The sequence below is a fragment of the Lacihabitans soyangensis genome (assembly GCF_024343775.1).
Lineage (GTDB): Bacteria > Bacteroidota > Bacteroidia > Cytophagales > Spirosomataceae > Leadbetterella > Leadbetterella soyangensis.
Genome location: NZ_RJUF01000029.1, coordinates 1 through 44,409, shown reverse-complemented (window position 1 = coordinate 44,409; position 44,409 = coordinate 1). Strand labels below are relative to the sequence as shown.

General features: G+C 36.6%; 53 protein-coding genes and 1 riboswitch. Of the genes, 28 read left to right on the top strand and 25 right to left on the bottom strand.

The window, feature by feature from the left end; genetic code table 11:
* The first annotated feature begins 105 nt into the window (after positions 1–105).
* The 3 genes from EGI31_RS10945 to EGI31_RS10935 are packed head-to-tail and all read left to right on the top strand — an operon-like array spanning position 106 to position 1,014.
* Positions 106–411: a transposase gene (locus EGI31_RS10945; RefSeq protein ID WP_255037272.1), complete on the top strand. Its 306-nt coding sequence runs from the start codon at positions 106–108 to the stop codon at positions 409–411.
* A complete protein-coding gene (locus tag EGI31_RS10940) occupies positions 404–709 on the top strand; it encodes a transposase (RefSeq protein ID WP_255037272.1) in 306 nt (101 codons plus the stop codon). Before EGI31_RS10945 ends, EGI31_RS10940 begins: the two co-directional genes overlap by 8 nt.
* A gap of 20 nt (positions 710–729) precedes the next feature.
* On the top strand, positions 730–1,014 hold the full coding sequence (locus EGI31_RS10935) for a transposase (RefSeq protein WP_255037271.1): 285 nt from the start codon (positions 730–732) through the stop codon (positions 1,012–1,014).
* A 284-nt stretch (positions 1,015–1,298) separates the two neighbouring features.
* Here EGI31_RS10935 and EGI31_RS10930 read toward each other — a convergent pair whose 3' ends face one another.
* The 6 genes from EGI31_RS10930 to EGI31_RS10905 all read right to left on the bottom strand — a co-directional run bounded on the left by EGI31_RS10930 (position 1,299) and on the right by EGI31_RS10905 (position 6,314).
* Entirely contained in the window at positions 1,299–1,508 is a 210-nt protein-coding gene (locus EGI31_RS10930) for a hypothetical protein (RefSeq protein WP_255037270.1), read from the bottom strand.
* A gap of 5 nt (positions 1,509–1,513) precedes the next feature.
* Complete coding sequence (locus EGI31_RS10925; RefSeq protein ID WP_255037269.1) at positions 1,514–2,344, bottom strand: energy transducer TonB; 831 nt, start codon at positions 2,342–2,344, stop codon at positions 1,514–1,516.
* 26 nt (positions 2,345–2,370) lie between these two features.
* A complete protein-coding gene (locus EGI31_RS10920) occupies positions 2,371–2,925 on the bottom strand; it encodes an ExbD/TolR family protein (protein WP_255037268.1) in 555 nt (184 codons plus the stop codon).
* 22 nt (positions 2,926–2,947) lie between these two features.
* The gene (locus tag EGI31_RS10915) at positions 2,948–3,535 is read right to left on the bottom strand and encodes an ExbD/TolR family protein (RefSeq protein ID WP_255037267.1); all 588 of its coding nucleotides are present in this window, start codon (positions 3,533–3,535) and stop codon (positions 2,948–2,950) included.
* A gap of 43 nt (positions 3,536–3,578) precedes the next feature.
* Positions 3,579–4,397, bottom strand: a complete 819-nt coding sequence (locus tag EGI31_RS10910) for a MotA/TolQ/ExbB proton channel family protein (RefSeq protein WP_255037266.1) — start codon at positions 4,395–4,397, stop codon at positions 3,579–3,581.
* Between the two features lie 324 nt (positions 4,398–4,721).
* Positions 4,722–6,314: a M28 family peptidase gene (locus tag EGI31_RS10905; RefSeq protein ID WP_255037265.1), complete on the bottom strand. Its 1,593-nt coding sequence runs from the start codon at positions 6,312–6,314 to the stop codon at positions 4,722–4,724.
* 101 nt (positions 6,315–6,415) lie between these two features.
* On the opposite strand from EGI31_RS10905, the gene gcvP reads away from it, so the two are divergent.
* Genes gcvP through EGI31_RS10885 form a run of 4 tightly spaced genes read left to right on the top strand, consistent with a single transcriptional unit; the run spans position 6,416 to position 11,354 of the window.
* Positions 6,416–9,286, top strand: coding sequence for an aminomethyl-transferring glycine dehydrogenase (gene gcvP / locus EGI31_RS10900; protein WP_255037264.1), 2,871 nt, complete (start codon positions 6,416–6,418; stop codon positions 9,284–9,286).
* The gene (locus tag EGI31_RS10895) at positions 9,234–10,289 is read left to right on the top strand and encodes an aminodeoxychorismate synthase component I (RefSeq protein WP_255037263.1); all 1,056 of its coding nucleotides are present in this window, start codon (positions 9,234–9,236) and stop codon (positions 10,287–10,289) included. Before gcvP ends, EGI31_RS10895 begins: the two co-directional genes overlap by 53 nt.
* Positions 10,273–10,890, top strand: a complete 618-nt coding sequence (locus tag EGI31_RS10890; protein WP_255037262.1) for an aminotransferase class IV — start codon at positions 10,273–10,275, stop codon at positions 10,888–10,890. The genes EGI31_RS10895 and EGI31_RS10890 overlap by 17 nt, the downstream gene beginning before the upstream one ends.
* Complete coding sequence (locus EGI31_RS10885; RefSeq protein WP_255037261.1) at positions 10,887–11,354, top strand: hypothetical protein; 468 nt, start codon at positions 10,887–10,889, stop codon at positions 11,352–11,354. The genes EGI31_RS10890 and EGI31_RS10885 overlap by 4 nt, the downstream gene beginning before the upstream one ends.
* A gap of 5 nt (positions 11,355–11,359) precedes the next feature.
* Here EGI31_RS10885 and EGI31_RS10880 read toward each other — a convergent pair whose 3' ends face one another.
* A complete protein-coding gene (locus EGI31_RS10880) occupies positions 11,360–11,845 on the bottom strand; it encodes a nuclear transport factor 2 family protein (RefSeq protein ID WP_255037260.1) in 486 nt (161 codons plus the stop codon).
* Between the two features lie 107 nt (positions 11,846–11,952).
* Here EGI31_RS10880 and EGI31_RS10875 point away from each other — a divergent pair, with 107 nt between their 5' ends.
* Positions 11,953–13,188 carry a hypothetical protein gene (locus EGI31_RS10875; protein ID WP_255037259.1) on the top strand — a complete coding sequence of 412 codons (1,236 nt, stop codon included), beginning with the start codon at positions 11,953–11,955 and terminating at the stop codon, positions 13,186–13,188.
* Between the two features lie 5 nt (positions 13,189–13,193).
* Positions 13,194–14,396: a hypothetical protein gene (locus tag EGI31_RS10870; protein WP_255037258.1), complete on the top strand. Its 1,203-nt coding sequence runs from the start codon at positions 13,194–13,196 to the stop codon at positions 14,394–14,396.
* Between the two features lie 3 nt (positions 14,397–14,399).
* Here EGI31_RS10870 and EGI31_RS10865 read toward each other — a convergent pair whose 3' ends face one another.
* Positions 14,400–15,566, bottom strand: coding sequence for a hypothetical protein (locus EGI31_RS10865; protein WP_255037257.1), 1,167 nt, complete (start codon positions 15,564–15,566; stop codon positions 14,400–14,402).
* A gap of 159 nt (positions 15,567–15,725) precedes the next feature.
* A riboswitch (SAM riboswitch) is annotated at positions 15,726–15,846 on the top strand.
* Positions 15,847–15,954: 108 nt separating this feature from the next.
* On the opposite strand from EGI31_RS10865, the gene EGI31_RS10860 reads away from it, so the two are divergent.
* Positions 15,955–17,247, top strand: coding sequence for an O-acetylhomoserine aminocarboxypropyltransferase/cysteine synthase family protein (locus tag EGI31_RS10860; protein ID WP_255037256.1), 1,293 nt, complete (start codon positions 15,955–15,957; stop codon positions 17,245–17,247).
* Positions 17,248–17,313: 66 nt separating this feature from the next.
* Positions 17,314–18,333 carry a homoserine O-acetyltransferase family protein gene (locus tag EGI31_RS10855; RefSeq protein WP_255037255.1) on the top strand — a complete coding sequence of 340 codons (1,020 nt, stop codon included), beginning with the start codon at positions 17,314–17,316 and terminating at the stop codon, positions 18,331–18,333.
* Positions 18,334–18,647: 314 nt separating this feature from the next.
* Here the strand turns inward: EGI31_RS10855 and EGI31_RS10850 are convergent, their stop codons facing one another.
* The 10 genes from EGI31_RS10850 to EGI31_RS10805 all read right to left on the bottom strand — a co-directional run bounded on the left by EGI31_RS10850 (position 18,648) and on the right by EGI31_RS10805 (position 25,849).
* Entirely contained in the window at positions 18,648–19,529 is an 882-nt protein-coding gene (locus EGI31_RS10850) for a cupin-like domain-containing protein (protein WP_255037254.1), read from the bottom strand.
* Between the two features lie 71 nt (positions 19,530–19,600).
* The gene (locus tag EGI31_RS10845) at positions 19,601–19,840 is read right to left on the bottom strand and encodes a hypothetical protein (RefSeq protein WP_255037253.1); all 240 of its coding nucleotides are present in this window, start codon (positions 19,838–19,840) and stop codon (positions 19,601–19,603) included.
* A gap of 72 nt (positions 19,841–19,912) precedes the next feature.
* Positions 19,913–20,047 carry a hypothetical protein gene (locus EGI31_RS10840; protein ID WP_255037252.1) on the bottom strand — a complete coding sequence of 45 codons (135 nt, stop codon included), beginning with the start codon at positions 20,045–20,047 and terminating at the stop codon, positions 19,913–19,915.
* Positions 20,048–20,270: 223 nt separating this feature from the next.
* A complete protein-coding gene (locus EGI31_RS10835; protein ID WP_255037251.1) occupies positions 20,271–20,558 on the bottom strand; it encodes a rhodanese-like domain-containing protein in 288 nt (95 codons plus the stop codon).
* Positions 20,559–20,636: 78 nt separating this feature from the next.
* Entirely contained in the window at positions 20,637–22,274 is a 1,638-nt protein-coding gene (locus EGI31_RS10830) for an ABC-F family ATP-binding cassette domain-containing protein (RefSeq protein ID WP_255037250.1), read from the bottom strand.
* A gap of 263 nt (positions 22,275–22,537) precedes the next feature.
* Complete coding sequence (locus tag EGI31_RS10825) at positions 22,538–22,804, bottom strand: TIGR03643 family protein (RefSeq protein ID WP_262925373.1); 267 nt, start codon at positions 22,802–22,804, stop codon at positions 22,538–22,540.
* Positions 22,805–22,992: 188 nt separating this feature from the next.
* Positions 22,993–23,346, bottom strand: a complete 354-nt coding sequence (locus EGI31_RS10820) for a hypothetical protein (RefSeq protein ID WP_255037249.1) — start codon at positions 23,344–23,346, stop codon at positions 22,993–22,995.
* Positions 23,336–23,842, bottom strand: a complete 507-nt coding sequence (locus EGI31_RS10815) for an MOSC domain-containing protein (RefSeq protein WP_255037248.1) — start codon at positions 23,840–23,842, stop codon at positions 23,336–23,338. The genes EGI31_RS10820 and EGI31_RS10815 overlap by 11 nt, the downstream gene beginning before the upstream one ends.
* Positions 23,843–23,973: 131 nt before the next feature.
* Positions 23,974–25,485 (bottom strand): hypothetical protein, encoded by a 1,512-nt coding sequence (locus EGI31_RS10810; protein ID WP_255037247.1) that lies wholly within the window; start codon positions 25,483–25,485, stop codon positions 23,974–23,976.
* On the bottom strand, positions 25,478–25,849 hold the full coding sequence (locus EGI31_RS10805) for a group III truncated hemoglobin (protein WP_255037246.1): 372 nt from the start codon (positions 25,847–25,849) through the stop codon (positions 25,478–25,480). Before EGI31_RS10805 ends, EGI31_RS10810 begins: the two co-directional genes overlap by 8 nt.
* Before the next feature lie 70 nt (positions 25,850–25,919).
* Here EGI31_RS10805 and EGI31_RS10800 point away from each other — a divergent pair, with 70 nt between their 5' ends.
* Complete coding sequence (locus EGI31_RS10800) at positions 25,920–27,197, top strand: GWxTD domain-containing protein (RefSeq protein ID WP_255037245.1); 1,278 nt, start codon at positions 25,920–25,922, stop codon at positions 27,195–27,197.
* Positions 27,170–27,979, top strand: coding sequence for a 23S rRNA (guanosine(2251)-2'-O)-methyltransferase RlmB (gene rlmB, locus EGI31_RS10795; protein ID WP_255037244.1), 810 nt, complete (start codon positions 27,170–27,172; stop codon positions 27,977–27,979). The genes EGI31_RS10800 and rlmB overlap by 28 nt, the downstream gene beginning before the upstream one ends.
* Here the strand turns inward: rlmB and EGI31_RS10790 are convergent.
* Together EGI31_RS10790 and rfbC are read right to left on the bottom strand one after the other, a co-directional pair.
* Positions 27,976–28,728 carry a tyrosine-protein phosphatase gene (locus EGI31_RS10790; protein WP_255037243.1) on the bottom strand — a complete coding sequence of 251 codons (753 nt, stop codon included), beginning with the start codon at positions 28,726–28,728 and terminating at the stop codon, positions 27,976–27,978. The genes rlmB and EGI31_RS10790 overlap by 4 nt on opposite strands.
* A gap of 196 nt (positions 28,729–28,924) precedes the next feature.
* Positions 28,925–29,455, bottom strand: a complete 531-nt coding sequence (rfbC, locus tag EGI31_RS10785; protein WP_255037242.1) for a dTDP-4-dehydrorhamnose 3,5-epimerase — start codon at positions 29,453–29,455, stop codon at positions 28,925–28,927.
* A gap of 242 nt (positions 29,456–29,697) precedes the next feature.
* Between rfbC and pyrF the strand changes: the two genes are divergently transcribed.
* Both pyrF and EGI31_RS10775 read left to right on the top strand, forming a co-directional pair.
* Entirely contained in the window at positions 29,698–30,522 is an 825-nt protein-coding gene (gene pyrF, locus EGI31_RS10780) for an orotidine-5'-phosphate decarboxylase (RefSeq protein WP_255037241.1), read from the top strand.
* 85 nt (positions 30,523–30,607) lie between these two features.
* Positions 30,608–31,888, top strand: coding sequence for a DUF2851 family protein (locus tag EGI31_RS10775; protein WP_255037240.1), 1,281 nt, complete (start codon positions 30,608–30,610; stop codon positions 31,886–31,888).
* Here EGI31_RS10775 and EGI31_RS10770 read toward each other — a convergent pair.
* Positions 31,885–33,324, bottom strand: a complete 1,440-nt coding sequence (locus tag EGI31_RS10770; RefSeq protein ID WP_255037239.1) for a CCA tRNA nucleotidyltransferase — start codon at positions 33,322–33,324, stop codon at positions 31,885–31,887. The genes EGI31_RS10775 and EGI31_RS10770 overlap by 4 nt on opposite strands.
* Before the next feature lie 245 nt (positions 33,325–33,569).
* Here EGI31_RS10770 and EGI31_RS10765 point away from each other — a divergent pair, with 245 nt between their 5' ends.
* The 13 genes from EGI31_RS10765 to EGI31_RS10705 all read left to right on the top strand — a co-directional run bounded on the left by EGI31_RS10765 (position 33,570) and on the right by EGI31_RS10705 (position 41,542).
* A complete protein-coding gene (locus EGI31_RS10765) occupies positions 33,570–33,803 on the top strand; it encodes a hypothetical protein (RefSeq protein WP_255037238.1) in 234 nt (77 codons plus the stop codon).
* 77 nt (positions 33,804–33,880) lie between these two features.
* Positions 33,881–34,117, top strand: a complete 237-nt coding sequence (locus tag EGI31_RS10760) for a hypothetical protein (protein WP_255037237.1) — start codon at positions 33,881–33,883, stop codon at positions 34,115–34,117.
* A 100-nt stretch (positions 34,118–34,217) separates the two neighbouring features.
* The gene (locus tag EGI31_RS10755) at positions 34,218–34,400 is read left to right on the top strand and encodes a hypothetical protein (RefSeq protein ID WP_255037236.1); all 183 of its coding nucleotides are present in this window, start codon (positions 34,218–34,220) and stop codon (positions 34,398–34,400) included.
* A gap of 98 nt (positions 34,401–34,498) precedes the next feature.
* A complete protein-coding gene (locus EGI31_RS10750; protein WP_255037235.1) occupies positions 34,499–35,320 on the top strand; it encodes a hypothetical protein in 822 nt (273 codons plus the stop codon).
* 220 nt (positions 35,321–35,540) lie between these two features.
* The gene (locus tag EGI31_RS10745) at positions 35,541–36,137 is read left to right on the top strand and encodes a DUF975 family protein (protein ID WP_255037234.1); all 597 of its coding nucleotides are present in this window, start codon (positions 35,541–35,543) and stop codon (positions 36,135–36,137) included.
* Between the two features lie 57 nt (positions 36,138–36,194).
* Complete coding sequence (locus tag EGI31_RS10740; protein ID WP_255037233.1) at positions 36,195–37,013, top strand: hypothetical protein; 819 nt, start codon at positions 36,195–36,197, stop codon at positions 37,011–37,013.
* 876 nt (positions 37,014–37,889) lie between these two features.
* The gene (locus EGI31_RS10735; protein ID WP_255037232.1) at positions 37,890–38,126 is read left to right on the top strand and encodes a hypothetical protein; all 237 of its coding nucleotides are present in this window, start codon (positions 37,890–37,892) and stop codon (positions 38,124–38,126) included.
* A 113-nt stretch (positions 38,127–38,239) separates the two neighbouring features.
* Positions 38,240–38,476: a hypothetical protein gene (locus tag EGI31_RS10730; protein ID WP_255037231.1), complete on the top strand. Its 237-nt coding sequence runs from the start codon at positions 38,240–38,242 to the stop codon at positions 38,474–38,476.
* Positions 38,477–38,593: 117 nt separating this feature from the next.
* Positions 38,594–39,046, top strand: a complete 453-nt coding sequence (locus EGI31_RS10725; protein WP_255037230.1) for a hypothetical protein — start codon at positions 38,594–38,596, stop codon at positions 39,044–39,046.
* Positions 39,047–39,048: 2 nt separating this feature from the next.
* Positions 39,049–39,270, top strand: a complete 222-nt coding sequence (locus EGI31_RS10720; protein ID WP_255037229.1) for a hypothetical protein — start codon at positions 39,049–39,051, stop codon at positions 39,268–39,270.
* Positions 39,257–39,613, top strand: a complete 357-nt coding sequence (locus tag EGI31_RS10715; RefSeq protein WP_255037228.1) for a hypothetical protein — start codon at positions 39,257–39,259, stop codon at positions 39,611–39,613. The genes EGI31_RS10720 and EGI31_RS10715 overlap by 14 nt, the downstream gene beginning before the upstream one ends.
* A 13-nt stretch (positions 39,614–39,626) precedes the next feature.
* Entirely contained in the window at positions 39,627–40,835 is a 1,209-nt protein-coding gene (locus EGI31_RS10710; RefSeq protein ID WP_255037227.1) for a sensor histidine kinase, read from the top strand.
* A gap of 11 nt (positions 40,836–40,846) precedes the next feature.
* Positions 40,847–41,542: a LytR/AlgR family response regulator transcription factor gene (locus tag EGI31_RS10705; protein ID WP_255037226.1), complete on the top strand. Its 696-nt coding sequence runs from the start codon at positions 40,847–40,849 to the stop codon at positions 41,540–41,542.
* Positions 41,543–41,795: 253 nt separating this feature from the next.
* Here EGI31_RS10705 and EGI31_RS10700 read toward each other — a convergent pair whose 3' ends face one another.
* The 4 genes from EGI31_RS10700 to EGI31_RS10685 all read right to left on the bottom strand — a co-directional run bounded on the left by EGI31_RS10700 (position 41,796) and on the right by EGI31_RS10685 (position 44,346).
* A complete protein-coding gene (locus EGI31_RS10700) occupies positions 41,796–42,326 on the bottom strand; it encodes a VanZ family protein (RefSeq protein WP_255037225.1) in 531 nt (176 codons plus the stop codon).
* Positions 42,327–42,591: 265 nt separating this feature from the next.
* Positions 42,592–42,972, bottom strand: coding sequence for a hypothetical protein (locus tag EGI31_RS10695; protein WP_255037224.1), 381 nt, complete (start codon positions 42,970–42,972; stop codon positions 42,592–42,594).
* A gap of 109 nt (positions 42,973–43,081) precedes the next feature.
* Positions 43,082–44,035: a DDE-type integrase/transposase/recombinase gene (locus EGI31_RS10690; RefSeq protein ID WP_255036611.1), complete on the bottom strand. Its 954-nt coding sequence runs from the start codon at positions 44,033–44,035 to the stop codon at positions 43,082–43,084.
* A gap of 2 nt (positions 44,036–44,037) precedes the next feature.
* A complete protein-coding gene (locus tag EGI31_RS10685) occupies positions 44,038–44,346 on the bottom strand; it encodes a helix-turn-helix domain-containing protein (RefSeq protein WP_255035463.1) in 309 nt (102 codons plus the stop codon).
* Positions 44,347–44,409 lie beyond the last annotated feature (63 nt).

The following is a 44,409-nucleotide window of genomic DNA, read 5'->3' as shown; positions in this document are numbered from 1 at the left end:
CAAATGCCTCAGCAGAGTCTTTTAACGCAAAAGTAAAAGCATTAAGGAGCCAATTCAGAGGAGTAAGAGACATAAGCTTTTTCCTATTTAGATTACAGAAAATATATGCTTAATCTCCCCCCAACTTTTTGGATTGATCCTATTTTCCATCAATCAAATAATAGATTAGTTGCGTTTAAAAAGTTAGCCCTATGGTATAATTCAGTAGAAAAGTTTGAGGTGAAAACCTTCAATACCATCGCTAGGACTATTCAGAACAATTATGAATATATCCTAAATTATTTCGACAATAGAAGTACAAATGCCTCAGCAGAGTCTTTTAACGCAAAAGTAAAAGCATTAAGGAGCCAATTCAGAGGAGTAAGAGACATAAGCTTTTTCCTATTTAGATTACAGAAAATATATGCTTAATCTCCCCCCAACTTTTTGGATTGATCCTATTTTCCATCAATCAAATAATAGATTAGTTGCGTTTAAAAAGTTAGCCCTATGGTATAATTCAGTAGAAAAGTTTGAGGTGAAAACCTTCAATACCATCGCTAGGACTATTCAGAACAATTATGAATATATCCTAAATTATTTCGACAATAGAAGTACAAATGCCTCAGCAGAGTCTTTTAACGCAAAAGTAAAAGCATTAAGGAGCCAATTCAGAGGAGTAAGAGACATAAGCTTTTTCCTATTTAGATTACAGAAAATATATGCTTAAAGCAAGCATATAACCTTAGCATGGAACTTTCTAATATTTTCCATCAATCAAATAATAGATTAGTTGCGTTTAAAAAGTTAGCCCTATGGTATAATTCAGTAGAAAAGTTTGAGGTGAAAACCTTCAATACCATCGCTAGGACTATTCAGAACAATTATGAATATATCCTAAATTATTTCGACAATAGAAGTACAAATGCCTCAGCAGAGTCTTTTAACGCAAAAGTAAAAGCATTAAGGAGCCAATTCAGAGGAGTAAGAGACATAAGCTTTTTCCTATTTAGATTACAGAAAATATATGCTTAATCTCCCCCCAACTTTTTGGATTGATCCGTTATTTTCTTGATTTAGAAAAACCAATGGTGTATCTAAGTTGCTGCAAAAGAGGTATTTAGTGTATTCTGGGTATGACTGGCAGAAAGTAAAGAAAATTGTAGATTTTGGACAAGAGCAATGCCTTTGTCAAAATAGTATTGCTGGATTAAAGTATTAGTGCTTATGATTTCATAATCATGATTTTTAACTTAGATTATTTTAAGTGTTTAGATTGGGTGTGAATTAGAAATGTTAAACAAAAAAAAAGAGCCGTTTTACAACGACTCTTCTTTTGATATTTGAAACGCACGGTAGATTCTGTAAATTCCGTAAAGAATTAATACAACACCTAATATCCAAGCTATTTTTTCATCTAACGAAGTCAAAAACCATTTTTCTTTGATTACATAGCCACCCAATAATGAATATCCGATACCTATTATAACTTGAAGCCAGATTTTTGCTTTTCCGAATAAATCCTCCATTCGTATTAGTCTAGTTTGTATACCACTGGCATGTTGTAGAATACCCTAACGTTTTTACCGTTTTGGCGACCAGGATTCCATTTTGGCATAGACTTGATAACCCTGATAGCTTCTTCGTCACAACCAAAACCAATACCTTTCATTACTTCAACATTACCAATAGAACCATCTTTCTCAACAACGAACTTCACGAAAACTCTACCTGAAACGTTGGCTCTTTGAGCTGCAGCTGGGTATTTTATATTTTCGCCAAGGTATTTATACATGGCACTTTGTCCACCTGGGAATTCTGGATTTTGCTCAACCGCAGTAAAGATTTCCTCTTCCTTAGGTTTCTCAATCGCAACAATTTTGACTTCTTCAGGAGGAGGTGGTGGAATGAATGCATCTACTGCCTCAACACCTTCAACTGTTTTGTTCGAGATTACTGCTTTTTCCACTTCCTCTGCTGGTGGTGGTGGTTCTTCAACCAAAACCTCTTCATCTTTCTTAGGCTCTGGAGGTAAGAACTTAATTTGAGCCACCTCTGGTGGTGGTTCCACTGGTGGTGGCGGTGGTGGAGGTGGAATGTCAATCTTCTCCTCCGGTAACTCCTCTTTCAATTTGGATAAGTCTATTTCTACTTCTCTATCCTTTGCTTCTTGAAGCTTAGGAAGTATGTAGTTGTTGTAGGTATAAGCACCTCCAAACAACAGTACAAATATACTGGTTCCGTATATCAAAGCACGAGTCAAATAGCTTTTATAATTCTTCCTTAGATAGTAAGCTCCGTACTCTTTGTTACGGTTTTCGAATACTATATCATCTAAGGTTACATTTTCTGCTTTACTGCTCATATTTTTTTGAGATTAAAACCTTAGTGTTAATTACCTCCTTTCGGAGTTTTCATTTTCTCATTGTAAGCATCCTCTTCTTGTTTTTGAAGATCCACGATTGCGTACAATTTATTGCCTGTAATTTCCATCTCATCCAAAATGTCCACCGTGTTTTTGAAGGTAGCCTCTTTGGTTGGTTTAAGAATTACAGTAAATTTAGAACTGTCAAGAGCAGCCAACTTCTTTTTCATGATTTCTGCTCTAATTCCGTTCTCAGAATAGTCAGTTTCAATCAAATCAGCCGCTGTAACATCTGAGACCGCTTGTTGGTAGTAAAATATTCTGTCGTCTTTTCCCATAACTATTGATATGGTGTTAGACAATTTTATTTCACTGGTCTCTTGATCTTCAGGTTCCTCGTCGTTCTTTTCTGGCATGTTTAGCTTCATCATGTTTGGTTTGCTAAACGTGGTGGTAAACATAAAGAAGGTTATTAGAAGGAAGCCCAAGTCCACCATTGGTGTCATATCTGGCTTTCCAGAGTTCTTTTTCGACCTTACCTTACCACCCTTACCGGAGTCTTTTTCTTGTATTTCAGCCATTTCTTAAATTAAGGTTATGGTATTATTCTCCTTTGGTTACTAATCTAAACTTGTAAATTTTCGCTTTGCCCAACTCGTCAAATAGTACTTTAACTGCTGGATATTGCGTTTTCACGTCCCCTCTAATAGCAAGGTTGCCTGCTGGATTAGATTCTGCATAGGCTTTCACCCAATCAACGAGTTCAGTATTTACAGAGTCACAGGCAATACCTGGAACCTTAACTTTTTCTCTATCTGAGTTACTTAGATTAAGATAAGACTTCAAACCCTCTTTACCCACGCCAACTTCGGCTATTTTCGTAAAAGTGTTTTGTTCGTCTGCTGTAAGTCCTAGGTTCATTTTTGTATTTAATACATTAATGAATGCCCTTCTTTCAACTGGCTCGGTGATACCGAAGAAATATTTGCCTTCGTTTGTAACTGATATTGTTCCAATGTTTTTCTCCTCTACTATCAAATCAGACACAGAAGAAGGGGTTACAACTTTCACTGTTTCCTGACTTTTAAAAGTCGTGGTCATGATAAAGAAAGTCAACAATAAGAATGCTACGTCACACATTGCGGTCATGTCCATAGCCGGTCCGTGTCTTTTTGGTTTTACTTGTGCCATCTATTAAATGTTTTTAAGTTTTTAACAATAGGTTTCGATAAAATTAGTTATGAGACGAGAAGTTTTGTTGAAGGCTCATACCTATTTCGTCAATTTTATATGTCAAAGTATCAATAGAAGACGTGAAGTAGTTGTAAACCATGATAGCGATAGCTGAAGTACCGATACCAAGACCTGTATTGATAAGTGCTTCCGCGATACCTTTTGCAAGGGCAGCTGCATCTGGAGAGCCACCACCTGAACCAAGGGCGAAGAATGACTTAATCATACCAATTACCGTTCCTAACAGGGCTACCAAAGTTGATACAGAAGCCAAAGTAGAAAGGATAGTAAGGTTTTTCTCTAGCATAGGAAGTTCTAAAGAAGTAGCTTCTTCGATTTCTTTTTGAAGAGCTGCTAGTTTTTGCTCTTTGTTAAGGGCTGAATCAGATTGCAATTGAGCATATTTCTCAAGAGCAGTTTTGGTAACATTACCAACAGTTCCTTTTTGTTTTTCGCACTCTTTCATTGCATCAGCAATGTTGTTTTGATCTAATAAAGTTCTTACTTTTTTAACAAAAGCGTCTAAGTCTCCTGAACCGCCAGCTTTGCCCAAAGTGATGAATCTTTCGATTGAGAAAACCAACACTGTAAGCATGAATGTGATAAGGAAAGGTACGATAATACCACCAGAATAAATAATACCCAATGCGTTTTTCGGGTTGTGCATTGTCTCAGGATCCTCAAAGTTAGATGGTGAACCCAAAATTACATAGTAGATAGCAAAAGCTATCGCCATGAGTATTGGGATAACAATGATAGGATTAATACCTGAAGATTTTTTGGCTGGCTTTGCAGCTGGAGCTTTAGTCTTTTTTTCCATTTGATTAGAAAATTTTTAGGGTTTTTAAAAAATGATTAAACTTTTGTTTGTTAATCTTTAGTAATAAATTAAAGATTCAGAACACTTTTCCGCCTTGGAATTATAATTCTTTGGCAATTCTAATTAAAAACTCTTAAACATAAAATTTTTTTTTGGATTAATTTTCTAAAAACTATAAAATTAGTTATTCTAGATTTTTATTATTTTTATCAATTTGGCCTTTCTGATTGCATTGTTTGCTTATAATTAAATACTTATCAACATTAAATGTTTCGATATTAAATTTTCGCTTTTCGAATTTCTAAAGTCTCACTTTGATACAATTCAAGGTTTGTTGCTATCGACTTTTATCCGGTCGTTTCTGTTGGCCAATTCCCATGAGGTTGCAAATACCAACTGGGTTATTTTTGAATATTTGGTGAAAAGGATTTTTTCCACATCGTCCCCTGGTTTGTGGTAATCCTCATGGTCACCAGTAAAATAGAATATTACAGGTATTTGGTTTTTGGCGAAATTGTAATGGTCAGATCTATAATAGAACCTATTGGGGTCTTTTGGATCATTGAATTCATAGTCCAGTTCGAAATTGATGGTTTCTTTATTGGTGTTTTCCGAAATCGTATGCAATTCTGAGGATAGTTTATCGCTGCCAATGAGATAAACATAGTTTTGGTTGTTTTCGTGTTTTTTGTCAATTCTTCCAATCATGTCTATGTTAAGGTCGCATACGGTTTTGTCTAACGGAATTATTGGATTTATGTCGGTATAATATTTGGAGCCTAGTAAGCCTTTTTCTTCACCAGTTACCCAAAGGAATAAAATACTCCTTCGAGGGCCATTTCCTGCGGCTTTGGCCTTTGAGTAAGCTTCGGCAAGCTCTAATAGGGCACAAGTTCCGGAGCCATCGTCGTCTGCACCGTTGTAGATTCTCCCTTTATCATCTGTGCCAACGTGGTCATAATGTGCCGATATAATTAACACCTCATCTTTTTTGTCTGTTCCTTCCAAGTAACCCATAATATTGGCAGTTTCGATGGTATCTTCCCCTCTCTCTGATTTTATTTTTATAGTACTTTTTTTTGCCTTTAGTTTGCTTTCTGGATTAGCGATATGTGATTCTAACTTTTTCTGACTAATGCCAAGCATTTCTGAAGCCATGTTTTTGGAAATTATAAAAGTCGGAATGGCTGAGGTTACAGAAGGATTCTCAGGTTTAGATTTTTCGATGGCCAGTCTATTAAATCTTGATAACACAGCTTTTCTTTCGGCATTCAGAGTTTTAAATTGATCAGAATCAGCCAGTGAAATGACGAAAATATAGTCGGCCCCTAGGTCAGCAGCAATTTTTTGTTTTTTCTTCAAACCAGTGCTGCCCAGCCATTCAGAATTATCCGTGTTGCTGGAAATATATTTTCCGGCTTTGTTTTTTGATTCGTTTTCGATAAAAACGACGGCTTTGCCTTTCACTGTTTTGTTGGCATAATCATTTAGGGTCTCATTTTGAATTCCATAACCCACAAAAACCGTTTCGATTTCTTTTTCTACAGGAATGTTGATCATCCCGACCGGGAAATAATCGTTGAAGAACACTCTCTTTTTGCCATTGATGACCACGTAGGATTCTTTCCAGCCGTTTTTATATAGTTCAATCTTTTGCTGAAAACTAATGTTTCCATTTTTTTCTTTGACTATTGGCTCTATTCCCAAGGATTTTAAGTGGCTTACAATATATTCCGCAGCTTTTTTCTGACCTTCTGAACCCGTATCTCTACCTCCTAGTTCGTCTGAGGCTATATAAGTAAGGTGTTTTTTGAGGTCATTTTCATTAATTGTTTCTTGAAAAGTTTGTCGAGGTGATTGAGCCAAACACAGGGTGTTGGTCAAAAGAGCTAAATAAAATAGGGTGATTTTGTTCATTGATAAATTTGTTTCTAAAGGCAAAGAAACCAAAACATTTTGTTTTCTCAAGTAGTTTATTTTCTTAAATTTGCATTTTAATTTTCTCCCAAAAAAACTTCATGAAAGTCTCTCTTACTACTTCAGAAAAATTCGAAAAAAGACATCAAGGCAAAACATCAACAGAGTTAAAGTCCATGTGCAACGAAATAGGCGTTGAAAACCTAGAGCAATTGATTGATGAGACCGTGCCTGCTAACATCAGATTGCAAAAGGCTTTGGATTTGCCAGCGGCACTTTCTGAGACGCAATTGTTAGAAAAATTGAAGTTTTATGGATCAAAAAATAAAGTTTACAAGTCATTTATAGGTGGTGGATATTACGATACCGCGGTACCGAAGGTCATTTTAAGAAATATTTTAGAAAACCCGTCTTGGTACACCGCCTACACGCCATATCAGGCTGAAATAGCCCAGGGTAGATTAGAGATGCTTTTGAATTTCCAGACGATTGTGACGGATTTGACAGGGATGGAGATTTCTAACGCATCGCTTTTGGATGAAGCAACAGCGGCGGCTGAGGCGATGTCTATGTTTTTCAATATTAAGAAGGGTGCCAAGAGGAATTCAAACGACTTCTTTATATCTGACAGTTGTCATCCACAAGTTATTGATGTAATAACTGGTAGAGCCATTCCGATTGGAGTAAATATAATAGTTGGGAATCTCGAAACATTTGATTTTGAAAATTCAAACGTTTTTGGTGCTATTTTCCAGAACCCAAATACATTTGGTGAAATCACTGATTACACAGAAATTATTTCTCGTTTGCATGCTGTTGATATTAAAGTATGCGTTGGTGTTGATTTACTTTCTTTGACTTTGTTCAAAAATCCCGGCCAAATGGGTGCTGATGTGGTGATAGGAACTTCTCAGCGTTTAGGTGTTCCGATGGGTTATGGTGGTCCTCATGCTGCTTTTTTTGCTACAAAAGACGAATATAAGAGACAGATTCCAGGTAGAATCATTGGTAAATCGATAGATGCTGAAGGCAATTCGGCTTTGAGAATGGCTCTTCAAACTCGTGAGCAACATATCAGAAGAGAAAAAGCAACCTCTAATATTTGTACGGCACAGGTATTGCTTTCTGTAATGTCTGCGGCTTATTGTATTTATCACGGGCCAGATGGTTTGAAGGAAATAGCTCTTAAAATACATGGTTTGACAAAGTCTTTTGCCAATGCTGTTCAGGGATTGGATTACAGAGTATTGAATCAAAACTATTTCGATACCATTACTTTGGATGTTTTGGATAACAGCAAAATCCGTCAAATAGCTGAGTCAAGAGGCGTGAATTTTAGGTATCATGGTACAGAAGATATCAGTATTTCTTTTGACGAAACCAAAACTTTGGAAGATTTGGGTTTGTTACTCGAGATTTTTGCGGAAGCAAGAGGGGAAAGTTTGGTAATGAACTTGAAGCATGATGTGGAAATAGCTATTCCGGCAAATCTGGGGAGGGAAGATGATTACATGAAGCATCCTGTGTTTAACTCATATCATACCGAACACGAGATGTTGCGTTACTTGAAATCTTTAGAAAGCAAAGACCTTTCGTTGGTACATTCTATGATTTCTTTGGGAAGTTGTACCATGAAACTAAACGCTACTTCTGAAATGATAGCCGTCACTTGGCCGGAGTTCGGCAATATTCACCCATTTGCTCCTGTGGATCAAACGCAAGGTTATCAAATGATGTTCGAAGAGCTGTGTGATTGGCTTTCAGAAGTCACTGGCTTTGCTAAAGTTTCACTTCAACCGAATTCTGGTGCTCAAGGCGAGTTAGCCGGTTTGATGGTGATTAGGGCTTTTCATGAGCAAAACAACCACGGAGCTAGAAATATAGCCTTGATACCCTCTTCAGCACATGGAACCAATCCTGCATCAGCTGTAATGGCAGGCATGAAAGTGGTAGTAGTGAAATGTGATGAAAAAGGCAATATAGATGTAGAAGATTTGAAGCTGAAAGCCGCCGAGCATGCCGAAGATTTGGCTTGTTTGATGGTGACTTATCCTTCTACACATGGTGTGTTTGAGGAGACTATCATAGAAATATGTGAAATCATTCACAGCTATGGCGGTAAGGTATATATGGACGGAGCCAATATGAACGCCCAAGTTGGTTTAACCTCACCTGGTAAAATTGGTGCCGACGTTTGTCACCTGAATTTGCATAAAACTTTTGCGATTCCTCACGGTGGTGGTGGCCCTGGAGTTGGTCCAATAGGGGTAACGGCTGAATTGGCAGCATTTTTACCAGGAAATGCGGTTATGAAAACTGGAGGAGAGAAAGCCATCAACGGTATTTCGGCCGCTCCATGGGGCAGTGCAAGCGTGCTACCTATTTCATATGCTTACATTTCTATGATGGGCCCAGATGGTTTAACAAATGCAACGAAATATGCCATTTTGAATGCCAACTATATAAAATCAAGATTGGAAAAACACTTTGATATTCTTTACACAGGCTCTAATGGACATTGTGCCCATGAGATGATCGTAGAATGTCGTCCATTTAAATTGTCTGCTCAGGTAGAAGTGGAAGACATAGCCAAGCGTTTAATGGATTATGGTTTCCATGCTCCAACGGTTTCGTTTCCTGTAGCCGGTACTTTGATGATTGAGCCAACAGAGTCAGAGTCTCAAGCAGAACTTGATAAGTTTTGTGATGCTTTGATAGCCATCAGAGAAGAAATTGCCGAGATAGAGTCTGGAATTTATCCTGCTGACAACAACGTGTTGGTGAATGCACCGCATACACAGCGAGTGGTGATGGCAGAAAATTGGGATAAGTCGTATAGCAGAGAAAAAGCTGCCTTCCCGAACGAAAAATTGAAATTCAATAAATTCTGGCCATCGGTAAGCAGAATTGACTCTGCCTATGGCGATAGAAATTTGGTTTGTGCATGTGAGCCAATCGAAGCCTATGCTTAAACTTTCAGAAAGAGATACTGTATTAGAAATGAACAAATTAGGGCAGTTAAGTTGCCCTTTTTTGTTTATAATCGGTTTTGACAAAACTGAAAATATTGTTCTACCTTTAGATGAAATTTCTCCCGAAGAAATTAAATATGCATTCAAGGATGATTTTTCAACCTACCAGAACTTTTTTGATGAAGAATTAGAAAGTGAACTTGAGATTTCTTCTGAACTTATCCCATTTGAACTGTATAAGACGTCTTTTGATTTTGTTAAAAGTAATTTGGAATTGGGCAATAGTTTTTTGACTAACCTGACGGTTTCTAATAAAATCAAAGTAAATATTCCTTTCGAAAAAATCATTAATTTTACCAAAGCCAAATATAAACTTTGGCTTAAAGACGAATTTGTCTGTTTTTCACCTGAATCGTTTGTTTCAGTTGATTCGGTGGGGAAAATTTCCTCATTTCCTATGAAGGGAACAATAGATGCCAGTTTGGAAAATGCGGAAGAGGAGATATTGAATGATCCAAAAGAGAAATATGAGCATACAACAATTGTGGATTTGATAAGAAACGATTTGAGCAAAATTTGCGAAAGAGTATGGGTGGAGCGGTTTAGGTATATCGATAAAATTCGTAGGAATAGCGGTGAAGAACTTTTACAGGTAAGTTCTGAGGTTTGCGGACAGCTGCCCCATGACTGGAGAAATAACATTGGTGATTGGTTTTTTGAACTTTTGCCGGCCGGGTCCATCTCGGGAGCCCCAAAAGAAAAAACCTTGGAAATTATTAAGGAAGCAGAGAGAGATTTGCACCAAGATGACCAAAGGAAGTATTACACGGGTGTTTTTGGTTTGTTTGATGGTGAAATATTGACATCAGCGGTGATGATTCGTTTTATTGAAAAAAGTATGGACGGATTGGTCTACAAAAGCGGTGGAGGGCTTACGAGTAGGAGTGATGCCAGAAAAGAATACGAAGAACTAAATCAAAAAATATATGTACCAATTTTTTGAAAGTATAAAGTTGCTGGACGGTAAACTATATTTGCTTGATTTGCATTCTGAAAGGCTGAATCGCACCCGAAAAGCTTTTTTTGAAAACTTAAAGGATATAGACTTAGAGAAGGAGTTGATGATTCCTTGTGAAAAAAAGGAGGGTTTGTATAAAGTTAAAGTGGTGTATTCTAAATACTTGGAAAGTGTTGTTTTTGACGATTATACCATCAAGGAACACCGAAATATTCGCCTTTTGGAAAAGCCTGATATTCAATATGATTTTAAGTTTTTAGATAGGAAAAATCTTACGGAAGATTTCAGTTCCGATGCTGATTTTGATGATATAATATTTCTAAAAAATGGCGTCCTCACGGATGCTACTTACAGTAATCTGACTTTTTTTGATGGAAAAACCTGGTTTACTCCTAAAAGTTGTTTGTTAGCTGGTGTAAAGCGGAAATTCTTGTTAGAATCGGGAATTATTACGGAGAAAAGTATAGTTAAAGAAGACATTAAGGACTTTCAGAAAATTGCGTTCATCAATGCCATGCGAGATTTCGAGAAAATGTATACATTTGTTCAGAAGGACGATTTTCTTCTTTTAAATCCCTGCGAATGAAAAACGTAATTTATGCACTCTTTTTCTTAGCTTTTTTGTCTTCTTGTCAAAAGAAAAATCACCCAGTTATAACCATGCCGACTGAAAAATATAGGCTTTTAAATACCAGTTCGGAAGATTTGGCCGAACTAAAAAAGCAATGGGGAAAGTCAAAAATTGAATTAGAAATCGATTTCAAGACTGGAGATTTCAAAGGTTTTTATAAGAAAACAGCCTTTTCTGGTCAATATGACATTCAGAAAGTCACCTCAGGGTTGGTGAAAGGCTTTAATTATAAAGTAGAGCTGGCCTATTTGACCAAAGACGGCTCAGAAAATGCTAAACTTGACGAATTCGTTGAGAAACTTGCCAAATGTGAACGAATTTTTGTAACACCTGATAAACTAATTGATAGTCAGTTTGTTACGGCAGAGTTCAAGTCGGCTGAAGAAGGTGACAAATTGATGTTTGTTTTGATGAAATAATTCGACTATTTCCCTTTAATGAATTTCTCCAAACTCCCCATTGCCGTTTTCTGAACTTTGGATTTGAAAAAGGTTGTCCAGCCTAACAGAAGCCCAGTCAGCCCAAAAGCTTGCCTTGCCCATTTGTAAAAATCAAAACTGTCAGTGTGTTGGCTTATTTTTCCATCTTCTATTTTGAAAAAAGCTTGTATGTCATTTATTACTAATCTGCCAGTTTTTGAAAAAGTGTATTTGGCTATCCATCTGGCGTTTACATAGTCATCATCGCTGCCCAGAATCTCGAACTTCAATTCTAAATCCTTACCGTTTTTGATGAGCATTTCCCACATTTGGCCAGCTTCAGTACCGTTAAGGTTGGTGAACACTTCATCGTTGAAAATAGCATCAGACCTGTAACTTTCTTGCATGGTTTTGTAATCTTTGGCCTTGAAAGCCTTGTAGAAATTGGTAATTAGCTGGCTATTTTCTATCATTATTTTGAGATTTTTCATAAAATTATTGGAAGTAAGTCGATAAAAAAAATGTTAATGATTTATTAATTTTCGTTGAAGACATTAGTGCGTTTTTATATTGCGTTATGGTTTACTTAAAAAACTATATGCGAAACATCTTTACCCTACTTTTTATATTCATTTCAACTGGATTATCTGCTCAACAAGATTTTCGTAAAACCTATTTTCCGCTTATCAACAAAGCCGAACTTCATCTTGTAAAAGAGGAATATGTGGAGGCTAGTCAGGCTTATTTTTCGGCATTCAGTCTTACCAAAACACCTCTTTTGCGTGACCTGTACAACGCCACGGTCTGTAAATTATACCAAAATGACTTCGAAGGTGCCAAATTGTATCTTTTTAAAATGGCTCAACGTGGCGTTAAGCCCGAGACTCTCGAACAAAGAGAGATTTTCGAGGTCGGATATAACACAGAAGGCTGGAAAAATTTTAAAGCCAGTTATGAGCAGTTTTTTGAGCCCAAAGAACTGAATGATTTCCTCAAATATCACTTTTCTAACCTTGAAATTCTCAGAAATATGATTTTTGAGTTTGGTGCTGAGAGTTTTGTCAACTTGCCTAACGGGGCAAACCCTCCTACGCATGCCATTAAACGGAAAGATTTTAATGCTTATTATTCGAATGAAACCACACCAGAGCAAAGAGCCAAGATATTGAAATACACCATGGAAGAAGTGGAAGTAGAAACCAAGGAATCTCAAGCTACTAAGGATGAAATTTATAACGAGGCCAAAGAAATTTTGTTACTAATTATGGATAATCCAATGGCTTTAAACGAAGGAAACAGCCAGTTAGAAACTTTTCATACACACGACCATGATTTGTTTTCGTTTCTAAGTTTTTTTAAATTCAACAGAGACAGAAGAGGTCGCAGGGATGAAGGTGTGACGGAATTTATGAACGAGTCAGAACAGAGATATTTTGACGAAAAACTTCAAGAGGCTGTTTATCAGGGATTTTTGAGTCCTCAAGTGGCTATTTCTCAATCGTCTGAAAGAGAAATTCCAGAAAAGATAAAGGTAACATCATTTACACTCACTATAGAAAATAGCTCCGAATGCGGAAAAGAATTTGATGATATCGAGAATATTAGGTTCTTGAAAAAGAACGTTTTGACCTCAGATGAACAAAAAGAATACAAGAAGATTAAAGATAAATACGGTCTGGAGAGTTTGGATGATAGATTCAAAAAAGAGGTATTTGGAATAGATAAAAACAAATATTTTATACTCAATACTCGGTCTTCAGTGGAATCATCAGTAGTACCCAACTGCGAAGTTGCACAAAAAATGTTAGCCGGTGCCACCATAATCCAAGACTAAACCCTATGAAATATCTCTTTATTCTCCTCACCATACTTTTAACCTCTCCACTTTTCGCCCAAGTAGACTTTAGAAAAGATTATTATCCAGCCATTAATCGGGCTGAAATGGCCATTACGAAGGATGATTATCAAACTGCTTTTTCAGAATATCAAACTGCTTTTTCGGCAGTAAAAACGCCTTTGGCCAGAGATATTTTTAATGCCGTGGCTTGTAAATTTCTTCTGAATGACTTCGAAGGTGCAAAACCTTTGCTCATGAAATTGGCTAAGAAAGGAATTTCGGCTGAGGTTTTGGAGAAGAAGGAGGTGTTTTTACTGGACAATATAAAAAGTCAATGGAATAGTTTTAAGTTTCTTTATGAGCAAATTCAAAGCATGCAGCAAGAGCGTGTATCAAATGATCTAACTGAGAAAATTAAGATTTTTGATACTACTTACGAAGCTCTCAAAGGAAATACAGTTGTCTTTACTTTAGACGAAAATGGTAGAGAAAGACAAATAAAGTCAAGGGATTATGAAATAAATAAAACTAAAATCGTCATACCAAAAGAGGAAAATGAATTCAATAATTTAATGAACAGAGCTACTAGTAATGAGCTTTTTACAAAGGCTCAAAATACACTAGTCGATTATGTAATTTCTGACGGCTTTGTGAGCGAAGATAACATGTTTGTTGATGATAGAGATTTTCTGAGAAATTATTTTGGATGGACAATCGAGAAATATAGAATGCGGATGGATTTTAAGCTAAATGGGGCATATTCTAGGGATATAAATCCTTTTTCAATTATTCCAGATAGTAGGAGGAAATTATTTGATTCCAGTTTGGTGGAGTCGGTGAAACAAGGTAAAATACATCGTGATCTTGCTTTAAAGTATCTTTTCGGATATCGAGCCAATAATAAATTGCTTTTTACAAAAATTAATATTGAGAATATTGAAAACTGCTCACTTGATTTGAAAGAAAAGAGTTATTCCTTGTTTTATTATAAGAAGGCTGGTCAGAATTTAGATGCTGAAAGTCAAAAAACGCTTAAAGAGCTGGTTCTTGGTGATAATAACTTATTATTTGAAAAAGCCAAATACAAAGTTTTGAAAAATAACTATTTCGCTATGAGTTCAGATGCTCAAATGGAAGAAACTACAGTACCCAATTGTGATATTGCTAAACAAATGATTGAAAAAGCAAATATAATTGAAGACTGAAACTTACACCTCTACCCCAGCCGCAAACGGGCTACGGGTTTGCCATTCAGACTCTATATCTCTGTACATTTTTCTCAGGAATAGCTGAAAACTCCAACTATAAATGTGCTTTTTGAAGTAAACATAATTATAATTTGGGGTAGGTTTAGCTCCCAAACTGGCCTTGGCTACATGAGCCGTTCTGCCCAATTCCAAAGATTTTTGTCTATCCATAATGGCCTTTTCTAAACCAAATTGAAGAATGTTGAAGTATAAATTGTACTTCTTGTTGCATTCATAGTTTAGGCCGATATAATGAATTTCCATCTGCTGATATTCATTATAAATGTGTGTGGTAAAGGCCAAAAGCTCTTCATTTTTGAAAAAGCCATAAATCTTGAGTCTTTCACCCAAAACTTCTTTGAGATTTATAAAATAGGCTTCGTTAATGGTTGTAAGTTTGAAATCCTGCGTGCTATATACTTGATTATAAAGCTCAAACATTTGCTTCCGGGAATCCAAAAGTTCATTTGAGCTTAACTCTCTTTTCTCTAATTCAGCTCCTGATTCTTGTATTTTCTGGAAACGTTTTCTGTATTTTTTGTCCAAATCCTCCACATAATCGCCAATAGTCAACCAATCAGAATTAAGGGTCATCTCCATCGATACGTCCTGTTTTATTGGGGTGAATTTGCCTTCACTGGCCAATGGAGAGTTACATTCTTTGATAAGGATGCCCGCAAAACCAATCTCTTTTTCTAAATCCTCTATGTAACTTATGAATTCTTCAAAGACCGTTTCCTTGGTCAATCCATTGTTGAAAAAATAACCTTCTTGGTTTGGTCTGAAAATGTTGCCGCAGACTAGGAAGTCCAGACCGCAACTTACATGAGTAATAGACTTTATGACACATTCTAATCTTTGAAAATTCTTGAGCGAGTAACCAATGTTATTGATGGGTACGTTTACTTTTTGCAAATATATATTTCCCGAGAAAATGCCATTTTTGAAAACCTTTATATAATTTCCCTGAATGCTCGTGTTTCGCTCAAGAAAATGAAGGTTTTGGCTCAAAAGGTGGTGATAGGTTGGTAAAAGTGAGTCCCAACTTTCTTGAATTTCGGAAAGTGTACGGTGATGAGTAAAGGTAAATGCTGTGTTTTTTGATTTTCTTTTGAATATGTCGAACATTCAGAAATCGTTTGGTTACGGATAAATACGAAAACAGTCTTGAAAAAGTTCCAAAGCCTTATTCTGAGAAACACACAAAAAAACTTTTTTGTTATTTAAAAATCTTTCATAGTTTTGCATCATCAATTCATTCTTCACTGATACAGTAGCTGAATGATTGATTTATAAAGACGAGCGGAGAGAATAGGCTCTATGAAACTCGGGCAACCTGCCGATACCCATCGAAAAGGTGCCAATACCTACCTAAGCGGCTCAAAGTGGCCTTTAGGACTTATAAACCAATCAAGCGATTTTTCAAATTCCTGTTGGTTTTACGCTATCTCCGAAAATCGGAGCTGGAATTGCTTTCGAGCAATGCTTTGTTAAACTTTTTTAATTTTTTACAAACATGTCTGATTTAAGATTTGAAACGCTGCAGCTACATGCAGGACAAGAGATTGACCCTACTACGCAATCAAGAGCGGTGCCGATTTACCAAACTACGGCCTACCAGTTCAAAAACTCTGAACATGGAGCCAACCTTTTTGCTTTGAAAGAATTTGGGAATATCTACACCCGAATCATGAACCCTACCAACGATGTTTTTGAGAAACGCTTGGCTGCTTTGGAAGGTGGAGTAGCGGCTTTGGCCATCAGTTCCGGCCATGCGGCACAGTTTATTGCCATTAACAATGTAACTACTGTTGGTGATAACTTCGTGACCAGTTCGTTTTTATATGGCGGTACTTTCAACCAGTTCAAGAATTCTTTCAAGAACATCGGTGTGGAGGCAAGATTTGCCAAAGGTAATGATTTGGCAAGTTTTGAAGCCCTAATAGACGAAAAAACCAAGTTGCTATATGTAGAAACCATCGGAAATCCGGGTCTGAATATTCCTGATTTTGAAGGTTTTGTGGCTTTGGCTAAGAAATACGATCTACCACTATTTGTAGATAATACTTTTGGGGCAGGTGGTGCTATTTGTCAGCCACTTAAGCACGGAGCCCACGTTATAGTAGAGTCGGCCACCAAATGGATTGGCGGGCATGGAACAACCATGGGCGGAGTAATAGTTGACGGCGGTACATTCAACTGGGGAAATGGCAAATATCCACAATTTACCGCTCCATCGCCAAGCTATGGAGGTTTGGTGCTGAATGACGTTTTTGGCATAGGTGGACCATTCGGAAATATTCAGTTTATCATCCGTTGTAGGGTAGAAGGCCTTAGAGACTGGGGTCCTTCACAGTCGCCATTTAATTCATTTTTGCTTCTGCAAGGGCTAGAAACCCTGACTTTGAGAGTGGAAAGAACTTGTGAAAACGCTTTGGCATTGGCAAAATGGCTAGATGCACATGAAGAAGTGGAGTCTGTAACTTATCCTGGATTGGAAAGTCATTCTTCGCATGAGTTGGCCAAAAAATATCTTACGAGAGGTTTCGGTGGTGTTTTGTCATTCAAACTTAAGGGCGGAAGAGACAGAGCGGAGAAATTCGTGAATAGCCTGAAACTTATTTCACACTTGGCCAATGTGGGCGATGCCAAAACCTTAATCATACATCCAGCATCTACCACGCATTCGCAATTGTCAGAAGCTGAACAATTGACCGCAGGTGTTGACCCGAATTTATTAAGAATATCACTCGGAATTGAGCATATTGAAGATATCAAGGGCGATATTACCGCTGCTCTTAATTGCTGAATTTAAGTAGAATCCCCATTAATTGGGGATTCATTTCATAATATTTGTATTGAATTTTTGCTAAAAATGGTCAAAAATCATTTGTTTAAGTTTGAGGCTCCTTTTCATTTAGAAAGCGGAGAATGGTTGCCGGAATTAGAACTTGCCTACACCACTTATGGAGAATTAAATGCCGATAAGTCAAACGTGGTTTGGGTTTGTCACGCATTTACAGGTAATGCCAATCCGTCAGACTGGTGGAGTGGACTGATAGGGGAGAAACGATTATTTAATCCGAAAGACTATTTTGTGATTTGTGTCAATGTTTTGGGGTCACATTATGGTTCTACCAATGCTTTGAGCACCAACCCGCTTACTGGACAGCAATATTTTCATGACTTTCCATTTGTGAGCATTCGTGATGTAGTGAATTCCTTGATATTACTTCGTAAACATTTAGAAATAAATTCAATAGCCTATTTATTGGGTGGTTCGTTGGGAGGTCAGCAAGCCGTAGAATGGTCTTTAATAGAACCCGAGGTTATTCAAAAACAAATACTTTTTTCTACTAATGCCATACATTCTCCTTGGGGAATTGCCTTCAACGAAAGCCAAAGAATGGCGATAGCCAATGATCCTACATGGGAATCCAGCACGCCTGAAGCTGGTATGGAGGGGATGAAAGTCGCTCGGGCGATTGCATTGCTTTCATATAGAAACTACGAAACTTATAACCGCACCCAATCAAGGGATGCCGGTCAGGTAGATTTTTTTAGAGCCAATACTTACCAAAATTATCAGGGTGAGAAGCTTTTGAAGCGATTCAACGCCTATTCTTACTGGACACTTTCTAAAATGTTTGACTCACACGATGTGGGTAGAAATAGAGGGGGAGTGCAAAAAGCCTTAGAAACCGTTTTGGCCAAAACTTTGGTGATCGGTATTACTTCTGATATTTTATTCCCACCTGTTGAGCAAGAGAGAATCGCCCAGTTTATTCCAAAGGCCAAATATGTAGAAATTGATTCTACCTACGGGCACGATGGTTTCTTGATAGAATTTGAGGCTATGACCAATGCGATTGTGGATTGGGAGAAGGAGATTTGAGTTTTTTGTAACACGGATCTAGGGGATGAGACCGCATCGGCTGCCCGGACGGATTTATTGGTCTCAAAGATTTTAAAACTATACACTTTATTGCGTTTCGCTTTAGCTTCTAAAAACGTTTTGCCACAAATGCACGAATATTTTCGAATGATTTTTTTATTTGTACATTCGTGGCAATTCAATTATACGAATGAAGACGGACTTTCAGTCCGAAACTAAACTACAGACTTCGAGTCCAAAGTGATTAATCTGCTGTTTCTACTTTAAAATGAAAAATCCGTGTCCCATCTGTGTTAATCTGTGTTCCATTAAAATTACAACCCTCCCTCAGCTCGCTTTTTAGCATTTCTGGTTTTCCAAGCAAACCATTTTTCTCCTAAAAATTTATTCAGGAATTCATCTAGATGAGTCATGATTCCGACTTGCCAAAAACCTAATAATCTATCACCTATATGAGGACTTAGGGAGCGTATTGCAAAGCCCAATCCTGCTGTATTGTACTCAATATGGTGCCACCAACCAGCAGGCATAAAAATAGTATCTCCTGGCCCAATGGTACAATCTATGCCTTTTACTTCTCTCAAAGCCGGGTATTTTTCAAAATCAGGGTTGTTTACATCAATGGAAGTATGTGTTGAAAACGGATATTGATACAATTTTTGAGAATATTTCGGGTCAAAAAGGACAACTCTTTTGTATCCAGCTAGTTCCGTTAGGAAAACACAGCTATTGTCCATGTCTCTATGGATTCGGGTAATAGCTCCTTGACCGCCAAAAAATGCTAAAGGCAAGAAAGTCAGGACTTTGTCTGCAATGTTTGGGAATTTGAAATGCTCATGAAGTTCTTTCTTATGCTTAAAAACATTGAAAAGAAACAGCCTTTTGGTGGTGGGCTTTTCCTGAATGAGTTCCAAATAATCACCAAATTTCATCGTTTTTGGTGCTTTTTTATAGGATCTATCATCCTTTCTTTCCTCCGATTCGTCATCAAAAACACCTACATCAATATGACCTAATTCTTTCGAGAAATAATCGAAGGTCCAATCATAAACTTTGGCATCTTTTCCGTACAAATGTTTGATTATAACTGGACGCTGAGGAATCATGTAGTATTTCTGAAAATCCTCTCTGGAGATATTTTCAACCACGTCAATGTGATTGTTTAAATCTAACGAAATTGATTGTTTGGCTACCATTTTATTAGAATTTTTTGATGAATTTATAACAAAAACCCAACGCCAAAGTGTTCCCTAAATTGTGAATATTATTAAAATTTCTTTTTAAATATTCCTCGAATAATCTCCGCTTCACCTTGGTGATATTGACCTTCTGACAATAATACATTTTTATCTTCTAAGGCTTCTATTTCGCATTTTTCGAAATCTTCCCGAAGCATATTTTCATCAAAAAGCATTTCTAATAATTTTAGTCCACCAGAAGGTTTGCCCAGATGATTGTTGTTGAAACCCTCAATTATTATTACACCTTCGGGTTTTAATATATCCAAAAGTTTGAAATGAACTTTCCTGCGGATTTTTTCTGGAAAATGAGCGAATATCAGGGCAATGGTATCAAAACTTTATGCTGATGCTTGATATTCCAATACATCACAAATATCATATTGAAAATGCACCCCGTTTTTGGATGCCAAGGCTTCAGCTTTCTTTTTGCCTGAATCACTAAAATCGCAAGCGAAAGTGTCCCAATGATTCAATGCAGCAAAAACGGCATTTCTGCCTTCACCCTAGCAAGGAAAGAGTATTTTTCCTTCTGGAAGTTGAAGCAGTTGTTCTTTTTAAAAATCATTGGGTTTTTCTCCGTAGACGTATTCGGTCTCGGCTTATCTCTCGTTCCAAAATTCTTTCATGAATATACTGTAAAAACAAAATGCCCTAAAATTAGAGCATCTTGTCATGATAAAGCTATTTATCTAAATTTTAACACACTGTTTGGGCTTGATAAAAATTCACATCGAGCCATGAACCGCCGTTGTGACAGTCAATTCCTTGGGCTTTTAGGTAGGCAGTTGCTTGTCCGCTGCGTCCACCAGAGGCACAACAAAGAATCAAGGGCATTTTTAGTGCTTTTATTTCAGCCAATTTTGATGGTATTTCGTTCAAAGGAATGTTTATAGATCCTGCCACTTTTCCGCCCATAAATTCACCCGGAGTTCTTACGTCCACAATTGTTCCTTCGTTGTTTTTGATTAATTCTTCTAAGTTCATATTTTTATTTGTTTTAATTTCTGATACAAAGTTCAGGGTAAACAAATAATGAAAAGGTGACGTATGTTACATTCTGAATTAATTCTTCCTTTCAATTTCTCGAAGGTTCTCCAATTTCTTGTTTTTCAAGAAGCCATTGATATCCTCAAAGTGCTCTCTGACGCGTTTGTTGCCAAATTCAAAAACTTTCTCTGCCAAGCCGTCTAAAAAATCTCTGTCGTGAGAAATTAGAATGATGGTTCCTTCAAAGGCTTTCAAAGCTTCTTTTAGAATATCTTTTGTTCGTAAATCTAAGTGGTTGGTAGGCTCATCTAATATCAAAAGATTGACAGGTTGGAGCAAGAGTTTGATCATGGCCAATCTGGTTTTTTCGCCTCCAGAAAGCATTTTTACTTTTTTGTTCAAATCGTCACCTCGGAATAAAAACGCACCCAAAAGGTCTTTGATTTTGGTACGGATATCTCCAACGGCAATTTGTTCTACTGTGTCAAAAATCGATAATTCCTCATCTAAAAGTGATGCTTGATTTTGTGCAAAATAGCCGATAAAGCCATTGTGGCCTACTTTTAGGTCACCTTCAAAGTCTATTTCGCCCATGATGGCTTTCACCATGGTAGATTTTCCCTCACCGTTTTTTCCTACAAAAGCCACTTTCTGGCCACGTTCAATGGTAATGCTGGCATCCTTAAAAACCAAATGGTCTCCATAGCTTTTACTTACTTGGTCGGCTATAACCGGATAGTTGCCCGATCTTGGTGCGGCAGGGAATTTTATACTTATGGCTGAGTTATCCACTTCGTCCACTTCCACTATTTCTACTTTTTCCAGCATTTTCACCCTAGACTGCACTTGAAGTGTTTTCGAGTAAGTACCCTTAAACCTATCGATGAACTCTTGCGTTTCGGCAATCATCTTGGCTTGGTCATTGAACTGCTTCTGTTGCTGCTCCATACGTTCTTTTCGGAGTTGCAGATAGTGGGTATAGTTCACTTTGTAGTCATAGATGCGGCCCATAGTTACCTCTATCGTACGGTTAGTGATGTTGTCCACAAACGCCCTGTCATGCGAAATCACGATTACGGCCTTGGAACTATTGATTAGAAACTCCTCTAGCCATTGCACCGACTCAATATCAAGGTGGTTGGTGGGCTCATCCAAAAGTATCAAATCTGGATTTTTAAGCAGGATTTTGGCCAATTCTATTCGCATTCTCCAGCCACCGCTAAATTCGCTGGTCGGTCTTGTGAAATCTTCTCTTTCAAAGCCTAGGCCTTTTAATATTTTTTCTATTTCGGCATCGTAGTTTATTTCTTCTAAAGAGTAGTATTTTTCGCTCAGGTCAGACACTTGCGTGATAATATCCATGTAAGCGTCTGATTCATAATCTGTTCTGGTTTCGAGTTGGTGGTTGAGCTCGTCTATTTCGGCTTTCATTTTTAAAATAGTATCAAAAGCCTTGGCTGTTTCTTCAAAAACAGTGGAGTTGTCCTCCGTTAGCAAATGCTGTGGTAGATAAGCAATAACGGCATCGCCAGGGGCAGATATTTTGCCTCGGGTAGGTTTGTCGACACCCGCAATAATCTTCAAAAGAGTCGATTTCCCTGCTCCGTTTTTGCCCATAAGGGCTATTCTATCTTTCTCATTGATATTAAATGTTATATCCGAAAAAAGAGTTGTACCACTAAATTCTACCGCTACGCTATCTACAGAAATCATGCTTTTTGATTTGTTAAAAATAAAGCCGCAAATGTAGCTAAAATTACGAATTGACTAAGAAAATGTGACGTATAAAACTTTTTTGAAGGTTTTGAGAAAATATGCTTGAGTCGTGTCCTGAAAGTAGTTGCAACGACTTTTGGAATTTCAACGTATTGAATGTTTTATAGTAGTAAGATTATAGTTTCTGAGATTGTGGATTAACCTAAACTTTGAATAAAATCGATTGGTGGGGGACATGTTCCCCATTTTTTTTAACCATGTCAGCGTTTTGAGATTTTGTTGTGCGTAATACTTCTTTGGAGCGTGCATTTAAATCTGGTCGTCTCAGTTTCTCTGAGTTTTAGGTGTTTGGTAGTGCGACCTTTCATACGTTTACGCCACATTTCGAAGCTTTTACGCTTCATGTGTGTTCGCATAAAAGCAATCACGTCTTTTTCTTTCAGCCCAAACTGTTCCTCGATGGCTTCGAAAGGCGTGCGGTCTTCCCATGCCATTTGTATGATTCTGTCTTGAATTTCTGGGTCCAAATAATTTATCTTTTTGCTTCTAACTTCAATTGACAGTCATTTGTTTTATATGAATGACTCATAAATAACAAGTTTAATTTGATAACAAACTATTACACAAAAGTCACAAAGAATCCACAAAAGACACAAAGTTTGATTGCTTAGTAAAGAAGATTTGAAAATAGAATTTTAAGATATTTAGCCATAATTCAATCTTTTTCTTCATCTTCTACATGCAAGATGTGCAAGAGTCTGTGAATTATTGGGGCAAAAAATACGGCTGTGATACTTAAAAATGCCACACCACTATATAAAGCGTAGAAAGATGAAAACCATTTGGCGGCATCGTTGGTCATGTCTGATACTGGACCCATACCGGTAAGTATCATAGAGGCCATGTAGAAGCTGTCGAGCCATGAAATATGGTCGAAATAATGATAGCCTAGGGTGCCTATTCCCATTGAAAAAGAAATTAGTATAATGGCGAAAAAGCCATATTTGCCCATCCTTTTTGCAAAATGACTCATGGAGGCTACTTTTTGCTTTTTATTCTCAAGCTTCATTTTCTTTGACTTTTATTTTATCGCCTATCTTGATTTTTCCGGTTTCTATAACTCTGCAAGTGATGCCACCGTGGCCTCGCATGGCATTAAAACCTCCCATGCCTAAGTTTTCTTCCATTCTGCTGCACGGAAAACAGAAACCCGTCATTTCTAATACGGCAGAGCCGATGCTAAACTTTCGGCCTTTTAATGCGTTCAGATTGATGCCTTTTACCACAATATTTCTTCGGGTAAGATTGGGGTCAATGTTTTCTTTGCCCAAAAAAGAAGCCGCTGCCGCCAAATGTTCGTGTTGAATAAGCGTGACTTGCCTTTTGTTTGTTGGGCTATTTTTGGTGGCTCTGTCGCCTTCTAGGCCAGTTTCGGTTACGTTTACTTCTGAAACTTCCTTGATGGCTTTTCGAGAGGCTGGTCTGAGGCCTATCCACATTACTTTACCCACCTGGCTAAAGTTTTCAAAAAGACTCAAGAACGGTTTTTCTTCTGCTGTTATCATGATGAGGTTATTTTATTTTTCGTTGTTTTTTGGAACACGGATGACACGGATTTTAAAGATTTTCACAGATTTTGTTTTGAAAATTCTTAACCTGCTCCACTAAAGTTCTCTTCCGCTGTTATCATGAGAGATTATTTTTTACCATATTTTCTAAAAGCTTGGATGAGTTGGTATACGCAAAGTGTTACAAGTATTCGGGCTGAATAGTCAACTATTCTTGCACCTGGGCTAACTTTCATATTTGGGATAAAATCAGCTTTTCTAAGTGGATTTAAAAATTCAAAAGAATATGAAAATAATTCCCAAAAATATTTACCCTGTATATCAAAAGTAAAACCCAATAAAATACAATACCAAGTGAAAAATACTGAATTGATTAGGATTGTAACCAACAAAGCTAAGGCCCAGTTAGTACCATAATTGTTAGTAAACCTATTAATACTTAAATTAAATTTTTCGAAAAAATGACTTCCCCAACTTATACTTTTTCTATAAATATCTAATTCTTTTGCTTGATATTCTAAAGATTTGACACTATCTCCTCTCTGTTCGTACATTTTCTTTAGTTGGCTGTATATGTCTTTCTTTTCTTTGAAATCATTCGGATTTAATTTAATTTCTCTAAGTTCAAGTTCTTTTTGAAGGAAGGTTGAAGAACTAAAAATATCTCCATTCCTTTCATACATTTGCTTAAACTGAGAAAGGGTTGATATAGAGTTATTGTAATAACTAAGCTCATTAATTGTATCAATCTGTTCTGGTTTGCAAAATTCACTTCCAGTCAGAAACATATTTTGAAATTTTGAGGCAATTACAAGAAATCTGAAATTCGAAAAGTTACAATCTGCAAAATTAATATTGCCTAAATCAGAACTAACTATTGAAAGTGAAAGGTATTCACTTGAATTTAAGCCTCGAATGTTTTCGAAATTTATAATTCCATTATTTAGGAAGTTAAGAAATTTAAGTTTTTGTATTTGAATATTTTTAAAATTCATAATTAAATTTCTATCAGAATTTGAATTAAACTCAATTTCATTTATAGAAAGATCAGAAAGTGTGCCGCCAATTTCAAGATTTGTTACGTCTTCAAGTAGCAATCTATTAACTTTTGTTTTATTTAACCCAGTTCCAATTGAAATTTTCTGGGCAGTCGTGTTTTTTATTCTCATAATTCCTCCCACCGAAATGTTTGGAATTTTAATATTATTGAAAGTGCTATTTTGAATAGTAAAATCACCAATAATTTCAAATTTTTGAATTAATAATCCCCAAGTTTGAATGTTCGTTATTTCAAAATTTTTCTTCAAGAAACCATTTAGAATAACAAATTGAAAATTTTCTCTACATCCTAGAATTCTTAGGTTCCCATTTATCAAACAATTATCGCTTATCTCTAAACCACTAACCAATTCAGAGGCAATAATTAAATCATCTTGAAAAACCGTATTCTCACCAAACGAAATTGAGAATAAACTTGAGCCTGTCTCAATTCTAATTTTTTCGATAAAAAGGGTATTTCTAAAATCGAATTTTGATGATTCATTTTTGAAATACCGAATGTCCTTTCTATTAATGATTGAATCAAATATTGACTGATTAATCTCAATTCTCTCGACTTGGTTTAAATTTTCCTCACCCATTCCCATTCAACTTTGCATTCAAAATCTGACCAATTTCTAGGGCTTTTGATTTTACGAAGTCGGCGTTTTTGCCGGTAAAGAGGGTGTCGGTACAGGTGATCCAGTAGGCCAACCAACGCTCAAAAAGCTCGGTGGTGAGTGGATGGGTGGCGTGACGTTCCATGTGTACCCACATCATACCGCCCGTGTAGGAGCCAGTTTGGAAGAGCCAGTTTTCCCAAAAATTATACACCCGCACTATATGGTGCTCCCAATGCTCAGCCGATGGGCCAAAAACGGGTGCTAGTTTTTCGTCTTTCAGCACGTTGTCATAAAATGTGTCCACCAGCTTCACCACATCCTCACGGTTTTCTATATCTTTCATAAAATTTAGTATATTGCATCAACATTTGATGCCCAGCTTGCGTTAATGTCTTATAAACCTTAGTTTTTAGATGAGATTTTCCTTATATTTTCTCTTTATTCTTCTTACTTCGATTGCTTGCAAAGTTCAACAAAAAAAGCCTGTTTCCAAAGAATCGGCGGTTTTAGATAGAGCCAAGGCCAGAGAATCTAAGCCGGTGGTTTCGTCTATCAATGGCAAGTATAATTTTGTGGATTCTACCAATGCCAGAGTGTTTATGGTGGTAGAACTCGCCAATGTGGCCGACGATATTACTTTCGAAAAGCTAAACAAGGTTTTCAGAATTCAGTGGTCTATTTTGCCAGAATATGGTACCAAAGAAAAGCTCAAATCAGGTAAATTGGAGTTTTCTGACGAGGTTTTTAAGAAAGTGGGCAAAAATTATCAATTAACTTTAGATGTTCCGAGGCTTAAAACCGTCGAATCAGCTGTGATGGTTTTGGACTTTATTGATATAGAGGCCGCCACAAAATATACATTTGATTTGCCGATTGATTTTTATGCCAAAAAAGTAGATACAAGATTTTTGGTTTATGACAAAAAGGACGATACTTTTCCGAAGTTCATTCCTTACGTTTACGAAGGGGAGGAATTTGTGGTAAAACCCATCAATTCAAGTCAGGAGAAATTGTTTCTCAAAAGATATTCTAATCTCAGCTTGCCAGCTTTGTCGCCTATGTCGGCCAGCAAAAGGGATCCCATGAGTGAGTTTGCGTCTGAGGAAGTAATTGAAATAGTGCCTGGAGAACCCGTTTCTCTAAAACAAAAAGGCGTGTATGTTCTCACGCAAAATCCTGACAATCATCAAGATGGATATGGGTTTTTGGTGGTGGGAGATCGTTTTCCGAGAGATACAGAAGCCCAAAGTTTGAAAGAACCCCTGGTGTATATGAGTACACCGAAGGAGATAGAAGAACTCAAAAACAATGAAAACGCTAAGGAGGCGTTGGATTTGTATTTTTTGAATGTAGCGAAAGGAAATCAGGCACTGGCCAAACAGTTGGTCAAAACCTATTACAAACGTGTTGCGGAGGCTAATAAGCTTTTTTCGACCTATAAAGAAGGCTGGAAAACCGACAAAGGTATGGTTTTCGTGATCATGGGACCGCCATCTAGAGTGCAGCGAAATCGGCAAAGAGAGGTTTGGTTATATGCCCAAAACTCAAACAATTCAGAAATTATTTTTACATTTTATAGAAAAACGAATGCCTTTACCGACCAAAATTTTGAGTTGGTAAGGTACCCTGAGTATAGTTCGTTTTGGTACCCTTTTGTTGAAGCATGGAGAACAGGAAACGTAGTGGAGTAAGTCGGGATGGGGAAGCCCCTCGCAAATTTTTTAAACCCGTAAACAGGCCCAACAAAGAGGATTTTGTTTTTGGTATGCAGTCGGTATTGGAGACGCTTAAGTCTGATAAAGAAATAGATAAGTTGTTGCTTCAGAAAGAGTTAAAGCATTTTGAGGAAATAGAAATTCTGGCCAAACATCGTGGTGTGCCTATTCAAAGAGTTCCTTTGGAAAAGCTCAACCGAGTGACCATGAAAAATCACCAAGGAGCTATTGCTTTTGTTTCTTCAGTAAATTTTGCGGTACTTTCTAATGTGGTAACGGCCGCTTTTGAGTCTGGCGAAGTGCCTTTGATTTTGCTTTTGGATAGGATAACAGACGTCAGGAATTTCGGAGCCATTTGTCGTTCGGCAGAATGTAGCGGAGTGCACGGTGTGGTAGTGCCAACTAGAGGTGCGGCTCAAATCAATGGTGATGCCATGAAGACTTCTTCTGGTGCATTGAATTTTGTGCCGGTTTGCCGTGAAAACGACCTTTGGAATGCCATAAAGTATCTTAAAAACTCAGGTTTTCAGGTTGTGGCTTGTACCGAAAAGTCCTCTGATTTTATCTATCAGGCCGATTATTCTATTCCTACGGTCATAATTATGGGCTCGGAAGAAGACGGTATCTCTGAAAATTTATTGCAGGAAGCTGATGCCAGGGTTAAAATACCTTTGAAAGGCCGAGTAGAGTCTTTGAATGTATCTGTGGCGACTGGAATTATACTTTTTGAGGCAGTGCGTCAAAGAGAATTTATCTAAAATCTTAAGTTTTGATTTTGAAGCCCATCTTTCAGTGTTTTCTGGAAGTTGGGATTTTCTTTTAGTGCAATCAGGTCAATAGCTGACTCCAGTGAACTTATATTGCTCCCTATAAAGTCGATGAGTTTGTGGTCAATCAAATATTGTAGATTCTCCTTGGTGCTTTTGATGTTGGAGTTGAGGAACGAACTCATGTTGGCTTGAAGTTTAATTCCCATTTCCTTCAAAATCAATATCTTCTTATCTTCTTCAAATAGATAATTGAATTTTTCAGGATGTGCTAGAACTGGTTGATATCCATATGTTTGTAGTCTTTCAATGGCGTGTTTTAAAAAGTCAAATTCATTCATGAAAGTCGTTTCTATCAACACATGATAGTCATTGTCAAGGGTTAGAAGTGGTTTGTTCGACCTTAATTTGGCCAGAAATTTATGATCCACAAAGTATTCCGCTGCAGGTCGAATTTCCAGATTAATGTTCGCTTTGTGCAACTTTTTGACCAATATCTGTGTAGTTTCTTTGATTTTTTCCTCGGAGTTGTCGTAGAATTCATGCATGACATGTGGTGTAGCTATGCATTTCCTGAATCCGAGTTGTACTAACATTTCACACATTTCTACGGATTCCTCAAAGGTGGTTGGGCCATTGTCATGAAATGGTAATACGTGGGCATGCATATCTACATCAACAATTTGTTGATTTCCTTGTAAAAAAATCTTACAGTTTTCTCTTAAAGACTGTAGTAGCATGTGTATAAACTCAGATAATTGGTGTTCAAACCAGACAAATCAGAATTGGCTGAAATCAACACAAAATTTTTTGGAATAGTATGAAAGCACTTCTGTAATACCATTTTATTTGCATTAATAGTGCCAACAGCCCAGTATTCGGAAGAATCTAATTGAACGGTATAATTTGTAAAGTAAAGGCTTGATAACCTTTGCTTTACAAAAGTTCTTTAAGTGTAGGAAGTTCTAAATCTTTTTCAGAAACGATGGGATTTTCTATGCTCCAATTGATATTGAGCTCGGGGTCGTTGTATATTATCCCTGCTTCAGAGGCTTTGTCGTAGTAGTTGGAGCATTTATATACAAAGATGGCATCTTCCAAAGTCGCAAATCCATGAGCAAAACCTTCTGGAACATACACCATGTTTTGTTTTTCGGCAGTGAGTAAAAACGACTCGTATTGACCAAAAGTAGGGGAGTCTGGTCTAATATCTACAGCAATATCTATAACTTTTCCTGAAATAACCCTAACTAACTTTCCTTGGGCAAAGGGTGACTTCTGCAAATGTAGTCCACGGAGAACACCTTTGGTAGAGAAAGATTGGTTGTCTTGTACAAATGTCACATCGGCTACATGTGCTTTGAATAGTTTCTCACTAAAAGTCTCAAAAAAGTATCCTCGCTCGTCATGAAAAACCCTCGGTGTAATTTCAAACAATCCTTTAATTTTGGTTTCCCTAAACTCCATTTTTTATGTTAAGTATAATTTCGACGTAAATTTAAAGATTATTTGTCTAAAATATAATTTTTTGACTGTCTGATATGCATTTTACAGAATAATATTTTTTCTGTAAACGCTTCAACTGCTTGGTTAAGTGAATATTACCTCGAAGTTTTGATTCGGGACAATTGTTTAGTGAAAAATAGAATTTTATGATTTTTTGAATAAAAGAATATAAAGCGTTTATTTTATTAAAATTTTAGTTTTAGATGACCAAAGCAGAGCTTTTTGAGCAGATTAAGATAAAGAAATCCTATTTGTGTGTAGGTTTAGACACCGATATCAAAAAAATACCAGAGCATTTGTTGGGTTTAGAAGACCCAATTTTCGAATTTAACAAGGCGATTATCGATGCCACCTCGGAGTTTTGTGTTTCTTACAAACCGAATATTGCGTTTTATGAAGCCCTCGGACCTCGTGGCTGGGAAAGTCTAAGAAAGACTTTAGATTATATTCCTAAAGATTGTTTCTCCATAGCAGATGCTAAACGTGGTGATATTGGCAATACTTCCAGTTTGTATGCGAGGGCTTTTTTTGATGAAACTTCGTCTGGGATGTCGTTTGATTCTGTTACTGTGGCTCCTTATATGGGTGCTGATTCGGTGCAGCCTTTTCTTGAGTTTAAAAACAAATGGGTGATTTTATTGGCATTAACTTCCAACGTTGGTAGTCAAGATTTCGAGTTTTCGGAGCTTAGTTCTGGGCAAAAATTGTTTGAAAAAGTGCTCGAAAAGTCTCAGGAATGGGGAAATGATGAAAATATGATGTACGTAGTCGGTGCCACGCAGACCGAAAGCTTGGTGGGCATCAGGAAAATAGTACCTGAGCATTTTCTGCTCATACCTGGAGTGGGAGCACAAGGCGGTAGTTTGGAAGAAGTGAGCAAATACGGCATGAACAGTACTTGCGGTCTTTTAGTAAACTCATCTAGAGCCATAATTTATGCATCGTCTGGCGAAGATTTTGCTGAAAAAGCAAGAATAGAGACACAAAAAGTTCAAGCCGAAATGGAGATATGTTTGGATTGGATTTGAAATAGTTTTATTTTCAATTTATGAAATATAGAATGAAATTCGATAAATATGGCCTCCAAGCGGCTTGACGGTAAATATTGAAAATATGAAAAACGAAGACTTTATCCACTATACTTGGCAGTATCAACAATTCGACAAAAATAATCTTAAAACGACTGATGGTCAATTATTAACAGTTCTAAAGCCTGGCTATAGAAACAGCAATTCTGGGCCGGATTTTGAAAATGCTCGTGTTAGTATTGGACAGATGGAGTGGGCTGGCAAAGTGGAGATTCACATCAAATCTTCGGACTGGAACAAACATCAGCATCAGTTAGATACAGCTTACGAAAACGTGATTCTACATGTGGTTTGGGACCATGACGAAGAAGTTTTTAGGTCAGACAATACCACTATTCCGACCTTGGAGATAAAGGATTTGGTATTCAAAGATACCCTTCGTAAATATGAAAATTTACTAAAAAACACTACCGAAATACCTTGCCAGCATAATTTAAAGGAGGTCAGTGATTTAGCCAAAATATCGATGATAGAAAAAGCTTTGGCTCATAGACTTCAACAAAAGTCTGAGGGTTTGAAGGAGATTCTGGAATCAACGAATGCAGATTTTGAAGAATTGGCCTACAGAGTCTTTGCTAGAAACATGGGATTTAAACTTAATTCTATAGCTTTCTTGCGATTAGCAGAGGTTTTACCCTACAAAATAATACAGAAACACCGCGGGAATTTATCACAAATAGAGGCTTTGATGTTTGGACAAGCAGGTTTTTTAGATGAACCAAATGACGAATATTCAGTGAGTTTGGCGAAAGAATATCAGTTTTTGGCAACGAAATATGGCTTGTTATCGCAGAAAATGGAAAGACGTGAGTGGCGGTTTCTACGTACTCGTTTGGGGAATTTTCCTACTGTCAGGATTTCGCAGTTGGCAGCAGTTCTAAATCAAGCCCAAGGTTTGTTCTCTTTATTTGTAGAAGATGCTAGCAAAGAAAGTATAGAAAAAGCACTGCAAGTGCTACCATCAGAATATTGGCAGCAGCATTACGATATCGGTAAGAAGTCTGATAATGAGCTTCATGGAATCGGTAAGTCTTCTATCGAAAACCTTTTGATAAATACTTCAGTGCAGCTTTTGGCTTTTTATTCTGAAAAAACTGACGACTACGGCTATTTTGAAAAGGCGATAAAAATATTGGAAACCATTAAGCCTGAGCAGAATTTCATCACCAAAATTTGGCAAAATTTAGGTTTTAAATGTTCTTCGGCGTTTGATTCCCAAGCTTTGATTGAGCAGTTTAACTATTTTTGCTCACACAAAAGATGCACCCAATGTGCCATTGGGGTCGAAATTTTGAAAAAAGCTTAAAGTTCTTCTAATTTTTTGAGTGGAATAAATCCCATTTTTTCTCCCATTTCTATCAGTAATTGATAAGAGGCTTCCATGGTGTTTTCTATTTTACAGTCTAAGATGGCTTCTCTGACTTCGTTTTTCAAAATTCCTACCTCTTTAGAAGGTTGTAATCCAAAGACTGACATGATGATTTCGCCGGTCATAACCGGTTGGAAGCTGCGAAGTTTGTCTTTTTCTTCAATTTCTATTAGCAACTCCTCTACTTTGTCGAAGTTTTTGAGGTATTTCCTGACTCTTGTTTGGTCTTTTGAGGTGATATCTGCTCTACAAAGTAACATCAGATTCTCAATGTCTTCACCGGCTTCAACCAATAAACGCCTTACTGCTGAATCGGTTATGCCTTCTTTGGCTAAAGCTATCGGACGTAAATGCAGACGCACCAAGTTGGCCACTTTTCGCATTTTTTCGTCCAAAGGCAGTTTCATTTTGCGGAAAATTCCTTTCACCCATCTGGCTCCAAGTTCCTCGTGACCATGAAACGACCAGCCGTTTTTAGGATGAAATCGTTTGGTGGCGGGCTTGGCTATATCATGCAAAATAGCCGCCCAACGTACCCAAAGGTCGTCCGAATTGGCAGACAGATTATCCAAAACCTGCAAGGTATGATAGAAATTGTCTTTATGGCCTTTGCCGTCCATGGTTTCAACACCCATAAGATTGACCAATTCTGGGAAAATGAGGGAAAGAAGGCCGGTTTGTTGCAAAAGTTTAAAGCCATAAGAGGGTGTTTTGGACAGAATTATTTTGTTCAATTCATCTGTTATTCTCTCCTGCGAAATGATTTCTATTCTGCTCGCCATGGCTTTGATGGCCATAAACGTGTTGGCTTCTATGTCAAAACCCAGTTGCGATGCAAATCTTATGGCCCGCATCATGCGTAATGGGTCATCCGAAAATGTGGTTTCGGGGTCAAGTGGCGTCTTAATTATTTTGTTTTCGATATCAGACACACCACCAAAAGGGTCAACCAGTTCTCCGAAGTTTTCGGGGTTCAGCGAAATGCCCATGGCGTTGATGGTGAAATCGCGGCGATGTTGATCCTCAGATAAAGTACCGTTTTCTACCAATGGTTTTCTGGAATCTGAACGGTAAGATTCCTTTCTAGCACCAACAAATTCTATGTCATACTCGCCAAAATTAAACTGTGCCGTGCCGAAATTCTTAAAATAATTAACGGGCAAATCTACGTCAATAATGGCTGCCGTTTTTCTCGCAAGTTCTATACCGCTACCAACACACACAAAATCTATATCCTTGTTGGGTCTATTTAAAATCAGGTCTCTAACGTATCCACCCACCACATAGCTATCTATATCAAGGCTTTTAGAAGCCACCGATACCAAAGTAAAAATGGGGTTGCTGCTTATTTCTTCTTTGAAATTATTTTTCATTCCTGCAAAATTACTGTTTTATGGTGGTTTGGTAAAAGAAAACTAAAATTATGACGATGTATTGGGATTTTGGATACCGAATATTTTAAGAATGATAGGCTTTTCACATGATTTTGAGGGTTCATCCCAAAGTAGTACGAGTTCGTCACTTGTGTTTTTGGAGTCAGTTTTTAGGCTATAGTTTTGAATCATCAAACAAAAGGAAACGCCTTTTGAAACTTTAAAAAAATAAAAAATAGAACATCATGAAAAAGTTAAGCATCATCGCCGGATTAGTATTTACAACTGTATTTTTTGCTTCATGTGAGAGCAACGAAGTTGTGCCTCAAGTTAACTATTCAACCGCAGCACAACCAGCAGATTTCGTAGAACCAGAATTTGCCGCTCAAAAAAGACCAGCTCTAAAAAACGCAGAAAGCACGATAGTACCTAGCTCGACAGAGACAATTTCAGTAGTAGAAAACAAACTTGAGCAATAAAAGACGGTAAGCGTAATAATTCATTGTCAAAATCAGAAAAGTAGTACCAAAAACAAAATAATCATAAAACAAGCAACATGAAAAAGTTAAGCATCATCGCCGGATTAGTATTTTCCACTGTATTTTTTGCTTCATGCGAGCAAAACGAAATTAAGCCTCAAGGCATTTACTCAGACGGTATAACCGAAACAATAGATCTAATGGAGCCAGAATTTGCCACTCAAAAAAGACCAAGTGTAAAGACCGGAGAAAGCATAAATTCAACAGTTAAAACGGAGACAATTTCTGTAGTAGAAAACAAACTTGAGCTGTAAAATTAAACATCAATTCCAAAGTGAAACTTCGTGCCTTCTTTATGGAACTCAGTGTAATAATTGAGTTTCGAAGTCGGTAAAGAATTAAAAATAAAACATCATGAAAAAATACGAAATAAACAAAATGTACACCATGTGGTCTACCGATAATTTAAAGGAAAGAGTCGAGCGTTTTCTCAATGCCTCCACGGCCAATGGTCATAAGATAGTGTCTGTCTCTTTTGGAGTCAACATGTGGTGGATGCCAACGGCTTACATCACTTTGGAGAAGGACTTGAGTTGAGGAGAAGAATAGATTTTTTTCATTCCTCGTTATAACGCAATAAATGTTTTACTTAGTTTTGCAATGCTACAAGGAATAAACGACAAAAGACGCACGAAATGAACGAATTGGAGTTTTTGAAAAAGAGAAAGGGCATGACGATTGGCATAGCCTGGTTATTAATGTTTTTTTCAATGCTTTCAGTTGTTCTAGTCGGTTATCTTATGGGTCTTTATATAATGTCCAACTCAATCAATGTTCGCTCAAGTGATCTTTTGGATTATTCATCAGTCGCCTTAGTAATAAGTTTTTTTATTTATTCAATCGTTGGCTTTTTTTTAAACCAAAAGGAGTTTCCGAAGAATAACAAAATCACTCTGAAGGTACTCATAATTACCATAATTATAGGATTGCTGTGGAGTTTTTTAAGCAGTCTATTGACAGAGCATTATGTTATTAATGTCGATATGTTTAAACAGAGGAAGATTACTGGTACCTGGTGGTTCGGATTAATTTTATCTAGTGCAATGGCTATTTTTCAAATTGGGATTTTGGGCCATGGTTTGCTTCGCAACTACCCATTTAACAAGGCTTTAGTGGCCGTTTCATTTGTTTGCATCGCTTATTATATTCCGGTGGCTGTAGTTTCAATGGTCATTCAAACCTCTCTTCTTTTTTTAATTTATTATAGGACAGGTTCGTTTTTTCTAGTCTTATCGACATCGTGGATTATTCAAACGATTGATTATTTTTTAAGGGAACTTCTAAATATCCAGGAACCTAACTTTAATTACTATAAGCAAACAATTTTCCAGTCGGCATCCACCTATTATATTTTTTGTATTCTCGCTTTTCTCTTATTATTAGGAAGTATGCTTGTTCTAAAAAGGATTTCCCCTAAAATTCAATGGCAAAAAGACGATAGTTTCTCTATTTTTTAGTCTATACACCTCATTTATATTTTGCTATTATCCACGATTGAATTGTGTGTCAATTGAAAAGAGAATATAATTTCCAGATCTCTTTCCCATGGTTTCTTAGTTTTATCCCAATCTTTGCCGAGTTGGTCACATGTGTTTTTGGTGGAGGATTTTGGGCTATACTTTTGAATCATCAAACAAAGGGAAAGTCCTTTTGAACTAACAATTAAACATCAAAAAAATGAAAAATTCTATTTTAATGAAATCTGCTAGAACAGCACTAATTGGCAAATGGGACGTAGCAGTGTTCGCTTTTATTATCTATTTGGTTAGCATTTATGTTATTGAAGCAGTCTTTGAAAAATTAGGTATGAGCGGACTTGGCTCTCTATTGTTCGAAGGAGTGTTTTCAGTTGGTTTTGCATTCTTTTATTTATCGGTTGCTCGTAATGAGCCTTTGAGCGTTGACCTTATGTTCAAAGGTTTCAGTAGATTCGGAACAGCCTTGCTGGCTTCTTTGTTAGCCATGGTTTTCGTAATTCTTTGGTCTTTCTTGTTGATTATACCAGGTATAGTGGCGTTGCTGTCTTATGCCATGATTTATTTCATTATTGTGGACAATCCGAACATAAGTGCTTACGAGGTCTTGAAATTGAGCAAAAGAATGATGTACGGCCACAAATGGAAATACTTCAGATTGATTTTGAGATTCACGGGCTGGTTCATTTTAAGCCTTTTGACAGTAGGTATTGGTTTCTTGTTTTTAGTTCCTTACTTCCAAACTGCCAACGCTGAATTTTATGAGGATGTGAAATCAAAGTACGATCAAAAAATATAAGTATGAATTGTAATGTTTGTTTTTAATTTTGCAAAAATCAATTAAACCTGTTTGGCAATGGACGATTTGGACTTGATAAAAAAGAAAACGGGAATGACCATCGGTACAGCTTGGATACTTATGTTTTCCTCTGTCGCACTCATGTTTTTGTTGGGCTTTGGTTATGGCATAACATCCGCTGTGTCTAAAGAACCTATCTCAATGAGCAACTCGGTGGATTTGGTGATGATAGTCATGGTTCTAAGTTTCTTGACTTTCGCCTTGATAGGCTTTTTTATCAACAAAAAAGAATTGCCATATTTTGCCAAAGTTGCTCCAAAGGTTTTATTGATTTTGTTTGTAATAGCCATGTTATGGAATATTATTGCAAGTCTTTTTATGGATTATTTCATAAATAAAGAGATGATGAACAAATTGGAAGGTATAAGCCGAACTTGGTGGTTTACCACTATCCTAAACATCTCCATGATGATCTTTCAAATAGGAGTAATCGGGCATGGATTGCTCAGAAACTACAATTTAAAGAAGTCAATGATAGCCATATCGTTCATTTGTATTGTGTTCTATATGCCCGCCGCAGTAACTTCTATGATAATTCAATCCATGATTTTACTTTATGTGTATTATCGTACGGCATCATTTTTGATGGTTCTGCTTACATCTACCATGATGTACATGCCCGATTATTTTTACAGGGGGGTATTTGATATTCAGCAGTTCAACTATAACTTTTATAAAAACGAGATTCTTCCATCACACACCGTATATTATGTAGTTTGGGTTTTGGCTATTTTTGCTTTAATGGGAGCCTTGTGGTACCTAAAACAAAACACCAAAGTCATTACTTGGAAAAGAGAAGATGAACCTCTATTCTAAAGGAATTACTTTTACTTTCTTAAATATCTTATTGAATGGAAACAGACGATCTTTAACACAACACTAAAAAAGGAATGACCATTTTTAAGGCTTTTTTGCTGGTGTTTTTATGCATAGGTCTAATTCACCTAATAGGATTTTGGTCTCAAGCAGGTTTTTTATATGGACTTTAGAAAGCGTATTTTTAGAATTCAGCAAATGTTGCAATTAAGCCAAATAACCACGGCCAGTTAATTTCTTAAGTAATATTTTGATTTTAAAGGTTCAATCCGAAATATAAACTCACTTCTGCATATTGTATTACATATTGGGATTTTGGGCCACGGACTTCTGAAAAACTATAATTTCAAAAGGGATATTATTGTGATGGCTTTTTTCTCTTTGCCTATTCTTCATCCAACGGTCGTATTGCAATATTTATTTCTGAATTTGATCTTCATATTTATGTACTACCATACCCAAGCATTTCAATTAACTTTGTTCTAAATGATTATTGTCTTAATATTTGATCATGTTTATGCCCTATTGTATAGTCCTCAGGAGCTTTGATACGGCAATATTATCAAACATCATATAATCGGAAATGAGTTTGCCTATTACCTATTTATGGTCTTGGTATTAGCGTTGTTTATTTATATTCTTTTCTCATTTAAATGTCCTAAGAAACGAAAACTTTGGTTAAATAAGTCCTTATAAATCTAAAACGGCCAGCTGGTCGTTTTTTTATTTTCACACCAAATCCCACTTTCATCCCAGCAATCTTCTACTTCATCACATCTGTTTTTTAAGGCGGTTTGGGTAGTATAATTTTGAATCATCAAACAAAAGGAAACACCTTTTGAAACATTAAAAGAAATATTCAAAAAATATACAATCATGAAAAAGTTAAGTATCATCGCCGGATTAGTATTTACCACAGTATTTTTTGCTTCATGCGAAAACAACCACGTTGTGCCTCGAAACATTATTTCTGACACAGTTTCTCAACCTGCTGATTTTGTAGAACCGGAATTTGTCATACAAAAAGTGCCAAGCGTAAAGGCCTTGGAAAAAACAATTGTTCCGGCCCCAATAGAAAGAGTTTCAGGAGTAGAAAACAAACTTGAGCAGTAAAATAAATCTCCATTCCTTAGTGAAACTTCGTGTCTCCTTCGTGAAACTTAGTGTAATAATTCAGTATCAAATTCAGAAAAGTATTATAAGAAACCAAAATAAGAACAAACATCATGAAAAAGTTAAGCACCATCGCCGGTTTAGTATTCACCACCGTATTTTTTGCTTCATGCGAATCACAAAGTATAGAACCAACTACGGGAACCATCGCTCCAAAGCCTAGCCGAACACTAACTGTGGAAAGCGAAACAAAGGCTCATAATCAAGCTAGGAAAGAATCTTTACCCAAAGTCAACGAACTTCATACACCTATTGATATTGAAAAAAGTGCACTATCGGCTCATAATTAAAATAAATGGATTACAAACAATTCGGACTTTATCCCAAGTTTTGGGGAGTTCGTCCCATTTGTTTTCATAAAATCACCTATTAGATAACTTTGATAAGCAATTTTAAAGAACAAAACAATGAGATATTTAACATTGAAAATAAACCCCACCACCGAGCTAAGTATTGACAACAGTATTTGGGGAAAGGAAACCATAAAATTGAATGGTGCAATAGTTTCTGAAAAGACTTCGATATGGGGTTCCGAACACTGTTTTGAGGTTTTGGAAGACAGTAAAGAAGTGACTTACAAAGTAATCATCAAAATGGGTATAGATATCAGAGTGACATACCTTATCACTCGTGATGGTCAAGAAATCTTAAATGACGAGAAAGAATCACAAAAAGGGATTCGAGTCAAAAGTTGGGTCAAGTCAGTGGGCATTGTCATTTGGATTTTTGCCATGCTTGCCACACTCCGAAACGGCGGTTCTGTGGTTCTACCTCTCGCTCTATTACCTATATTATTGAGTTTTGGTAATACCGCCACTTTAGTAAGAAATATAGACTTAACAACCTCAAAATCAATATAATTATGAAACTATTTAACAAGCGTTTTCTTTTGGGTAGCTTGATATTCTTCCCTTGTTTTTTTGGATTTGGGCTATTGATAAACTACCTCGGGGGCTATGATTTAGACAAAAGCATGGCTGATGTTTTCACACGTAGTCGTATTATTTTTAGCATTGTATTTTATATATTTTTAAATCTCTACCAAGGCTCAAAGGTTACCAAAAAAGAAAATGAAAAAATCTAATAAGCAAATCGCCACCCTTATCATGTTCTTTATTTGCTTCGGAGCAATTTTTCTCTTTGCAAATACTTACTTGAATTGGTCACTATTTCTGGTTGGCGTTATTTCCTTGATAGCCAGTTTTATATTGTATTTTATTGTTTTTGGTTTTGATGCTTCTGTCAAGCCTGAGGATGTCAAAAGTTACCGTACAGTGGCCATTATCTTTGGTTTTCTGGCCTTGGTCAATACCTTGAATTACTTTAACGGCACCAAAGATAAACTGCCTTTTCTGCTGCTATATTGGTTTGTAACTATTTTGAATGCGATCATATATTTCAAGAACAAAGCCAATAGAATCCACTAAAACTTTCTGAATTATGAAAAACGCCTTAGATTTACCAAAAAATACCAGCCCAACCCTAGGTGGTTTAGAAAAAGTGAGCAAAGACAGCCTAAAAATACAGTTTTCAAAAGTTAGTTTTTTTGTAAAAGAAAACTGGATATGGATTGTTTTGGGCTTAACTATTCTATCTTTAATTCATTCATATTGGTATTTTCAAATAGAGCTAGGCGTAGATAAACTTTTAGCTAAACATACAAGTTTGTCAAAGGCGTATGTTAACTCCAAATCCAATGCTTATGCTGAATCTTTTGCCATAGGTAAATTATTAAGTTTTTGGTGGAGTATTTTATACGATTCAAGATCAGCTTTTTTCACTATTTTGGGTATTACAATATTACTATCGGAGTTTAATTATCAAATTCTCTTCAAAAATCTTTTTGTAGAAGAAGGTCGCAAAGGCAAATTCTTCTATTTGGTGATTTTGGTGTTTTTCTATGGCTTCATATACTTGTTGCTTAACGCCATTATAGATCCTAAACTTTCGCCAATTGGTTTTCCCAAGTTCTTTACTAATTTTTGGCTGATTTCGATGGTGGTTTATTCCTACTTTGCCTATGCATCAGAGTCATATATCAAAATCAGAGAATTGGCTCTACAGAAAACCAAAGCCGAGTTGGTGGCATTGAAAGCTCAAATAAATCCGCATTTTTTGTTTAATGTACTCAATAATCTTTATGGCCAAGCCATAGTGGAAGATAGTCCCAAAACCGCTTCTGGCATCGAAAGACTCTCTCGTATCATGCGGCACGTAGTAGAAGAAACCAAAACCGAGCGATCGCCGATAGAAAAGGAATTGAAGTTTGTCGAAGATTTTATAGAGCTCCAAAAAATGCGAATTCCAGATCGGCCAAATATAAAATTAAGTACCGAAATATTTTGGGATGGCGAATCGGCCAATATTGCCCCTTTGTTGGTTATTCCTTTTATAGAAAACGCCTTCAAATATGGCATCAGCGTTACCAACGAATCGTTTTTTGAGATGAAACTCAGGGTTGAAAACAAGATTTTGCTTTTCGAATCTAGAAACAGTATCATTAAAAAAGCTGATAAACTCGAAATGGGTACTGGAACTGGCCTAGAAAATACCCGGCGACGCTTGGATTTATATTATCCAGGCCGCCATAAGCTAGATATTTTGTCCGAAAACGAGGTTTTCGAAGTTAAAATGCAAGTAAGACTCTAATTAACAAATTCATGCTAAAAGCTATCGCAATAGACGACGAACCCATGGCCTTGGAGGTGATCAAAGCCCACGCCAACAAAGTGACTTTTTTACAACTCAAAGAGACATTTGTAAGTGCCATGGAGGCCTTAGAATATATCAAAACCAATCCAGTCGATTTGGTTTTTCTGGACATCAACATGCCTGACATCACTGGTTTGGATTTTTCTCAACTTTTGCCCAAAAATTGTGGGGTAATTTTCACCACCGCCTACAGCCAATATGCAGCCGATGCCTTTAATCTCAGTGCTATCGACTATCTCGTAAAACCCTTTGATTTTGTGCGGTTTATGAAGGCCTGCCAAAAAGCTTTGGATGCTTTGAGCAAAGAGGAGGCCGAAACGCCTTATCTGTTTGTAAAAGATTCTTACGATTTGGTACGTATTGTGCTGGCAGATTTGCTTTATGTACAATCCGAAGGTAACTATTTGACGTTCAAAGAAAAAGATAAGAAGACCGTTACCCGTATGACCATGACCGAGGCCTTGGAGCTTCTGCCAAGCAAAAACTTCATGCGTGTGAATAAATCTTACGTAGTCAACCTCAATCATATCCAGAAAATAGAACGCCACCAGGTATCGGTAGCCGAAAAAGAATTTGTACCCATAGCCGCCAACTACCACAGTGAACTCATGGAAGCCTTAAAACAGATTTGGACGGTGAAGTAGGGGAATAATTTGTAATCTTTGATATTAAATTGGCAATCCTAGCTCTTAAAGCCTAATCTACTTTTTTCATTTAGAAAGGATTCGCATTTAAAAAATTAGATAAAAGGTTAGAATTTAGCCCCATCGGGGAGATATTTTGGTAGGCGAAATTAAAAATATAGGTATAAAAGCCCCATCGGGGCGACATTTTCTTTTTCACATAAAACTAGGGGAAAGATAAATCGAATATATTCCGAAATGCCAGTTCTTCGTCTTACCGCCTAAACATCAGCAGCTTGTTTATTTTGAGGTAAAGAAAAAGTGAAATGAAAGTTACTGTACCAATTAGTGCTACAATATTTACTATTTTTTGAGCTTTTTGGCTATTGCCGGTTAGTTTTTGCAAGATTTTGAAAAGCAACAAACCTATCGTACCGTCAAGTGTATTGTTGATAATATCCGTAATGTCAAAAGCTCCGAGTGCAGTAATGTATTGGATGCTTTCCAATATCAAGCTGCTGAAAGAGAAAAATAGAATACTTTTTATGGCCGACCATTTTCTAATCAAAATAGCTACATAAACGCCCATAGGAACAAAAACGAGGGCATTCAATAAAATTTCGCCCAAATCTGCCTTTCCATTGAGCATCAAGGGCTGATTGTATGGGATAAGATTCATACTCCTTTGCTGACCCATGTAAGTAAACCGCACGCTCATTTTCAAGACGATTATCCAAAACAACACCACCAAATAAATAAGATACAAACCGAATGTTAACTGATTGGACCTGCTCTTAACTGCCATATACGCACCTTTGTTTTATGTTCGGAGCGAAAATAATAGAAAGTTCTCCAAAAACTAATGCACTGATTCGACGGTGCGGAATTATGTTTTGAAAGTCTGGGTATTTGTTTTGAGTGGTGGGTTTGTTGATAATAACTGACAGTTCCAATTTGTTTTTGAAGTTGTTATGCTTTTTTGAAATGATACAATATTTTAGCGTCGGTCAAATAAAGAATGATGCTTCTTCAAAGTCTTAGGACTGGGCGGGAGTGGGTTATATGTTTTTTCAAAACCAATTCCTCTTATATTCAAATTCTTTGGTTAAGTCATTTGGAAAAGTTATAATTTCATAATAATACTCTTTGCCTCTTGAATCTTTTGTAAGTTGAAACTTCCCTTTATTGTCCAATGAGTAAATTCTATGAATAAAATGAAGTGGTGTGGCTCCATGAAAATCACCTTGATATTCTGTTGATATGTAGTTTAGTTTTTTATCAAATGGGAAGTTGTAAAAGTCTAAATTAGCCGTTCTGAAGTTTCCAAATAGATTGACTTGTTTATTTTTAAGGTCATAAATTAAATAATCTGAAACACTACAACCCAGTCCTGTACATGGGTAAGAAGCGAACTCTAAAAAGATAATTTCGTCATTATTGAACTTGTACAATTTAATATTCTTAAGACTATTGCAAAACATTTCTTGTCTTTTACTATCAACTCGTGGATTAATAGTTTTGAGGTTTTTAATATGGAATTTGTGGGTTATCCAGTAAATATTAGGACACTTTTTTATAATTGACTAAGTTTGATTTCCCCCCTCTAGCAGACTTCATAAACGGGGTTGATTTTAAGTCAACTCCTTTTTGAAGTAAATATTCATAAGGACTGATAAAACCAATACCTCCATGAATTCTTTCAAAGTTATAGAATTCTCTGAATTCGTCTATTGTTCTTTTTGCTATTTTTATATTTTCAAACTCAAACCTCTGACAGACAGTTCTTTCCATAATTGAATGATAAGATTCAATATGAGCATTTTGTTGCGGTGTACCTGGTTTTGTAAATTCCTGTGTAATGCCATTGTTTTTTAGAAAATCTTGCACCACACTTGCTATAAATTGACTACCGTTATCGTTTCTTACTATAAAATTTTTAGGCAATCCAAACTCAGCAATGACCTTTTCAAATAGCTTTATTACATCTTCTTTTTTTATATTGTAAGCCATGTAATGGCCAATATTAAATCTACTGAATATATCTAAGATCGTTAATACTTGCATACTTTTACGTTGGCCACTTACCCAGACATATTTAATGTCAAATTCAAAAAAACTAAACTCTGTCTCCACTTTGGGAATCAAATCTTTTACTCGGTTTCGATTTGATTTTTTACTCGAAATCGGATTGCTTCCTCTAAGTAAATTGTTGATTTTCATTAATTTATAAACATAGTGTTTGCTTATTCTATATTTTTCTTTGTCCACTAAATGACGAAACGTTTTATAAGCTCCATAGTCAACAAAAGGCTTGGCGAACAATAACTTAATACGTCCAACAATTGCTGATTCTGTCACTTCTCTACCTTTAGAATCATATATAGTCGCATAAGGTTTTCTTCCAGCTTTGCCATCTGAGGGTTTATAATAAAATGAACTCTTCGATAATCCACAATGGCTCAAGACGTTTCTAATTGGAAATCCCTGGCTAATAAATTCAATAGCGACTTCCATTTTTAACTCTTTTTCAATTGACTTTTTTTTAAAAGCTCATCTTTTATTCTCAGCTCCAAAGCATTGTCGGCAACTATATTGCGAAGCTCTCGAATCTCACGCTCTAATCGCTTGATTGCTAAATCCTTGTCTGACTTCTTAATTGATTCTAAACCTGACTCTCCTGTCTGATCTAAAATCTTTTCCCAGTTGTAAATAGTTGTAGAGGATACTCCAAATTCAGCAGACGCTGCTCCAATACCTTTTTCTTTGTAAAAGGAAATTATCTGTAATTTCTGTTGCTGACTCCAGCTTTGACGATGCTTACTCATAATGACACAAAATTAAAAGTTAAAACTCTATTTTTGTGTCCTAATATTTATCGGGATGAAATC

Bases quoted from the DNA above. Each gene is read 5' to 3' on its own strand.
- EGI31_RS10720 (WP_255037229.1), top strand. From the start codon at position 39,049: ATGAAACTATTTAACAAGCGTTTTCTTTTGGGTAGCTTGATATTCTTC.
- EGI31_RS10895 (WP_255037263.1), top strand. From the start codon at position 9,234: ATGGCGATAGAAATTTGGTTTGTGCATGTGAGCCAATCGAAGCCTATG.
- pyrF (WP_255037241.1), top strand. From the start codon at position 29,698: ATGACCAAAGCAGAGCTTTTTGAGCAGATTAAGATAAAGAAATCCTAT.
- EGI31_RS10705 (WP_255037226.1), top strand. From the start codon at position 40,847: ATGCTAAAAGCTATCGCAATAGACGACGAACCCATGGCCTTGGAGGTG.
- EGI31_RS10725 (WP_255037230.1), top strand. From the start codon at position 38,594: ATGAGATATTTAACATTGAAAATAAACCCCACCACCGAGCTAAGTATT.
- EGI31_RS10930 (WP_255037270.1), bottom strand. From the start codon at position 1,508: ATGGAGGATTTATTCGGAAAAGCAAAAATCTGGCTTCAAGTTATAATA.
- EGI31_RS10860 (WP_255037256.1), top strand. From the start codon at position 15,955: ATGTCTGATTTAAGATTTGAAACGCTGCAGCTACATGCAGGACAAGAG.
- EGI31_RS10905 (WP_255037265.1), bottom strand. From the start codon at position 6,314: ATGAACAAAATCACCCTATTTTATTTAGCTCTTTTGACCAACACCCTG.
- EGI31_RS10945 (WP_255037272.1), top strand. From the start codon at position 106: ATGCTTAATCTCCCCCCAACTTTTTGGATTGATCCTATTTTCCATCAA.
- EGI31_RS10935 (WP_255037271.1), top strand. From the start codon at position 730: ATGGAACTTTCTAATATTTTCCATCAATCAAATAATAGATTAGTTGCG.
- EGI31_RS10755 (WP_255037236.1), top strand. From the start codon at position 34,218: ATGAAAAAATACGAAATAAACAAAATGTACACCATGTGGTCTACCGAT.
- EGI31_RS10865 (WP_255037257.1), bottom strand. From the start codon at position 15,566: ATGTTCGACATATTCAAAAGAAAATCAAAAAACACAGCATTTACCTTT.
- EGI31_RS10830 (WP_255037250.1), bottom strand. From the start codon at position 22,274: ATGATTTCTGTAGATAGCGTAGCGGTAGAATTTAGTGGTACAACTCTT.
- EGI31_RS10730 (WP_255037231.1), top strand. From the start codon at position 38,240: ATGAAAAAGTTAAGCACCATCGCCGGTTTAGTATTCACCACCGTATTT.
- EGI31_RS10890 (WP_255037262.1), top strand. From the start codon at position 10,273: ATGTACCAATTTTTTGAAAGTATAAAGTTGCTGGACGGTAAACTATAT.
- EGI31_RS10740 (WP_255037233.1), top strand. From the start codon at position 36,195: ATGGACGATTTGGACTTGATAAAAAAGAAAACGGGAATGACCATCGGT.
- EGI31_RS10810 (WP_255037247.1), bottom strand. From the start codon at position 25,485: ATGGGTGAGGAAAATTTAAACCAAGTCGAGAGAATTGAGATTAATCAG.
- EGI31_RS10870 (WP_255037258.1), top strand. From the start codon at position 13,194: ATGAAATATCTCTTTATTCTCCTCACCATACTTTTAACCTCTCCACTT.
- rfbC (WP_255037242.1), bottom strand. From the start codon at position 29,455: ATGGAGTTTAGGGAAACCAAAATTAAAGGATTGTTTGAAATTACACCG.
- EGI31_RS10765 (WP_255037238.1), top strand. From the start codon at position 33,570: ATGAAAAAGTTAAGCATCATCGCCGGATTAGTATTTACAACTGTATTT.
- EGI31_RS10790 (WP_255037243.1), bottom strand. From the start codon at position 28,728: ATGCTACTACAGTCTTTAAGAGAAAACTGTAAGATTTTTTTACAAGGA.
- EGI31_RS10850 (WP_255037254.1), bottom strand. From the start codon at position 19,529: ATGGTAGCCAAACAATCAATTTCGTTAGATTTAAACAATCACATTGAC.
- EGI31_RS10800 (WP_255037245.1), top strand. From the start codon at position 25,920: ATGAGATTTTCCTTATATTTTCTCTTTATTCTTCTTACTTCGATTGCT.
- rlmB (WP_255037244.1), top strand. From the start codon at position 27,170: ATGGAGAACAGGAAACGTAGTGGAGTAAGTCGGGATGGGGAAGCCCCT.
- EGI31_RS10735 (WP_255037232.1), top strand. From the start codon at position 37,890: ATGAAAAAGTTAAGTATCATCGCCGGATTAGTATTTACCACAGTATTT.
- EGI31_RS10940 (WP_255037272.1), top strand. From the start codon at position 404: ATGCTTAATCTCCCCCCAACTTTTTGGATTGATCCTATTTTCCATCAA.
- EGI31_RS10690 (WP_255036611.1), bottom strand. From the start codon at position 44,035: ATGGAAGTCGCTATTGAATTTATTAGCCAGGGATTTCCAATTAGAAAC.
- EGI31_RS10745 (WP_255037234.1), top strand. From the start codon at position 35,541: ATGAAAAATTCTATTTTAATGAAATCTGCTAGAACAGCACTAATTGGC.
- EGI31_RS10835 (WP_255037251.1), bottom strand. From the start codon at position 20,558: ATGAACTTAGAAGAATTAATCAAAAACAACGAAGGAACAATTGTGGAC.
- EGI31_RS10925 (WP_255037269.1), bottom strand. From the start codon at position 2,344: ATGAGCAGTAAAGCAGAAAATGTAACCTTAGATGATATAGTATTCGAA.
- gcvP (WP_255037264.1), top strand. From the start codon at position 6,416: ATGAAAGTCTCTCTTACTACTTCAGAAAAATTCGAAAAAAGACATCAA.
- EGI31_RS10715 (WP_255037228.1), top strand. From the start codon at position 39,257: ATGAAAAAATCTAATAAGCAAATCGCCACCCTTATCATGTTCTTTATT.
- EGI31_RS10710 (WP_255037227.1), top strand. From the start codon at position 39,627: ATGAAAAACGCCTTAGATTTACCAAAAAATACCAGCCCAACCCTAGGT.
- EGI31_RS10885 (WP_255037261.1), top strand. From the start codon at position 10,887: ATGAAAAACGTAATTTATGCACTCTTTTTCTTAGCTTTTTTGTCTTCT.
- EGI31_RS10875 (WP_255037259.1), top strand. From the start codon at position 11,953: ATGCGAAACATCTTTACCCTACTTTTTATATTCATTTCAACTGGATTA.
- EGI31_RS10805 (WP_255037246.1), bottom strand. From the start codon at position 25,849: ATGAAAGATATAGAAAACCGTGAGGATGTGGTGAAGCTGGTGGACACA.
- EGI31_RS10855 (WP_255037255.1), top strand. From the start codon at position 17,314: ATGGTCAAAAATCATTTGTTTAAGTTTGAGGCTCCTTTTCATTTAGAA.
- EGI31_RS10880 (WP_255037260.1), bottom strand. From the start codon at position 11,845: ATGAAAAATCTCAAAATAATGATAGAAAATAGCCAGCTAATTACCAAT.
- EGI31_RS10685 (WP_255035463.1), bottom strand. From the start codon at position 44,346: ATGAGTAAGCATCGTCAAAGCTGGAGTCAGCAACAGAAATTACAGATA.
- EGI31_RS10915 (WP_255037267.1), bottom strand. From the start codon at position 3,535: ATGGCACAAGTAAAACCAAAAAGACACGGACCGGCTATGGACATGACC.
- EGI31_RS10770 (WP_255037239.1), bottom strand. From the start codon at position 33,324: ATGAAAAATAATTTCAAAGAAGAAATAAGCAGCAACCCCATTTTTACT.
- EGI31_RS10920 (WP_255037268.1), bottom strand. From the start codon at position 2,925: ATGGCTGAAATACAAGAAAAAGACTCCGGTAAGGGTGGTAAGGTAAGG.
- EGI31_RS10760 (WP_255037237.1), top strand. From the start codon at position 33,881: ATGAAAAAGTTAAGCATCATCGCCGGATTAGTATTTTCCACTGTATTT.
- EGI31_RS10815 (WP_255037248.1), bottom strand. From the start codon at position 23,842: ATGATAACAGCAGAAGAAAAACCGTTCTTGAGTCTTTTTGAAAACTTT.
- EGI31_RS10700 (WP_255037225.1), bottom strand. From the start codon at position 42,326: ATGGCAGTTAAGAGCAGGTCCAATCAGTTAACATTCGGTTTGTATCTT.
- EGI31_RS10750 (WP_255037235.1), top strand. From the start codon at position 34,499: ATGAACGAATTGGAGTTTTTGAAAAAGAGAAAGGGCATGACGATTGGC.
- EGI31_RS10775 (WP_255037240.1), top strand. From the start codon at position 30,608: ATGAAAAACGAAGACTTTATCCACTATACTTGGCAGTATCAACAATTC.
- EGI31_RS10820 (WP_255037249.1), bottom strand. From the start codon at position 23,346: ATGAAGCTTGAGAATAAAAAGCAAAAAGTAGCCTCCATGAGTCATTTT.
- EGI31_RS10910 (WP_255037266.1), bottom strand. From the start codon at position 4,397: ATGGAAAAAAAGACTAAAGCTCCAGCTGCAAAGCCAGCCAAAAAATCT.